Source organism: uncultured Winogradskyella sp., assembly GCF_937958655.1.
Taxonomy (GTDB): domain Bacteria; phylum Bacteroidota; class Bacteroidia; order Flavobacteriales; family Flavobacteriaceae; genus Winogradskyella.
In genome coordinates this window covers 1-57,671 of the sequence record NZ_CALGNH010000014.1, presented here as the reverse complement: position 1 = coordinate 57,671, position 57,671 = coordinate 1, and the positions used below count along the sequence as shown (strand labels likewise).

Annotated in this window: 53 protein-coding genes and 1 tRNA gene (1 of these 54 running past the window's edge); 16 read left to right on the top strand and 38 right to left on the bottom strand. The window is 34.2% G+C overall.

What is annotated here, in order from left to right; genetic code table 11:
- The 9 genes from murG to mraZ form a co-directional block, all read right to left on the bottom strand.
- On the bottom strand, positions 1-485 hold the start of the coding sequence (gene murG / locus Q0800_RS03295) for an undecaprenyldiphospho-muramoylpentapeptide beta-N-acetylglucosaminyltransferase (protein ID WP_299127584.1). 610 nt of this gene lie to the left of the window's left edge; 485 of the gene's 1,095 nt are visible here — the first part of the coding sequence; it begins with the start codon at positions 483-485; its stop codon lies beyond the left edge, outside the window.
- A complete protein-coding gene (locus tag Q0800_RS03290; RefSeq protein WP_299127583.1) occupies positions 485-1,684 on the bottom strand; it encodes an FtsW/RodA/SpoVE family cell cycle protein in 1,200 nt (399 codons plus the stop codon). Before Q0800_RS03290 ends, murG begins: the two co-directional genes overlap by 1 nt.
- 117 nt (positions 1,685-1,801) lie before the next feature.
- Positions 1,802-3,196, bottom strand: coding sequence for a UDP-N-acetylmuramoyl-L-alanine--D-glutamate ligase (gene murD, locus Q0800_RS03285; protein WP_299127582.1), 1,395 nt, complete (start codon positions 3,194-3,196; stop codon positions 1,802-1,804).
- Positions 3,197-3,282: 86 nt separating this feature from the next.
- Positions 3,283-4,524 (bottom strand): phospho-N-acetylmuramoyl-pentapeptide-transferase, encoded by a 1,242-nt coding sequence (mraY, locus tag Q0800_RS03280; RefSeq protein ID WP_299127581.1) that lies wholly within the window; start codon positions 4,522-4,524, stop codon positions 3,283-3,285.
- A gap of 167 nt (positions 4,525-4,691) precedes the next feature.
- Positions 4,692-6,155, bottom strand: a complete 1,464-nt coding sequence (locus Q0800_RS03275) for a UDP-N-acetylmuramoyl-L-alanyl-D-glutamate--2,6-diaminopimelate ligase (protein ID WP_299127580.1) — start codon at positions 6,153-6,155, stop codon at positions 4,692-4,694.
- Positions 6,152-8,110, bottom strand: coding sequence for a penicillin-binding protein (locus Q0800_RS03270; RefSeq protein WP_299127646.1), 1,959 nt, complete (start codon positions 8,108-8,110; stop codon positions 6,152-6,154). Before Q0800_RS03270 ends, Q0800_RS03275 begins: the two co-directional genes overlap by 4 nt.
- Positions 8,111-8,167: 57 nt before the next feature.
- Positions 8,168-8,491 carry an FtsL-like putative cell division protein gene (locus Q0800_RS03265; RefSeq protein WP_299127579.1) on the bottom strand — a complete coding sequence of 108 codons (324 nt, stop codon included), beginning with the start codon at positions 8,489-8,491 and terminating at the stop codon, positions 8,168-8,170.
- A 94-nt stretch (positions 8,492-8,585) separates the two neighbouring features.
- Entirely contained in the window at positions 8,586-9,482 is an 897-nt protein-coding gene (gene rsmH / locus Q0800_RS03260) for a 16S rRNA (cytosine(1402)-N(4))-methyltransferase RsmH (RefSeq protein ID WP_299127577.1), read from the bottom strand.
- Positions 9,469-9,936, bottom strand: a complete 468-nt coding sequence (mraZ, locus tag Q0800_RS03255) for a division/cell wall cluster transcriptional repressor MraZ (protein ID WP_299127575.1) — start codon at positions 9,934-9,936, stop codon at positions 9,469-9,471. Before mraZ ends, rsmH begins: the two co-directional genes overlap by 14 nt.
- 412 nt (positions 9,937-10,348) lie before the next feature.
- Here mraZ and Q0800_RS03250 point away from each other — a divergent pair, with 412 nt between their 5' ends.
- Both Q0800_RS03250 and yihA read left to right on the top strand, forming a co-directional pair.
- The gene (locus Q0800_RS03250; RefSeq protein WP_299127573.1) at positions 10,349-11,113 is read left to right on the top strand and encodes an alpha/beta hydrolase; all 765 of its coding nucleotides are present in this window, start codon (positions 10,349-10,351) and stop codon (positions 11,111-11,113) included.
- A gap of 89 nt (positions 11,114-11,202) precedes the next feature.
- Positions 11,203-11,817: a ribosome biogenesis GTP-binding protein YihA/YsxC gene (yihA, locus tag Q0800_RS03245; RefSeq protein ID WP_299127571.1), complete on the top strand. Its 615-nt coding sequence runs from the start codon at positions 11,203-11,205 to the stop codon at positions 11,815-11,817.
- A gap of 482 nt (positions 11,818-12,299) precedes the next feature.
- On the opposite strand, the gene Q0800_RS03240 is transcribed toward yihA, so the two are convergent.
- The 6 genes from Q0800_RS03240 to Q0800_RS03215 form a co-directional block, all read right to left on the bottom strand.
- Positions 12,300-12,695, bottom strand: coding sequence for a hypothetical protein (locus Q0800_RS03240; protein ID WP_299127569.1), 396 nt, complete (start codon positions 12,693-12,695; stop codon positions 12,300-12,302).
- A 12-nt stretch (positions 12,696-12,707) separates the two neighbouring features.
- A complete protein-coding gene (locus Q0800_RS03235; protein WP_299127567.1) occupies positions 12,708-12,854 on the bottom strand; it encodes a hypothetical protein in 147 nt (48 codons plus the stop codon).
- On the bottom strand, positions 12,833-13,867 hold the full coding sequence (locus Q0800_RS03230) for a hypothetical protein (RefSeq protein WP_299127566.1): 1,035 nt from the start codon (positions 13,865-13,867) through the stop codon (positions 12,833-12,835). The genes Q0800_RS03235 and Q0800_RS03230 overlap by 22 nt, the downstream gene beginning before the upstream one ends.
- Positions 13,868-13,891: 24 nt before the next feature.
- Complete coding sequence (locus Q0800_RS03225) at positions 13,892-14,323, bottom strand: hypothetical protein (RefSeq protein ID WP_299127565.1); 432 nt, start codon at positions 14,321-14,323, stop codon at positions 13,892-13,894.
- Between the two features lie 46 nt (positions 14,324-14,369).
- Positions 14,370-14,540: a hypothetical protein gene (locus Q0800_RS03220; RefSeq protein ID WP_299127564.1), complete on the bottom strand. Its 171-nt coding sequence runs from the start codon at positions 14,538-14,540 to the stop codon at positions 14,370-14,372.
- Between the two features lie 360 nt (positions 14,541-14,900).
- Complete coding sequence (locus tag Q0800_RS03215; protein WP_299127563.1) at positions 14,901-15,641, bottom strand: hypothetical protein; 741 nt, start codon at positions 15,639-15,641, stop codon at positions 14,901-14,903.
- A 662-nt stretch (positions 15,642-16,303) separates the two neighbouring features.
- On the opposite strand from Q0800_RS03215, the gene Q0800_RS03210 reads away from it, so the two are divergent.
- Positions 16,304-16,717 (top strand): helix-turn-helix transcriptional regulator, encoded by a 414-nt coding sequence (locus Q0800_RS03210; RefSeq protein WP_299127562.1) that lies wholly within the window; start codon positions 16,304-16,306, stop codon positions 16,715-16,717.
- A 6-nt stretch (positions 16,718-16,723) separates the two neighbouring features.
- Here the strand turns inward: Q0800_RS03210 and Q0800_RS03205 are convergent, their stop codons facing one another.
- Complete coding sequence (locus tag Q0800_RS03205) at positions 16,724-17,815, bottom strand: ABC transporter permease (RefSeq protein ID WP_299127561.1); 1,092 nt, start codon at positions 17,813-17,815, stop codon at positions 16,724-16,726.
- A gap of 148 nt (positions 17,816-17,963) precedes the next feature.
- Positions 17,964-20,138 (bottom strand): carboxy terminal-processing peptidase, encoded by a 2,175-nt coding sequence (locus Q0800_RS03200; protein ID WP_299127558.1) that lies wholly within the window; start codon positions 20,136-20,138, stop codon positions 17,964-17,966.
- 164 nt (positions 20,139-20,302) lie between these two features.
- Between Q0800_RS03200 and surE the strand changes: the two genes are divergently transcribed.
- From surE to Q0800_RS03180, 4 genes are all read left to right on the top strand, one after another.
- The gene (gene surE, locus Q0800_RS03195) at positions 20,303-21,073 is read left to right on the top strand and encodes a 5'/3'-nucleotidase SurE (RefSeq protein ID WP_299127555.1); all 771 of its coding nucleotides are present in this window, start codon (positions 20,303-20,305) and stop codon (positions 21,071-21,073) included.
- A 45-nt stretch (positions 21,074-21,118) separates the two neighbouring features.
- Complete coding sequence (locus Q0800_RS03190; protein ID WP_299127553.1) at positions 21,119-21,403, top strand: hypothetical protein; 285 nt, start codon at positions 21,119-21,121, stop codon at positions 21,401-21,403.
- A gap of 7 nt (positions 21,404-21,410) precedes the next feature.
- Positions 21,411-22,544 carry a lipid-A-disaccharide synthase gene (gene lpxB / locus Q0800_RS03185; protein ID WP_299127551.1) on the top strand — a complete coding sequence of 378 codons (1,134 nt, stop codon included), beginning with the start codon at positions 21,411-21,413 and terminating at the stop codon, positions 22,542-22,544.
- Positions 22,545-22,653: 109 nt separating this feature from the next.
- Positions 22,654-23,166 carry a C40 family peptidase gene (locus Q0800_RS03180; protein ID WP_299127550.1) on the top strand — a complete coding sequence of 171 codons (513 nt, stop codon included), beginning with the start codon at positions 22,654-22,656 and terminating at the stop codon, positions 23,164-23,166.
- Between the two features lie 87 nt (positions 23,167-23,253).
- Here the strand turns inward: Q0800_RS03180 and Q0800_RS03175 are convergent, their stop codons facing one another.
- Positions 23,254-23,922 (bottom strand): hypothetical protein, encoded by a 669-nt coding sequence (locus Q0800_RS03175; RefSeq protein WP_299127549.1) that lies wholly within the window; start codon positions 23,920-23,922, stop codon positions 23,254-23,256.
- A gap of 11 nt (positions 23,923-23,933) precedes the next feature.
- Positions 23,934-24,209 carry a hypothetical protein gene (locus Q0800_RS03170; RefSeq protein WP_299127548.1) on the bottom strand — a complete coding sequence of 92 codons (276 nt, stop codon included), beginning with the start codon at positions 24,207-24,209 and terminating at the stop codon, positions 23,934-23,936.
- Between the two features lie 145 nt (positions 24,210-24,354).
- Here Q0800_RS03170 and Q0800_RS03165 point away from each other — a divergent pair, with 145 nt between their 5' ends.
- Positions 24,355-24,534 carry a helix-turn-helix transcriptional regulator gene (locus Q0800_RS03165; protein ID WP_299127546.1) on the top strand — a complete coding sequence of 60 codons (180 nt, stop codon included), beginning with the start codon at positions 24,355-24,357 and terminating at the stop codon, positions 24,532-24,534.
- Between the two features lie 18 nt (positions 24,535-24,552).
- Positions 24,553-26,583, top strand: coding sequence for a ComEC/Rec2 family competence protein (locus Q0800_RS03160; protein ID WP_299127544.1), 2,031 nt, complete (start codon positions 24,553-24,555; stop codon positions 26,581-26,583).
- Positions 26,584-26,642: 59 nt separating this feature from the next.
- Here Q0800_RS03160 and Q0800_RS03155 read toward each other — a convergent pair whose 3' ends face one another.
- The 4 genes from Q0800_RS03155 to Q0800_RS03140 form a co-directional block, all read right to left on the bottom strand.
- Complete coding sequence (locus Q0800_RS03155; protein ID WP_299127543.1) at positions 26,643-27,206, bottom strand: thioredoxin fold domain-containing protein; 564 nt, start codon at positions 27,204-27,206, stop codon at positions 26,643-26,645.
- 103 nt (positions 27,207-27,309) lie between these two features.
- On the bottom strand, positions 27,310-29,085 hold the full coding sequence (locus Q0800_RS03150; RefSeq protein WP_299127541.1) for a peptide MFS transporter: 1,776 nt from the start codon (positions 29,083-29,085) through the stop codon (positions 27,310-27,312).
- 70 nt (positions 29,086-29,155) lie between these two features.
- The gene (locus tag Q0800_RS03145) at positions 29,156-30,592 is read right to left on the bottom strand and encodes a peptide MFS transporter (protein WP_299127539.1); all 1,437 of its coding nucleotides are present in this window, start codon (positions 30,590-30,592) and stop codon (positions 29,156-29,158) included.
- 19 nt (positions 30,593-30,611) lie between these two features.
- Entirely contained in the window at positions 30,612-32,843 is a 2,232-nt protein-coding gene (locus tag Q0800_RS03140) for a S9 family peptidase (protein WP_299127538.1), read from the bottom strand.
- Positions 32,844-32,992: 149 nt separating this feature from the next.
- On the opposite strand from Q0800_RS03140, the gene Q0800_RS03135 reads away from it, so the two are divergent.
- Positions 32,993-34,294: a hydroxymethylglutaryl-CoA reductase, degradative gene (locus tag Q0800_RS03135; RefSeq protein WP_299127536.1), complete on the top strand. Its 1,302-nt coding sequence runs from the start codon at positions 32,993-32,995 to the stop codon at positions 34,292-34,294.
- Positions 34,295-35,221, top strand: a complete 927-nt coding sequence (locus tag Q0800_RS03130; protein WP_299127534.1) for a GYDIA family GHMP kinase — start codon at positions 34,295-34,297, stop codon at positions 35,219-35,221.
- 56 nt (positions 35,222-35,277) lie between these two features.
- On the opposite strand, the gene Q0800_RS03125 is transcribed toward Q0800_RS03130, so the two are convergent.
- The 7 genes from Q0800_RS03125 to Q0800_RS03095 form a co-directional block, all read right to left on the bottom strand.
- Positions 35,278-37,422 carry a peptidylprolyl isomerase gene (locus Q0800_RS03125; protein WP_299127533.1) on the bottom strand — a complete coding sequence of 715 codons (2,145 nt, stop codon included), beginning with the start codon at positions 37,420-37,422 and terminating at the stop codon, positions 35,278-35,280.
- Between the two features lie 94 nt (positions 37,423-37,516).
- Positions 37,517-38,806: a hemolysin family protein gene (locus tag Q0800_RS03120; protein WP_299127531.1), complete on the bottom strand. Its 1,290-nt coding sequence runs from the start codon at positions 38,804-38,806 to the stop codon at positions 37,517-37,519.
- A 3-nt stretch (positions 38,807-38,809) separates the two neighbouring features.
- The gene (locus Q0800_RS03115) at positions 38,810-39,001 is read right to left on the bottom strand and encodes a hypothetical protein (RefSeq protein WP_299127529.1); all 192 of its coding nucleotides are present in this window, start codon (positions 38,999-39,001) and stop codon (positions 38,810-38,812) included.
- A gap of 26 nt (positions 39,002-39,027) precedes the next feature.
- Positions 39,028-39,612, bottom strand: coding sequence for an LPS export ABC transporter periplasmic protein LptC (gene lptC / locus Q0800_RS03110; protein ID WP_299127527.1), 585 nt, complete (start codon positions 39,610-39,612; stop codon positions 39,028-39,030).
- Positions 39,612-40,979, bottom strand: coding sequence for a tetratricopeptide repeat protein (locus Q0800_RS03105; protein ID WP_299127525.1), 1,368 nt, complete (start codon positions 40,977-40,979; stop codon positions 39,612-39,614). Before Q0800_RS03105 ends, lptC begins: the two co-directional genes overlap by 1 nt.
- Positions 40,980-40,993: 14 nt before the next feature.
- A complete protein-coding gene (locus Q0800_RS03100) occupies positions 40,994-42,301 on the bottom strand; it encodes a hypothetical protein (protein ID WP_299127522.1) in 1,308 nt (435 codons plus the stop codon).
- Entirely contained in the window at positions 42,301-43,029 is a 729-nt protein-coding gene (locus tag Q0800_RS03095; RefSeq protein ID WP_299127520.1) for a type III pantothenate kinase, read from the bottom strand. The genes Q0800_RS03100 and Q0800_RS03095 overlap by 1 nt, the downstream gene beginning before the upstream one ends.
- Before the next feature lie 101 nt (positions 43,030-43,130).
- Between Q0800_RS03095 and Q0800_RS03090 the strand changes: the two genes are divergently transcribed.
- Positions 43,131-43,206, top strand: a tRNA-Phe gene (locus Q0800_RS03090).
- Between the two features lie 137 nt (positions 43,207-43,343).
- On the opposite strand, the gene gtfA is transcribed toward Q0800_RS03090, so the two are convergent.
- Positions 43,344-44,918: a sucrose phosphorylase gene (gtfA, locus tag Q0800_RS03085; protein ID WP_299127517.1), complete on the bottom strand. Its 1,575-nt coding sequence runs from the start codon at positions 44,916-44,918 to the stop codon at positions 43,344-43,346.
- Between the two features lie 186 nt (positions 44,919-45,104).
- On the opposite strand from gtfA, the gene Q0800_RS03080 reads away from it, so the two are divergent.
- Both Q0800_RS03080 and Q0800_RS03075 read left to right on the top strand, forming a co-directional pair.
- Positions 45,105-46,760, top strand: coding sequence for a solute:sodium symporter family transporter (locus tag Q0800_RS03080; RefSeq protein ID WP_299127515.1), 1,656 nt, complete (start codon positions 45,105-45,107; stop codon positions 46,758-46,760).
- Between the two features lie 21 nt (positions 46,761-46,781).
- Positions 46,782-48,443, top strand: coding sequence for an alpha-glucosidase (locus Q0800_RS03075; RefSeq protein ID WP_299127514.1), 1,662 nt, complete (start codon positions 46,782-46,784; stop codon positions 48,441-48,443).
- A 41-nt stretch (positions 48,444-48,484) separates the two neighbouring features.
- Here the strand turns inward: Q0800_RS03075 and Q0800_RS03070 are convergent, their stop codons facing one another.
- The 7 genes from Q0800_RS03070 to Q0800_RS03045 all read right to left on the bottom strand — a co-directional run bounded on the left by Q0800_RS03070 (position 48,485) and on the right by Q0800_RS03045 (position 55,382).
- Positions 48,485-49,234, bottom strand: a complete 750-nt coding sequence (locus Q0800_RS03070) for a DUF1080 domain-containing protein (RefSeq protein WP_299127512.1) — start codon at positions 49,232-49,234, stop codon at positions 48,485-48,487.
- Between the two features lie 62 nt (positions 49,235-49,296).
- Entirely contained in the window at positions 49,297-50,349 is a 1,053-nt protein-coding gene (locus Q0800_RS03065; protein ID WP_299127511.1) for a sugar phosphate isomerase/epimerase, read from the bottom strand.
- Positions 50,350-50,421: 72 nt separating this feature from the next.
- Positions 50,422-50,673 carry a four helix bundle protein gene (locus Q0800_RS14150; RefSeq protein WP_366518827.1) on the bottom strand — a complete coding sequence of 84 codons (252 nt, stop codon included), beginning with the start codon at positions 50,671-50,673 and terminating at the stop codon, positions 50,422-50,424.
- Positions 50,674-50,897: 224 nt separating this feature from the next.
- Complete coding sequence (locus Q0800_RS03060) at positions 50,898-52,040, bottom strand: Gfo/Idh/MocA family oxidoreductase (protein WP_299127509.1); 1,143 nt, start codon at positions 52,038-52,040, stop codon at positions 50,898-50,900.
- An 8-nt stretch (positions 52,041-52,048) separates the two neighbouring features.
- Positions 52,049-53,278: a nucleoside permease gene (locus Q0800_RS03055; protein ID WP_299127506.1), complete on the bottom strand. Its 1,230-nt coding sequence runs from the start codon at positions 53,276-53,278 to the stop codon at positions 52,049-52,051.
- Positions 53,279-53,284: 6 nt separating this feature from the next.
- Positions 53,285-54,247, bottom strand: a complete 963-nt coding sequence (locus Q0800_RS03050) for a sugar phosphate isomerase/epimerase family protein (protein ID WP_299127505.1) — start codon at positions 54,245-54,247, stop codon at positions 53,285-53,287.
- 91 nt (positions 54,248-54,338) lie between these two features.
- A complete protein-coding gene (locus Q0800_RS03045; protein ID WP_299127504.1) occupies positions 54,339-55,382 on the bottom strand; it encodes an AraC family transcriptional regulator in 1,044 nt (347 codons plus the stop codon).
- A gap of 140 nt (positions 55,383-55,522) precedes the next feature.
- Here Q0800_RS03045 and Q0800_RS03040 point away from each other — a divergent pair, with 140 nt between their 5' ends.
- Both Q0800_RS03040 and Q0800_RS03035 read left to right on the top strand, forming a co-directional pair.
- Positions 55,523-57,238: a GMC family oxidoreductase gene (locus tag Q0800_RS03040; RefSeq protein WP_299127503.1), complete on the top strand. Its 1,716-nt coding sequence runs from the start codon at positions 55,523-55,525 to the stop codon at positions 57,236-57,238.
- Between the two features lie 11 nt (positions 57,239-57,249).
- Positions 57,250-57,671, top strand: a 422-nt coding sequence (locus Q0800_RS03035) for a gluconate 2-dehydrogenase subunit 3 family protein (RefSeq protein WP_299127502.1), incomplete at its 3' end; no start/stop codon positions are given.

The window sequence follows — 57,671 nt, the reverse complement described above, 5'->3', positions numbered from 1 at the left end:
AGTTTTAATTTATGCTTTGGAAAAAACTTTTCTAAACCTTCGTAAGCCACACAAATTGTATTCACTTTTTTAGCCAATAATTTATTAGTAATTCCTGGATATGAATTTTGTTCTTGTATTAAACTAGGAATCTTTTTTGATGTTGCTACTTGCAATAACGGGCCACTAGCAAAACCTCCTGTACCAACTACAGCATCTGGCTTAAAATCTTTTATAATTTTTCGCGACCGCAATAAACTCGTCATTAATTTAAATGGAAACATTAAATTTTTTAGCGTTAGTTTTCTCTGTATTCCAGAAATCCATAAGCCTTCAATTTTATAACCTGCTTGCGGTACTTTATCCATTTCCATGCGGTCCGAAGCACCAACAAATAAAAACTCTGCATTAGGATAGCGCGTCTTTAATTCGTCTGCAATGGCAATGGCAGGATAAATATGACCTCCTGTACCTCCACCTGATAATATGAATTTATAGTTACTCATTAAATCGTTTCGCTTAATATGTCTAAAGGATTATCACCTTCAAAAATTTCATTTTCCTTAATTTCTTGACGCTTTGCACTTACGCTCAAAATAATACCAATCGCTAAGCAGGTCATCCAAATAGAAGTCCCTCCACTGCTAATTAAGGGAAGCGTTTGACCTGTAACAGGAAACAATTCTACAGCAACAGCCATATTTATTAATGCTTGAAACACGATGGGCAAACCAACACCTAAGACTAAAAGTTTTCCGAAAATTGTATCTGACTTTTGAGAAACTATGACTATTCTAAACAACAACCATGAGTATAACACCAATAAAAATAGGCCACCAACTAATCCATATTCTTCAATAATAATAGCAAAAATAAAATCTGATGACGACTGTGGTAATAAATATTTTGTTGGACTTTTACCTGGTCCTAAACCAAAAATTCCACCCGAAGCAATTGCAGTTTTAGACCGCTGTATTTGGTAATCTTCTTCAGTATCTGCTTTATCCGAAAAATTTTCTACTCTACTCATCCATGTATCTACACGGTTTGGCATAGCCTCAGGAAACGCTTTTGCTACCAAAACAAAAAGCACCAACGAGAGGACTCCTGTGCCTATAATTACCAATAAATATTTTATTGGATAACCACCAATAAAGGTCAACATCATCACCATTGTAAATAGAATTGCTGTTGTAGAAAAATTGGCTGGCAGTATTAAAACAAGCACAAAAAATACGGGTAACCACAATGGTAAAATTGTGTCTTTAAACGCCATTGTTTTTTCTCTTATCTTAGATAAATAACGCGCCACATACACCATTAAAACTACAGCAGCCAAGGTAGATGTTTGAAAAGACATATTTACCACAGGAATATTTATCCAACGGCTAGTATTAGTACCTGCTGAATTTGTTGAGCCTTGTAAAATGGTGATTAACAACAACACTAAAACCACCGGAATAAGTATCATAGAAAGTCCCTTAAAATATTTATAAGGAATCTTGTGTACCGCAAACATTATGGCAAATCCTAAAGATAAATGCATAAAATGTTTTACAAAAAAGGAAAAGGTATTACCACCGTCTCCATAATTGGCTAGATTACTAGCTGCACTATATACAGGTAAAAACGAGAAAATAGCCAATAGCGTTACTATTGCCCAAATGGCTCTATCTCCTTTTATTTGTGAAAATATGTTATTCATAACAGACCCCTTTGCCTTTCAGGCATTTCCCTAGAGGGAAAAATTTGTTGAGTATTAATTAATTTTTTGTTTTGCCACAACCGTTTCTTCCCTTTGGGAAGATTAAGATGGGCTTTTTTATAAATTACGTATTGCATTTTTAAACTGACGTCCTCTATCTTCATAATTTTCAAACAAATCGAAACTTGCACATGCTGGTGATAGCAGTACATTATCTCCTGCATTAGCCACTTTATAAGCAATCTTTACAGCTTCGCTCATGTACTGTGTTTCTATAATAACATCAACCATATTACCAAAGGCATTAAATAACTTTTCATTGTCTACACCTAAGCAGATAATCGCCTTAACTTTTTCGTTTACAAACGGAAATAATTCTTTATAATCATTACCTTTATCTACACCACCAACAATCCAAACCGTTGGCGCATCCATACTCTCTAAAGCAAAATATGTTGCATTAACATTGGTAGCCTTAGAGTCATTGATATACTGTACTTTATTAATCTTTAACACATGCTCCAAACGATGCTCAACCCCTTGAAAGTTTTCCAAACTCTCTCGTATGGTCTGCTTTCTTATTTTGAGTAAATGCGACACAGTAGAGGCTGCCATTGCATTTTTAATGTTATGTTTACCTTCTAATGTTATGTTTTCTGTTGGCATAATGATTTGATTATTATCAATTGTTATTATTATCTTATTGTCTTTATAGTATGCACCTTGTTCAATAATCTTAGTTAATGAAAAAGGCAGTTTTTTAGATTGAACTTTATTATTCTGAATCCACTCTGCAATCACCTCATCATCGGCATCATAGATAAAATAATCTGCCTTTGTTTGGTTCTCTACAATTCTAAATTTTGAAGCGATATAGTTCTCAAACTTGTAATCATACCTATCTAAATGATCTGGTGTGATATTAGTTAAAACAGCAACTTTTGGTTTAAAATCATGAATGTCATCCAATTGAAAACTACTTACTTCGAGAACATAGTTTTTATGATTTTTTTCAAGAATTTGCTTTGCAAAACTGTCACCAATATTTCCTGCTAATCCAACATTTAATTGTTGCTTAAGCAAATGATGTGTTAAAGTTGCTGTAGTTGTTTTACCGTTACTCCCTGTAATTGCAACCAAATTTGCCTCTGTGTAGTTTGACGCAAATTCAATCTCCGAAACTACTTTTATACCAGCATCACGAATTTGTTTTACCAAAGCGACTTTATCTGGAATTCCAGGACTTTTCATGACAATGTCTGCATTTAGAATTTGTGATTCTGTATGCTTCTCATCTTCAAATTCAATCTCATTATTTAAAAGAACGTTTCGGTACTTTTCTTTGATTTTTCCTTTATCAGAAACAAAAACGTCGTATCCTTTTGCCTTTGCTAAAAGTGCAGTACCGACTCCACTTTCTCCTCCTCCAAGTATCACTAAAAGCCCCTTCCTAAATCCTTCCCCAAAAGGAAAGAACTTCTTTATTTTTTGCTGACTTTTTTCATTTTTCATCTTGCTTAGTACTTACCTACATTATTGCCTGTCTTTTTTTACACCTCTATTAATTCCTTCCCTCTGGGAAGGCTAGGATGGGCTTTCTATCTTATTTTCAAGGTTACTATCGAAATAATCGCCAATAGAATGCCCACAATCCAAAATCGTGTTACAATTTTACTTTCGTGATATCCTGATTTTTGATAGTGATGATGCAGGGGCGACATTTTAAAAATTCGACGGCCCTCACCATATTTTTTTCGGGTGTACTTGAAATAACTCACCTGAAGCATTACCGAAAGATTTTCTGCTAAAAAGATGCCGCACAGCAATGGTATTAACCACTCTTTTCTAACTGCAATGGCAATTACCGCTATAATTCCACCAATAGTTAAACTCCCTGTATCACCCATAAATACTTGTGCTGGGTAAGCGTTATACCATAAGAAACCGACTAATGCACCCACAAATGCAGCAATATATATGGTAATTTCCTCAACCATTGGGATATACATAATGTTGAGATATTCTGAAAAAATAATATTACCAGAAACCCACGCAAAAATTCCTAAAGTCAGTACCACTATGGCAGACGTACCTGCTGCCAAACCGTCTATACCATCTGTAAGATTGGCTCCGTTAGAAACTGCTGTAACTATAATTATGGTAACTAAAATGAAAATAATCCAAGCATATTTCTCAAATTTTGGATTTATCCATGTTATTAAACTCGAATAATCAAACTCATTTCCTTTTACAAACGGAATTGTAGTTTTGGTTGATTTTTCTTCTGGCTCAAATAATTTAGCTGCTGGTATATCTGGGTTTTCTGCCAGCAATACTTTTTGCTGCGCTATAGGCAACTTCTCTTTTATGGTAACATCATCATGAAAATAAAGCGTTGCACCAACGATAATACCCAAACCTACCTGGCCAAGTACTTTAAACTTGCCTTTTAAGCCCTCTTTGTCATTTTTAAACTTCTTAATGTAATCATCTAAAAACCCAATACCACCCATCCATAAGGTTGTTACTATAAGTAGAATGATGTAAATATTTTCGAGTTTTGCAAGTAGTAATACCGGAATAAGTGTAGCCAATATGATAATAATACCTCCCATAGTTGGCGTACCTGCTTTTTCAACTTGCCCTTCTAACCCTAAATCTCTTATCGTTTCACCTACTTGTTTTTTCTGTAAAAAACGGATGATACGTTTACCATAAATCGTAGAAATTAACAAGGATAAAATTATAGCCACAGCAGCTCTAAAGGTTAAAAACCCAAAGAGTGAAGCTCCAGGAATCTGAAACTGTTGTTCTAAATATTCAAAAAGATAGTATAACATTAATTTGATTTACAATTGTTGATTTACGATTTACGATTTTTGGCTTTCATTGTTTTTATTTTTTTCTCTTAACATATCAAAACACCCCTAAAGTCCCCTCAAGGGGACAATCACAATGATTAAAATTCTTCAGAAATGATACTTCGCACTTCAAACTTATTTTCGCTTTATTTTTGTAATTGTTTTAAAAAATCTTGTACAATTCTATAATCATCAAAATCGAAACGTTCTCCTTTTATTTCCTGATAGGTTTCGTGTCCTTTACCAGCAATAAGAATAATATCTTTTGCTTCTGCCATCTGACATGCCGTTTTAATAGCTTGACGTCTGTTGGTTATGGATAAGGTCTTTTTAAAATTTTGAGGCTCCACACCTTTCTCCATGTCCTCAATTATGGTTTCGGGATTTTCACTCCGTGGGTTATCGCTTGTAAAAATGACCTTATTGCTTAATGCAGAAGCTATGTGCGCCATTTTGGGACGTTTGGTTTTATCTCTATCGCCACCGCAACCAACCACTGTAATCAGCTCCTCATTTTTAGTGCGAATGCTATTTATGGTCTCCAATACATTCTTAAGCGCATCTGGCGTGTGCGCATAATCAACTATAGTTGTAATCTTTTCTTCTGAAATGAAATATTGAAAGCGTCCTGATACGTTTTCGAGCTCACTAATCAACCTTAATATTTCATCTTTTTCTAAACCTAAAAGTTCTGCTGCTCCGTATATTGCCAATACATTGTAGGCGTTAAAGCTTCCAATTAAGCGTGTCCACAATTCACTTTCATTCAACTTTAACAGTAATCCGCTAAATTCATTTTCTAATATTTGAGCTCTGAAGTCTGCGTAGTTTTTTAAGGCATAGGTGTATTTTTTAGCAAGGGTATTTTGCAACATCACTAAGCCGTTTTTATCGTCCATATTAGAAAAAGCGAACGCATCTTTTGGCAAGCCGTCAAAAAAGGATTTCTTCACATCTCTATATTCCGCAAATGTTTCGTGATAATCTAAATGGTCGTGCGATAGATTCGTAAAAATGCCTCCTGTAAATTTTAAACCCTCTGTTCTGCTTTGATGTATACCATGCGAACTTGCTTCCATAAAACAAAACTCCACACCCTCATCATTCATTAACTCTAGATATTTATTAATAGTTAAGGAATCTGGCGTTGTATGCGTTGCTTTATAAGTGGTATTATCTACCATTATTTTTACAGTAGACAACAAGCCGACTTTGTAACCAGCTTTTTTAAAGAGCTGATATAAAAGGCTGGTTACGGTTGTTTTTCCATTAGTACCTGTAACACCAACAAGTTTTAAATTCTCTGAAGGATGCTCATAAAAATTAGCAGCCATGTAGGCCAATGCTTGGTTAGAATTTTCAACTTCAATATAAGTTACACCATCAATTAGCTTCTCTGGAAGTGTTTCACAAACCACCGTATTAGCGCCATCTTTAATCGCTTTTTCAATAAATTTATGACCGTCTGTTAACGTACCTGAAATGGCCACAAAAACGTCATTGATTTCAATTTTTCTTGAATCGAATTCAATTTTATTCACCGAAATACCTGTACTCCCAACAACAGCATTTATAGTAACCTTATACAATATGTCTTTTAGGATCCTCATGATGCGTCTAAGATTATTGTTTGGTTAGGCTTTAATTTTTGATGTTTTATTATGGATTGGGTTTTAATAATTCCACTACCATTTAACTTTACTTTTACTTTAACCTGAAGATTCTCTAGCAACGCAATAGCATCCATCGCAGGCATACCAACCACACTTGGCATCAACGCTTTATAATTATTAGCATTAGTGAAATAGTTTTCAAAATCTTGCTCCACGAGAATATTATCAAAGTCTAATTTGTTAACCTCATCTATAAGCGGTGTGTCTGTGTAGATTTTTTGAGCAATACGCTTAAAGACAGGGCCTGAAACGTCCGCACCATAATATCCAACCTGAGTACTTGGCTTATGAATAACCACAATACACGAATATTTTGGATTGTCCGCTGGAAAATATCCTGCAAAAGACGAGATGTACTTTTTATCCTTTTTCCATTCTTCATAATTGGCATAATCTGTGCGTGCAGTACCTGTTTTACCTGCCATGGAAAAGGTCTCAGAATACATACGACTTCCTGTACCACGAATTACAATATTTTTAAGTATATCCTTTATTTCATTTAAGGTCTTGTCTGAGCATAATTTATCCACTAAAACCTCTTTTTTAAAGGTTTCAATATTTTTATCAAACGATTTTACAGCCCTTATAAAACGTGGTTTAATCAACTCACCATCATTTGCAATAGCATTATAAAATGCTAATGTTTGTAGTGGTGTCATTGTTAAATTATAGCCATAGGCCATGGACGGCAAAGCATTTCTACTCCAGTTTTCGGCACCTGGTCTTGGGATATCTGGCTGGCCTTCTCCTATAATGGAAACACCTAGTGGTTGGTCTAATTTCCATTTGCTCAATCGGTCTAAAAACTTTTCTGGTTTCTTAGAGTAATGGTCATTTACAATAGTAGCTAACCCAATGTTTGAAGACACTTCCAAGGCTTTGGCGGCAGATATTTTGCCATGCCCTTTACCAGAATCGTTAATTGGTCTACCATAAAACATTTTCCTTCCGTTTTTGGTATCAATCACCGTAGAGGTGTCAATCACCTTATCCTCTAGAGCAGCCATCATGGCAATGGTTTTAAAGGTTGAACCAGGCTCATGACTTTCACCAACAGCATAATTCAACTTTTCGTAATAGGTACCTTTAGAGGTTTTTGCCAAATTTGAAATTGCCCTTATCTCACCAGTTTTTACATCCATAACCACTACACAACCATGCTCGGCTTCGTACTTTTCTAACTGCCCTAAAAGTGAATGATGTGCAATATCCTGAACATTGACATCTATAGTCGTATAGACATCATAGCCATCTTTAGGCTCAACTTGGTCAAAATCTGCTATGGGTTTCCATTGCCCATTTCCTATTTTTTGTTTCAGGCGCTTCCCTTTTTTACCTTGAAGGTACTTTTCACCAAAGGCACCATCTATGCCTACACGAGTTGCATAATTATTTTCATCGATACGCTCGTAACCTATTGACCGTGCTGCAATTTCTCCCATTGGATGCTCTCGCCTGGTTGTTTGTTCTACAATTAAGCCTCCACCAATAGCACCTTTATTTAAGAGCGGAAAATTGCGCATTCTTAAATACTCTGAATAGCTAATATTCCTAGCCAAAAGAAAATATCGATTCTTCTTAGCGCGTGCTTTTCTAAGTATATCTTTATAATAAGACGCTGATTTACCTTTATAGGCCGAAAGTGAATCTGCTAAAGCCGGCAAATAGTCATCAAAAACAGTTTGCTTGGCTTGGATGGCATCTATTCTAATATCGTACTTAGGAATAGACGTTGCTAGCAAACTCCCATCTACAGAGTAAACATTACCACGATTTGGCTCAATATCAAAATGTTTTACGGTACGTTTTTCTGCAAGTTCTCTATAGAGATCACCTTCTATAAATTGTATGCTACATAACTTAAAAACTACAGCAAGCGCAAACACAAACATGCAGCCTGCTACAAAGTACAATCTGTTTAATATGTTGGTTTCTGTTATTGCCACAGTTTAATCTTCTTTGGATGATTTAACTCTAATTTTTGTTGGTGGATTTAATGAAATGCTGATGTTTTTTTCTTTCATTACCACTTCCATATAGGATTCTTTTTTGAGCTGCATTAATTTTGAACGCCCATCTACAAATGCCGAACGCAACTCTTTTACCTCATTGGTTAATTTTGCAATCTGATGCACTTTCTTATCCGCACTATGCGAACTCGCTATCATTACTATTGCCAGAAATGAAATAAAAATGATGATGCGCCAGTTTTTAAACGAATCATCACTGATTAGGAACTTTCCACGTAATATGCTGTAGATGTTTTTTTTCATGCTACTTCCTGCGTAGGCAGGAATCTCATTTAATTTATTTTACTTAATTCTAAAAACTTAGATGCTTCGACTGCGCTCAGCATGACAGTACCGTTTATATCTTCTCAGCAATACGAAGCTTTGCACTCCGTGCTCTATTATTCAATTTTATCTCTTCTTTGGATGGCACTACAAGACCACCTACTTTCTTTAACGGTACTTCAAAATTTCCAAAGACGTCGCGCTCTGGCTCACCCTCAAACAAACCATTTCTAATAAAACGTTTTACCAACCTATCTTCTAAAGAGTGGTAGGATATAAAACTTAACCTTCCTTTTGGTTTTAGTATTTCGGGCATTTGCAACAGTAATTCTTTTAGCACTTCAATCTCTTGGTTTACCTCTATCCTTATAGCTTGATAAATTTGCGCCAATACCTTGTTTTCTTTTCTATGATTTAGAAATTTATTAAGTACAATCTTTAACTGTTCGCTGGTTTCAATTGGTGCAATTTTACGTTCAGAAACAATAACTCTTGCCATAGCCGGTGCTTGCCTTAACTCACCATATTGCAATAAAACTGTCCGCAGTTGCTCCTCCTCATAATCATTAATAACCTCGTAAGCCGACAACTTGTTGTCTTGATTCATCCGCATATCTAATCGTGCCTCAAACCGTGTAGAAAACCCGCGCTCAGCAACATCAAATTGGTGAGAAGACACTCCAAAATCTGCCAACACACCATCAACCGCTTTTACTCCATAAAATCTTAAGAACCTTTTTATATACCTAAAATTCTCATTAATGAGAACAAACCTATCGTCTTCAATTGTGTTTGCTAATGCATCTTTATCTTGGTCAAAAGCAAATAATTTTCCGTCCGCACCAAGTTTAGATAGAATGGCCTTACTGTGACCCCCTCCACCAAAAGTGACATCCACATACACACCATCTGGTTTTATATTTAAACCTTCTACCGTTTCTTTAAGTAAAACTGCATTATGATAGTCCATCGTCATCATCTTGTCCCATTACCTCTTCCGCTAAGTCTGCAAAATCAGAAGCGGCATCATCTATGGCTTGCTCATACTTAGCCTTATCCCAAATTTCAATAATAGTAACCGCAGACGCTAAGACCACTTCCTTTACAATGCCTGAAAACCCAATTAAATCCTTTGGAATTAATAAGCGACCTGCACTATCAACCTCTACAACTTTAACACCTGCTGTGAATCGTCTTATAAAATCATTGTTCTTTTTCTTAAAGCGATTGAGTTTATTAACCTTAGCCATAAGTGTATTCCATTCTGCCATAGGATAGAGTTCTAAACACGGCTGAAACACTGCACGCTTTAGCACAAAGCCATCTTGCAAAGCTGCGGAGAGTTGCTTCTTTAAAGCAGCCGGAATCATTAATCTTCCTTTAGCATCTGCTCTACACTCGTATGTTCCTATAAATGAATTCAACCTTTTAACTAACGATTTAAACGATTTAGATTCAAATATATTGAAAAAAATACCACATATTACCACTTACTCCCACTTTTGTTGATAAGTTTTAAATAGTTTAGTTTTTCTCACCTAAAAAACCTCACAAAGAGGCTTATTAAAGCCATATGAGTGGCGTGGTAGATATTAACAGCAGCGTACTAAAAAGAAATCTTAAAAAAAAATTGAAAACTGAGTGATTTATTTATATTCTAAAGGATTTAACTATATGTCTTCCATAACAAATAAATTTTGCTATAAAGTCTACAAAATTTAATTTTACCTCAGTAACCACTAGGCTAGTTCATGTTTTTATTTCATTTATTTTAAAAAATTATAAATGAAAAAAATCATGTACTTTTGTTTTTAACACAAACCACTAACGTTATAGATGGCACACCTTTTAAAAAAAGAAAAGGATTATAGGTATATTGAAGTAGGTGAAGGTACACCAATAATTGTGCTTCATGGTTTAATGGGTGGATTAAGTAATTTTGAAGCAGTAACCGATTTTTTCGGTTCTAACGGCTATAAAGTTGTGATTCCTGAATTACCTATTTATTCCATGTCACTTTTAAAAACCAATGTTAAAAATTTTGCGAATTATCTTCGAGATTTTATAGACTATAAAGGTTTTAACGAGGTTATACTTTTAGGTAATTCTCTAGGAGGCCATATCGGTTTATACCACACAAAACTCTACCCAGAAAAAGTAAAAGGATTAGTTATTACCGGAAGCTCTGGCCTCTACGAAAGCGCTATGGGTGGTGGCTACACTAAACGTAGTGATTATGAGGTGATAAAGAAAAAAGCACAAGACGTGTTTTATGACCCAGCTGTAGCAACCAAAGCCATTGTTGACGAGGTATACGAAACTGTAAACGACAGAAACAAACTTATTAAAACACTAGCCATTGCTAAAAGTGCCATACGACATAACATGTCCAAGGACTTACCCAAAATGCAAACACCAACATGCATTATTTGGGGAAAAAATGATACTGTAACACCACCTGAGGTTGCAGACGAATTTAATAAATTGCTACCTGATTCTGATTTGTTTTGGATAGACAAATGTGGCCATGCTGCTATGATGGAACATCCTGAAGAATTTAATAAGATTTTGAATGGCTGGCTTGAAAAAAGAGGGTTTTAGAATATAAAAGTCTCGCAAAGGCGCTAAGACGCAAAGCATAACACTTAAGTTTAATTAAAATGAGATTCCCTTTTTCACGGGAACTGAAGATGAAAATAAAGTCTGCTGAATTTGTAATGAGTAATTCTGAAGTGGCAAAATGCCCTAAGAATACCATACCAGAATATGCTTTTATTGGGAGAAGTAATGTTGGCAAGTCTTCACTTATCAATATGCTTACCGATCGTAAAAGTCTTGCTAAAACCTCTGGAAGACCTGGTAAAACGCAGTTGATTAATCATTTTATAATCAATGACAATTGGTTTTTGGTAGATTTACCTGGCTATGGGTATGCTCGCGTTTCAAAAACCTCTAAAAAGAAATTTCAAAAGTTTATTACCAACTATTTTGAACAGCGTCAACAATTAGTTTCAGCATTTGTTTTGGTAGACATAAGACACAAACCTCAACCTATTGACTTAGAATTTATGAAGTATTTAGGTGAAAGTGGCATTCCGTTTGGCATCATATTTACTAAAGCTGACAAGTTAAAGTCAAACGCTACAGATAAGCATGTAAATGACTATTGCAAGGTATTATTAGAAACATGGGAAGAGTTACCACCTTATTTTATCACCTCTTCTAGCAAGAAGATTGGTCAAGATGATGTATTAGATTTCATTGAAGCTACTAATGAAGAAATTGAACAGTTAAGGAAGCAGTAGTTTCTAATTTCCATTGTCTCAAATTTTCAGTCAATATAATTTATTGAATACAATAACTCCCAACCGCAATTATAATAAAGAGCAGCAGTAATCCAATTCTATTTTTATCTATTCTTTGATTTTTCATCTTCTGCCAAAACATATAGGACGACACTAAAATTATTGCAGCTAGAACAACCATTTTGACTAAAAATGACAAACCTTCGTTTTCTCGAACAAATAGATAGAATAATGCTATTAAAATAAACGGGATTAAATTTAAAGATTTTTTCATTTTTATATTTTTCAATTATGCTTACACTCTTAAGCTTGATGCTTGCTCTTGTTTCGCTGCAAAAAACCGATTATTAAAACTGCTATAATAGCACCAAGGATTGTAAACACTACATCTTTGATTGTGATTTCTGAAATATGAAATCCGTGCTTTAAAAGTAAAGTGACTATTACAACCACAATCACAAATATTAATCTTCCTTTATTATTCATTTTTTTTCTGATTTCATTTTATACTCACTATAATCCCAATGTCTTAACATATCGCAATTAAGCAAGTAAAATTCTATGTTAACATTATATGCCTTGGCATCTTCTATTAATCGTGCCAACTTAAAAGCAAAGGCATCATCTTCATTCAACATTGCTTCTTGGTTTAGCGCTAACTCATTGCCGTATTCATCAAAAAAATATGCATTGGGTAGCGCAATCATCCCATTGTTATAAGATTCTATATAACTTTTTATATCCTTAAAAAAAAGTAAGCGATTAAAATCTAAACCATACTTAATCAAAAACAAATTAAGTGCCACTGTACCTTCTAATTTTGGTACAGTGACATTTAAAGTTTTTAAATCAGGTGATATAAGGGTGTTTAAATTCAACTTCTCTTCCTTTTAATTGTACTCGTTAATTCCGTAAAGGATCTCCTTCATTTTACTACCATTAATCTCTACAGGTTTATAAGCTGTATTAAACTTTTCAATAGCGATATTGACACTTTCCTTTAGTTTACCATACTCTAAAGGTATTTTGTGGCACATTGTTTTTCATTTTCGTAACTGCTTAACATAATACCGAACTTCTCGTAAAATTTGGATCCTTGGTCTTTAAAGGTGTTGTATTGTGTAATAAATTGCAACAATCGGTCTATGGGAAACTCTAAATTGATACGCATTTTATGCGCTTTGTAGCGCATATCATCATCTCTTGAGGCTTTATCCATTTGGTCTAAATAACCATTAAGGTTTTCCCTAACCCTATCCCAATCATCAGTATTACGACAGTCGCTTAAAGCCGTGTTGTACTTTATGGGCTTTGTAAAATCCACGAACAATTGTTGCAACTCTGCCATGATATTATCATTGCTTTTTTGTAAAAAAGCGGTCTCAAAATAAATCGTATTAAGGTCGTTATGCATACGCAAGGTAAAGTCTAAAATACACTCTACATCTTCCAGGTTCTCCTCTTTTTCTTTCTTGGACTTATCCTCATTATTAAACAAGGACACAAAAGAGTGTACCACTGAGGTATAGATGTTATCACCCAATATGGAAGACAAACTAAACCCTGTTTTCTTGTTACCAGAAGCACTTAAATTTTCCTTTAGCTTGATGAACTCTGGATATTGATTAGGGTTACTTAAGTTGTTAATCTCATTAAAGGTGGCCACAGAGGCAAAATGGTGATCCAAAGACAAGGTCTTTTCATATAAAATTTTAATAATCTGTAAGCCTTTTAAATATCGGATTTTACTAATCTCAGCCGCTTCATCCATTTTTACCAGCTCCAATTCCGCCTCTAATTGGTGTTTGGACACCAACAGGTCTAACTTATCCTTATCTGAAACTGCTTTGCTTATAGCATGGCTAGTAGCGTTGAGTTCTGCATAGAGGCCGTAATACAGCTTATCGTATTCTATCTTTGCCAACTTGATTTCGCTTATGAGTTCCTCTATGATGCGTTCTATTGGTTTTTCTTCTTTTGTAGACGAAAAACCAAAATTACACATGGCAATAGCGACTATTACAATGGTATATTTTATTATAGTTTTCATCTTTGCTTTTTTAATTTTTAAAATTTAGTCTACACTAAAAAGCACCGTTGCGATATTATCTTTTCTGTTGACAGGATAATTTCCTGCCTTGATAGTTATTCTTTTTTTAGGTACTTTAAGTGTTTTTAATAGATTTTGGTCTAGCTCAAAATCCCCCTCTACGATTAACTGTAGTTCCTCGTTATTGTTCTTTCTATTTACAACCTTTCCGAATGCTTTGGACAGTTCTTCATCGGTGAGATTGTCCATTTTAATAGTTAACAAAAGGCCTTTTTTGGCATCATAGACCAATGTGGAATTAACATTGTTTTTAGCCATATCTCCAGAGCCTATGGTACAGAGACCATTTGTACCTCGGCAATGATGCCCATTAAAGTTGACTTCTGTCTGTATTTCGTTTTGGCCAATGATTAGCATTGGCAAACAGAGTGTTATTATGTATATTAGATTTTTCATTTGATAATTATTTTTAAAAAGATTTGTTCAAATTTTTAGTTTTGACTTATTTTTTCTTTGAAAACAGATAGTATATAATTAGTCCCAAAAAGAATATGAGTGCTATACTATTAATTGCAACACTAACTTTGTTAGATTCAAAATCTAATGATATGAGTTGGTCAATCGACAAAGCAATTAACGCTAGTGCCAGTATTATTCCGGATAACTTTTTCATTTTTTGTTTTTTAATTTAATTAAGCCACAATAGTTAAGTTTAGTATGGTCTATTATTTTAAAAAAACAGTGTACTTGTTAAGGAAAAGTCATATACTTTTCATTCTAAAAAAAGAACAGACACTTAGAACAAGCGCCTGCTCTCCTTTAAAAATTAACTTTTAATTTTTCGAAAAACCATGACCAAAAAAACTATTGAGATAACCAATCCTAGTAATGACGCATAAAACTGCCATGAGGTATAACCACTTTTAATTCCTTTTGAAATAAAGATGTACAAAGTGAATAAAATCCACAAAACTAAAATTAAAACTATTGGTAATTTATTTTTTTCCATAATTTTTATTTTTCAAAAGTTATCTTAACAAGAAGCAGCAGCTCCCGTTAGCGCACCACCAATACCGCCAGCAATTGTACCTACAGCCCCTAATGCAACAGTACCAACAACAGGAACAGTTACTGTACCCACAGCAGCACCAGCAATACCTAGAGTCGCGGCACCTGTAACTGCACCTCCTATTGTTCCTGCAACACATTGCCCCCAACAGCTCCACCATCCACTGCATTTAACTTGAGAAGAACTTCTGTATGTTGAATTATGCTGCTCTAGAATATCCATAATATTTACCATTATGTATACCAATTGCTTATCTCTACCCTTTAAATCCCTTTTAGATAAATCAGAGAGTTTATTGTTAAAATCCTCAGCCGAGGTACTGTTATTAATAATTAAATTTAACTCAGATGCAAAAGCATCTTTTTTATTATTTCTCACATATTCATCTAGATTCGAATACTCCAACTTAGATTTACCTAAAGAATGAACCTCAAGCGCTTTTCTCTTATCCTTAGCATTGTGAACAGCAGTTAAAGAATTTTTAAAATTTGTAATAAATAAATCTGCAGCTTCCTTGCCTTCAAACGAGTCATTACTTCTATTTTGAAACTCTATAGCACCTGGAAAAGTCGGCGAGCCTTCTTTTATTAATCTTATAATATCATCTAAACTTGTTGATGTATTTTTTTGTGCATCTACATTTAAAGATAGCATTAACATAAGACTCATTACCAAAGTTGAAATTATATTTTTTAAATTTTTCATTTAATTTGTTTTATAAGATTTTGCCCATTTTCTTCGCTATTGAGCATTAGCGGCTTATTAAGGTGCTTAAGCTCTGCACCTGTAAATAAAACCTACTTCTTATATCACAAAATTTTTATATACTTGCATTATAAATAAGCGCAAGTTTATCTACTTAACGAAAAACTGTGAGAGCTTCTACCTAGTAGAGGCTTTCTCTTTTTATGGTAATTGAACTATGTCATTGGCAACATGAGTTTGGTTAGTGTTATTTTTTGTTTGAGGCTAAATTATATAGCATTTGTAAATTGACCTAGTAAAGATTTACTAAGTGATACCATTTTTACTAAGGTCTAAGTAAACTCGTTCTATGCTACTGTAAATTTTTACTAGGGCACTTAATTTTTAGGTGGTTTGGGTAGGTATACATCATTAAAATTTTACTAAAAACAAAAAAATGCTGTTTTTTTAGTGATTTTTTTAGCCCCAGAACCCTTACCATACTTACAGATTACGGTTTTTCCGTAAAGGTGTTACGGAAAAACCGTAATTGAGAAACAAATTTTTGTAGTAAATTGCTTATTAAAAGCTATTAACTATACTGATTTTGCGTTAGTTACCAAATCAATCATTTAAAGCACACTGATATCTAATGACAGATCACTCAAACGACTTAACTACCTATGATTGCCGCTCAACACATTAAAATACTTCGGCTAGACAAAAATTACACCCAAAGTTTTATCGCCCACGAGCTTAACATTTCACAAAAGACTTACTCTAATTTAGAGTGTGGTAAAGCTAAAATAACTTTAGAGCATCTTTACAAGCTAGCCACTATCTATAATATTGAGGTGACTGATTTTATGCAACGCATCAACAAAACAGACACAAAGACCGTAAAAGATATTACGACGGCTTATCCAAAAATAAGTAATGACGAATTATATAATGGTATTAACACTAATTTACCCTATGAGCTAATAGACCAACTAAAGGCAAGAATTAAGGATCTTAATGCGCTTGTAAACTCTAAAGATATTAGGATTGAAATGCTAATGCGAAAAGTCAATGCTTTAGAAAATGGGACGGCATAAAACATACTAGGTTTTAACGTCCAAAGCATCCCTAAGCGCATTCCCAACCAACATAAAAGCCATTACCAATAGCATAATACATATTCCTGGTATTAATGCCAAATAAGGTTTCCCAAGAATGATGTAATTGTAATGGTCTTTTATCATTGCACCCCAACTTGCCATTGGTGGTTGCGCCCCAATACCCAAAAAGCTTAAACCGCTTTCTATTAAAATTGCAGCAGCAAAATTTGCTGCAGAAATTACAATTAAAGGCCCAAAAATGTTTGGTAAAATATGTTTCGTGATTATTCGATAATCCCGATATCCTAAAGCTCTAGCAGCCGTGACATATTGCATTTCCCTAGCACTGATAATTTGCCCTCTCACAACCCTCGCTACCTCAACCCACATGGTTAAACCGACTGCAATAAACACTTGCCAAAACCCTTTACCTAAGGCTAAAGTTATGGCGATAACTAATAATAAGGTAGGAATGGACCACGTTACATTTATAATCCACATAATCACAGCATCGACCTTTCCCCCATAATAACCAGCTAAACTTCCCATTAAAAGCCCAACTATGAGCGAAATAAATACAGCAACAAAGCCAATAAAAAATGAGATTCGAGATCCGATTAAAATACGGCTAAGATAATCGCGTCCATATTTATCTGTACCAAATATAAAGCTTCGATTATTAATAAAAAATTTATAATCTGAATTTGGAAATTGACTTAAATTAACTTGTTTTTCTAACCCTTGCAAACCATCTGATGCATATTCTACATAGTGCAGCTTATCTCCAATAACCTTATAAGACTGAATAGGAATCTCCGTATCCGTATTTATCTTACCAAAAAACAACCGAGATAAAAGGTTTTGATTAGACTCTATACTCGAAGGCATAGTTAGCATTTGCACTTCAAACCTAGGTGGTTTAGAATGAATAGACAAATGCATTTGATTGGCATTCTTAGAGGCATCTGGCGCTAAAACGTAAGCGAAAACTGAAATTAACCCAATACAAGCGGTAAGACTTAAACTAAAAACGCCCCAAAAGTTTGTTTTAAACTTTTGAAGCGCTAAACCTGTAAGTGATTTGTGATTATTCATTATGCGGACACACATCTAATTAGCTACGCTAGGTATCTTCAATTAAAATATATTATCATTTCAATAATCCTAGAGAATACAATTCATTGTTTACCTTTATTCGATAACCAAGATTTTAACTCCACAGAATATCATTTTTGGCTAAAAATTAGTTTTTTACTTCCGCTACTTTGTTTTTAATAGCATAAGTCGTTTTTAAGTCGTTTAATACATTTAAAGCTTCTTCAATGTAAACATCCTTAGACAAACTCTTATGCCAACGTGTGCGCTTTTCTTTTAAAACCGAGTCTTCATCCATCAACTTCATTTCGTAAGGTAAAGAACTAAAGGTTAAATCGGTTTTGTATTCTGAGAGCTTTTCAAATCGTTTTGCTTCCTCCTCATTAAGCTCCATCACTTTTTTGTAGTCTTCGTATTTTAAAGAATATACTTCTCTATCTCTTATCTTTTTAACCCATTGAGCATTAGCATCTATTAATTTTAACTGCTGGTTAGAAGCCATACGTGCCTTACTTTTTTCAATAGTGGCATCATAATCAAAATAATTGCCCCAAAATTCGTAATCTACAGCATCTATTTTATCCCAAGGCAGTGGGTTTTCTTGGTCTTTTTCTCCAATATCTATGTAGCTATAACGATCTGGCACTACAACATCACTCTTTACCCCTTCTAATTGTGTAGAACCACCATTGATTCTATAAAACTTTTGGGTTGTAAACTTTAAAGCTCCCATATCTCCATTAGAGTTATTACGCACCATACGGTTAAGATCAAACACGTTTTGAACTGTGCCTTTACCATAGGTTTGTTTGCTTCCTATAATAATAGCGCGTTTATAATCTTGCATGGCTGCCGCTAAAATTTCAGATGCCGAAGCGGATAATTCATTCACCATTACTACTAACGGACCATCCCAATATATCGTACTGTCTTGATCCCTCAATACTTCTTTTGGTTCTCCAGTAGTTTTTACCTGTACCACAGGACCTTGTTCAATAAATAGCCCTACAATATCCACAACGGTTTGCAAGGAACCACCTCCATTATTTCTTAAATCTAAGACAAGGCCTTCCATGCCTTGTTCTTTAAGACGAATAATTTCTTGTTTAATATCTGAAGCCGCATTTCTATTATCGTAACTCTGAAAGTCTACGTAAAATTTAGGTAAATTTATTATACCATAGGTTTTACCGTCTTTATTCACTGTAGAAGACTTTGCATAAGTTTCCTCTAATTCTACAATATCTCTTGTAATAAAAATATCCTCTATTGTCCCATCTACTTTTTTTAGTGTTAAAACAACGGTGGTACCCTTGGTTCCTTTAATTAATTTAATAGCCTCATCTAAAGGCATACCTACAATATTAACCGCCTCAACTTCCTCTTCTTGTCTTACCTTTAGGATTTGATCACCAACTTCTAATTCATTAGCTCTCCAAGCAGGGCCACCGCTAATTATTTCATTCACCAAAATTGCATCCATTCGTTTTTGAAGTCTTGCTCCAATACCTTCAAACTTACCCGACATGGCCACATCAAAGCGGTCTTTGTCTTCTGGTGCAAAATAGAAGGTATGCGGATCAAATTCTTCTACAATAGCGTTTATATATACCGCAAACCAATCTTTACGCTGTCTATCATCTATAAAATCGTACAATTCATCAAGTGATCTCTTTGTTACTTCTCGCGCTTCTTTTTCAAGCTCTTTTAACGATTTCTTCTTTATGGACTTTGGTTTATCATTTTGTGAAGAAAACGCACCTTCTGGTAAATTATTAGTTTCTAAATTAGAATTACGCTGAGAAATAGCATCATCATAATTTGCGATTGTAGAAAATTTAAGCTGTTGTCTCCAACGCTCTTTCATTTCACGCTTACTATCTACATAATCTAAGGTTTCATAATCCGCAGAATACGTTTCATTTTGATTGAAATCGAATGGCTTATCTAAAATTTTAGCATACAGTTTTTTAGATTCCTCAATACGCATTAATAATCTATTATGCGTTAAATCGAAAAAGGTGACGTCATAAGCTTTAATCTGATCGTCTATTTGATTCTTATAAGCTTCAAATTCTTTGATATCCGATTGATAAAAATAGCGCTTAAACGGGTCTAGCTGATTTAAGTAATCATCAAACACATTGGCTGAAAAATCATCATTAATATCTTGCGGATTAAAATGCCCTTGGTTGAGAACATAGGTGATTAACTGTATTAACAATTTATCTTTGTCAGGATTTTCAAACGTTTTGTTGGTAAAGCTGCATGATGCAAATGCTATTAATAATGCTAATAACAAAAACTTATAATTCCCTCGCATAGTTTATTTTTTAAAATGATTAGTGGCATTTCTACAGATTACTAAAATAGAAGAAAAAACCATGCCAAGAAAAAAGGAGGCACTAATTTTTTGTTAAAGCTACAATTACTGGTCATTCTTGAGCTTTTTAGTATTTTTACAGTATCTAAACTAAACTTATAAACATGTCTAAACGTCCTTTGATTTTAGTGACCAATGATGATGGAATTACAGCACCAGGAATTAGAATGCTAATTTCTATAATGCGACAAATTGGAGACGTCATTGTGGTGGCACCAGACAGCCCTCAAAGCGGCATGGGACATGCTATTACAGTAAACGCTACGCTACATTTAGAAAACGTAAATATTGATGGTAAACAGCCTGAATATAGCTGCTCTGGTACTCCGGCAGATTGTGTAAAACTAGCTGTAAGGGAGATTTTAGATCGTAAACCAGATATTTGTGTTTCTGGGATTAACCATGGCTCAAATTCATCTATCAATGTTATTTATTCTGGTACAATGAGCGCTGCTATAGAGGCTGGTATAGAAGGCATACCTGCGGTTGGGTTTTCGTTATTAGATTACAACTGGAGTGCTAATTTTAAACATTGTAGATCCTTTGTAGAAACCATAACACGTCAGGTTTTAGAGAACGGACTTTCAGACGGTGTGGTATTAAACGTTAATTTACCAAATATTAAAGAAAAAGAAATAAAAGGTATTAAAGTATGTCGCCAAGCACGTGCTAATTGGGAAGAGGAATTTGATAAACGCACTAACCCAATGGGACGCGACTATTATTGGTTAGCAGGAACATTTGTAAATATGGACAATGGCGAGGATACAGACGAATGGGCACTAGCCAATGGCTACGTCTCTGTAGTACCTGTACAGTTTGATTTAACTGCTTATCGCGAAATACAGAAGCTGAATACTTGGAAGTTGAATTAGTTATTGACACTTTTAAAAGATTACCGCTTTAAGCGGCAAATTAATATGAAAAAAGAAATTTTAATAGGATTCGGTGTTGGCTTAATTGCTGCAGTTTTTGGACTGGTCTTTGCCATTCAAATATTTGGAAAATCAGATGATTGGTCTAATGTTGTTGCCTCAGCCATTGCAAACGGCACCTTAACTAAACTTATGAGTATTGGAGCACTTTTAAATCTAGGTGCATTCTTTTTATTTCTAAAGAAAAACAGAGACAACAGAGCCAAAGGTGTACTAATTGCAACAATTTTGGTCTTTGTAATTACCATGATTATTAAATTCATGAATTAACAAACACATGAAATATTACATCATTGTTGGCGAAGCTTCGGGCGATTTACACGGTTCTAACCTCATGAAGGCTCTATTTAAGGAAGATAACAAAGCAACCATAAGATTTTGGGGAGGAGATTTAATGAAAGCCGTTGGCGGTGAATTGGTAATGCATTACAAAGAGCGTCAATTTATGGGCTTTGCCGAGGTCATCTTAAACCTTAAGAAAATCTCTAGTCATCTCAAATTTTGTAAACAAGATATTGAAGCCTTTATACCCGATGTTATCATTTTTATTGACAACTCGGGCTTTAATCTTAGAATTGCCAAATGGGCAAAAGGGAAAAATTTTATAACCCATTATTATATTTCCCCACAGGTTTGGGCCTCTAGAGCTGGACGTGTTGAAAAAATTAAACGCGACGTAGATGCCATGTATTGTATTCTACCTTTTGAAAAGGACTTCTACAAAAAATATAATTACAACGTCCACTTTGTGGGCCATCCCCTGATTGATGCAATTGCGAATAGACCTCAGATTAATGAAATTGAATTTAGAAACACCTATAAATTAAGCACCAAACCTATTATTGCTTTATTACCTGGCAGCCGTAAGCAAGAAATCACCAAAATGCTCGGAGTTATGTTGAGCTTAGTTAACGATTTTGAAGATTATCAGTTCGTTATTGCTGGAGCACCTAGCCAAGATTATGATTTTTATAAGCCTTTTATAAAACAAGATAATGTGAGTTTTATTTCTAACAAAACCTACGATTTATTAAGTATTGCTTATGCTGCCTTAGTTACTTCTGGCACTGCAACATTGGAAACGGCATTATTTAAAGTACCGCAAGTCGTATGCTATAAAGCGAATTGGCTTTCTTACCAGATTGCTAAACGTATAATAACGCTTAAATTTATTTCGTTAGTTAATTTGATTATGGATCGTGAAGTAGTTACCGAACTCATACAAGGTGATTTAAATAAAAAGCGCCTTAATAAAGAATTGACTACGATCTTAAATTCGGAAAAACGAGAACAACTTTTCTTAGATTATTACGATTTAGAAAAAAAGCTTGGCGGCAAAGGAGCCAGCGCCACTGCTGCACGATTGATTTATGAAAAGATTAGAGATGAGAGATTAGAAATTAGAAATTAGAGATTAGAGATTAGAGATTAGAGATTAGAGATTAGAGATTAGAGATTAGAGATTAGAGATTAGAGATTAGAGATTAGAGATTAGAGATTAGAGATTAGAGATTAGAGAAATGAAACAAATTTTACCCATTCTACTGATAATTTTATTGTGCTGCAGTTGTAAATCCAAAAAAACCTATTCTAGTAAAAAACGACAAACGCATACCGTAAAAGTTAACACCAACACTAAAGCCTCTGCAAAAGCCGAGAGCATTGCTAAATACGCTAAGAAATTTAATGGTACCCGTTACAAATACGGTGGTACTAGCAAACGTGGGATGGATTGTTCTGGTTTGGTTTACACGTCTTTTAAAGACCATAATGTATCTGTACCAAGAACAACGGCCAACCTTAAATCCTATGGAGATTGGATAGATGTTAAGGACGTTAATGTTGGTGATTTGGTCTTTTTTGCTACCAAAAAAAACAGCCGAAAAGTCAACCATGTTGGCATCGTCACTAATATACGCCCTGGTAATGTTGAGTTTATACATGCCTCAAGCAGCAGAGGTGTTATGATATCGTCCTTAGCGGAAAAGTATTGGTATTTTGCCTATGTGCAGGCGAGGAGAGTATTGAATTAGATTTGATCAGAAGCCCTTTTTTATGCATAAAAAATTGAGCAATCATAATTTGATTGCTCAATATATAAGTAGTTTTAAATAAAGATATCACTTCACAACAATATCATTAATCCTATTTAAAAATTCATAATTAGACTTAATTTTTTTCGAGTAATGCGATAAATTACTTCCCTCTACGTCAGAATTAATAAAATCTTTATGAAAAGTATCATTTACAGAATAGATACTTATATTATCCTTAAAGCTTTGAATATAATCAGAGTAATCCTCATTTGATTGATTTAAACTAATTAAACTATTATACAATACATTATATCCAATATATTCTGAATTGACTAAAACTCCTGTATACTTTAATACTAAAGCAGACTTTCTTTTATTTGGGTTAGCAATAAAATCGCCAATTAAATCTTTCTTCGCAAGGATTATGTAAGATATAAATTGTTTTTCAGAAACATTAAAATCTTCATTATAAAGCTTGTTGAAATACTCCCATGAATAATTATCAGAATTTATAATGTCTTTTAATTTTAATTCTAAAGAAAGTTTTGATATATCATAATCTCCATTGACATATGGCAATTGATCCTTATAAGAATTATCATTAAAATTTATAAATGATTTATGTGACCCGGTTAAATTATCCACTTTCTTATTTAACATACTGGTATTAACATTTTCATTATTTTGGTCGCTACAACTAAAAACCAATAATATTAATAAAAATGTAAATAATTGTGTTTTGAAATTTCTCATAATTTTAAAATTTAGCATGCCGTAGCACCATTATACGAATCGTAAACTCCTTGGTCTACTACAATATTTTGATTAGAATTGTTACTACCTATAACAACGGCAAAATACACATCACCACCTGAAGGAGGTCGAGAACCACATTTTTCATTTTCACCAATTTCCCAAGAATAGCCATAACCAACTATAACATCAGAAAATATTTGAGCGCAACCATAAGTGCAAATTTGAGTATTAGCTATTGAAATAAACCCTAATAGCATAACGAAAGATAAATAAATTTTTTTCATATTTTAAGATTATTTGACATTACATGCAATTTAATAAAAAAATAATTAAATAACGCATATATGCGTTTATAAAAATAGTTTTGAGTTGCAATATTGTGACGTGAGTCGACGTCATCATCAATATCTATGTGGATTTGGTAAAAACTTGAGGAAACTTAGAAAAGAAAGGAACTTATCTCAAGAAAATCTTGCTAATGATGCGGATATTCCTATAAGCCAAGTTGGCCGCATTGAACGTGGTGAGATAAACACAACAATAACTACTCTTCTTAGCATTTCAAAGGCCTTAAATATTTCAATTGGTGATTTATTCGATTTTAACTAACGATTGTATTTATTTTGAATGAAGTTACTCAATTTCACCATCATAAAATTAACCGCTTGCCTAATCATTGGTATAGCGTTCGCACATTATTTTCATCTTGATTTTGAGGTTATACTTTTCGTTACCGTTACATTGATTACTTTCTTGGGTATGTATTGGTTTCTCCTCAATGGAAAAATTGACCGTCAACCTTATTTTACATTACTAGCTTATTTATGTATGATAAGTATTGGTATTAATGCCGTTAACATACAGAATGAAACCTTAAGACCTTATCACTACACTAGTTTAGCGACCAATGAGAATTTTAAGACTGTAATTGTTAAAATAGAAGAACGCCTCAAACCAGATGCTTATAATACTAAATATATAGCATCTGTATTAGCACTAAATGATAAGACTGCTCATGGAAAATTATTAATAAACATAAATCACGACTCTATAAATTCAATTTTACCAGTAGATGCCGTTTTCTATGCTTCTACAGAACTTAAAAAGATTCAAAAACCATTAAATCCTCACCAATTTGATTATAGTAAGTATTTAGAACTTAAACAGGTCTATAATCAACTCTATCTCAAACATAGTGAACTACTATTACTTTCAGATTCTAAAACTTCCATCTATGGTTTTGCAGACAAGTTACGAACAACCATAAACGAAAAGCTTGTTACTGCCGGTTTTAAGGATGAGACTCTAAGTATCATCAATGCACTACTGCTTGGGCAACGTCAAACGATAGACAAAACAATTTATAACAACTATGTTAATTCTGGCACCATACATATTTTGGCAGTTTCTGGGCTTCATGTTGGGATTTTATTGTTGATTCTTAATTTTCTTTTTAAACCACTACTCTACTTAAAGCATGGACGTGTCTTGAGACCTTTAATCATGGTCGTTCTATTATGGTGTTTTGCTATTATTGCTGGCCTCTCTCCTTCGGTAACAAGAGCTGTTGCTATGTTTAGCATTATCAGTATTGCAATGCACTTAAAACGACCAGCTAATATTTATAATACGTTAGCCATTTCGGCATTTTTTATATTGCTTTTTAAGCCAACTTTTTTATTTGAAGTAGGGTTTCAGATGAGCTACTTAGCCGTTTTGGGTATTGTGAGTATTCAACCCATCTTATACAAACTGTGGCAACCCAAATACTGGATTTTAGATAAACCATGGCAAATCTTTACCGTTACACTTGCTGCTCAGTTTGGTGTTGTGCCTATCAGTTTGTTTTATTTTCATCAGTTTCCGGGTTTGTTTTTTATTTCAAATTTGGTGGTCATTCCATTTTTAGGTTTGATTTTAGGCTTTGGACTGTTGGTCATTGTACTATCATTATTAAACTTACTCACAGATACAATTGTTACAACTTATAGCTATTTTATTGAAAGCCTAAATGGCTTTATTGCATGGGTGGCACAATTTGAGGATTTTCTATTAAGAGATATTCCGTTTACTTTATTACAAGTGGTATTGAGCTACTTTATTATTGCGGCTTTGGTACAGTTCTACAAATTCAAAAACTTTAAATGGTTGGCGTTGTGTTTGATTGGTGTTATTGGGTTTCAGTCCCTATTATTTTATAACAAATTTAAAAGTCAGGATACTGCTATTATAGTATTTAATAAAAGTCGTTTTACCATAATAGGTCAAAAAGCAAATGAGCAATTAACAGTTCATCATAATTTGGATTCCTTAAAACAGAAAACCGACAATGCCATTAAAAATTACAAGGTTGGGGAATTATTAGATGAAGTCACTATGGGTCGTCTAGAGTCCTTTTACAAATTTAAAGACCAAACTATTCTAGTTATTGATAGCATTGGCGTTTATGAAGGATTATCATTTAAACCTAATTTAATATTGCTCAGAAACTCTCCTAAGATTAACCTTAATCGTGTTATCGACAGTCTCAACCCAAGACTCATCATTGCTGACGCAAGCAATTACAAAACTTATGTAAAACGCTGGAAGGTAACTTGCAAAGAAAAAAAGCACCCTTTTCATTATACGAATGAAAAGGGTGCTTTTATACTTAAATAAAAAGAAAAATTAGGTTTTAACTGGGCTTAACCAGATTTTTTTCCAATTGCTTATTTTTTTTATAACTCTTTAAAAGAAGGCTTAAAAGATTTGTAGTATTCGTTGAATTTTTCTTGTGTATCCATTTCCTTGTGTTTATCGCTTTTAAACATTTTTAGGTACAATTCTAAATTTTGCGGTTTAAGATATCCTGAAATTGGGGCTATAAACTTTGCTTCTTCATCAAAGAAGACCATAGTAGGATATGCTCTTACCTTTAGATATCTTGCAAATTCATGCTGACTATTTCGTCTATTGGCTTTTGCAGGATCGTAATCTGGGTTTTTGAATGTTTTATCCATAAACCTGACCTCGTCATTACCTTCTGCATTAAACTTTACGGCGTAGTAATGTTTATTTATATAATCTGCAACATCAGCATTACCAAATGTATTTTTATCTAACATTTTACATGGCCCACACCATTTGGTGTAAACATCCATAATAATCTTTTTAGGCTCTTTTTTTTGAAGCTCTAATGCTTCTTCTATTGTTACCCAATTAATTTTATTTTCTGCGGCTTCTGTGGTTGGCTTAAATGCTGTTAAAACCACAACAAGAAGTACTAATCCTATTTGTTTCATTTTATCCTCACTTTATTTGGTAACCTAATGGTTGCAAATCTCGTACCGAACTTACAAAAAATGCTCCTTTTAAGGTGAATTTTCATTTTATTTAACGCTATAATTAACGTACTCCGTGCATTAGTTTTTTTAATAAAGGATGTAAGGCCAAAGAAACTAAACCAAGTCCTATTGGTACAATAGTAAATATTAAGAAGAAATAAGACAATCCATCTTCTTTAGTAATTTTCTCGATATCTCCTCCTACATAATGTGCCATTTTATTTCCTATTGCAATTGCTAAATAATAAACACCAAACATAAAGGCAACCATACGAGCTGGCACCAACTTACTTAAATATGACAAGCCCATTGGAGATAAACACAATTCACCTAAAGTATGAAACAAATAAGCTAAAACTAACCAAATCATACTCAACTTAGCTGTTTCAGCACCTAAAGGCACATTACGAGTAGCAAATGCCAATAGCCCAAAACCAATAGCCATTACAATGAGACCTAAAGCATACTTAACAGAGGCTGGCGGATTGTATTTACTATCCCACCATTTGGTAAACAATGGTGCAAAAATAATAATGAACAAAGAATTTAAAATAGCAAACCAAGTAATTTCTACCTCTTTAGCTTCTACACTAAAGTTAACATATAATTTATATATTACTAAAGCCCAAATAATGACAAAACTAATGGCAAGTACTATATTAGATAAACTAATTCTATCGAACGTTTGTTTAAATAGCCTAATTAAAACGTAAGTGATAATTCCTATAGGCACTATAGTAACTATTAAATCGATGATTTTAAAAATAGACGCTGCATTACCTTCTAAAACTCTATCTGTAAAATCTCTAGTATAAATTGGTAAGGATCCGGCGGCCTGCTCAAAAGCTGCCCAAAAGAAAATAGTAAATATACAGAAGATAGTAAATGCAACCATGCGATCGCGAACTATGCGCTCATATCTTGGGATTCTAACTATTAAAATAATGACAAAAACTATGGCTGCTAATAAAGCAAAAAATAATGAATCGGTCATTCCAGCAACCGTAAAATTTAAAGCATTAATATTTCCAATTTTACTAAGTGGATCATTTACAATAAATATTAATGCCGAAATAATAAATATGGTAATTAAGATATAATCTACTGTTAGAAATTTATTAAGTTTTACGGATATCTTCTGCGATGTATCATCAAGGTTATTAGTAAGTGTATCTATAATACCTTTGTCTTCATCTTTTGGTTTAGCACCAACATCACCAAATAATGGTTGTGCATAGTAAAACTGAACCATACCTAAGAACATGAAAATTCCTGCAAGCCCAAAACCATAACTCCAACCAACATTTTCACCGAGCCAACCGCATAACATAATACCCAAGAAAGCTCCGGCATTTACACCCATATAGAAGATATTATATGCACCATCCTTCTTTTCATCATGACCTTCATACATTTTAGAAATTATTGATGTCATATTTGGCTTAAAAAATCCATTACCAAGAATCAAAAATGTGATACCGATATATAAAAACAGTGGAGTTTCAATGGCCATAGAAGCATGTCCCAATGTCATTAGTAAAGCACCTATGACAACAGCCATACGATAGCCAATTTTGTTATCTGCTAACCAACCGCCAACTATTGGGGTTAGGTAAACAAACATGGCGTAAGTACCCAATAAGGATAATGCTGCTGGTTTATCCCAACCCCACCCAGGATTATCACCAGTAACAACACCTGTTAAGAAGATTACTAAAATAGCACGCATGCCATAGTAGGAAAAACGCTCCCACATTTCTGTAAAAAAAAGAACAAACAGACCTGCAGGGTGTCCCATAACCTTTGTTGCAAAAAAGTTTTCTTTAGAAGAATTCATATATTGATTGTTTAGTTAGTAAAATGCAAAAGCCCTAGCACTATGTCAATGCTTGGGCTTTTTATGCTTTTTAATTGTTGATATCTGGGTCTGCCAATTCGTATTTTTCTGCTTCTAACATAACACGTTCATTATCCTCTGCGCCATGCGTAAGACGTTTAAGTGGTTTAAGAATTGCTATAATTAGAAGCCCAAATAATGTGCAAAAAATCGCAATTCCTGTGAATACTTGAAATTCTCCTGCTCCTTCAGAGAGTCCACCAACTAGTCCGGCCAATTTATTACCTAAACCTGTTGCTGCAAAGTAAGCACCCATCATAAAAGATGCATATTTTAATGGTGCTAATTTAGTGATAAAAGATAACGCTACTGGCGACGCACACAATTCTCCTAACGTATGAAAAAGATATGCCAATACTAACCAAATCATGGCCGATTTTTCAACAACTTGGTCACCATCCATCACAACTTCTGTAGATGCCTTCGTCATAAAGAAAAATCCAAAGCCCATAATTATAACACCTATTGCCATTTTAAATAATGACGATGATTCTTTCCCTTTTTTACCCCATTTATACCAAAATGTACCAACGAGTGTCCCAAGAGTAATTATAAAAAATGCATTAATTGATTGAAATACAGCCGCAGGAACCTCATTATCTATAAATGGTAATGAAAACGACAACATTCTATCGGTTTTTTGCTCGGTATAAATACTCATTAAACCACCAGCTTGCTCAAAAGCTCCCCAAAACACTATAATTATTAAAAACGATAGAAACATTACTAACATTCTATCTTTTTCAATTTTAGTTAATGGTCTTTTTCTTGCTTCCTGCTCCTCAACTGATGCTTTAGAACCACCCGAAAATTCACCAACTCCTATTAAAAATTTCTGGCCATATAAATAAACTATTTGACCTAATGCCATACCAATACCTGCTAGACCGAAACCATAATGCCAGCCATATTTTGCAGCCACAGCACCAACTAATAATGCTCCAAGAAAAGCACCAAGATTAATACCTATATAGAAGATATAAAAACCTCTATCCCTTCTATCATCGCCCTTTTTGTATAGACCTCCAACCATAGAAGATATGTTTGGCTTTAAAAAGCCTACTCCAATAACAATTAAAATCAATCCAGTAAAAAATGCCCATTGAGCGTCAATGGCTAAAATACCATGACCTAAACATAAAAGCAAACCACCTAGCATAACAGCCTTTTTTTGACCTAAGAATTGGTCAGCGATCCAACCTCCTGGAATCGAGGTTAAATAAACAAACATTGTATAAGTCCCATAGAATGATATGGTTTCGGCATTAGACCAACCATAACCAGATTGTGGGTCTCCTGTAATTATTGGTGCCACTAAAAATAATGTAAGTAATGCTCTCATTCCATAATAAGAGAAACGCTCCCACATTTCAACAAAAAACAATACATAAAGTCCTATTGGATGTCCAAAAAGTTCTCTTTGCTTAATTTCAGTTACGCTTGACATATAATTAAATTTAGTTAGTTTATCCTTTAATCTTAGATGCTTCTTGCTCTTCCATTTCTTCTTTATCGAGCTTATCCCCTAAAGTTCTATTAATAAAATTGGTCATTTTTTTATAAAGATGTAATCTTGTATTTCCACCATAGATACCATGGTTTTTATCCGGATATATCATCCATTCAAATTGCTTATCGGCTTGAACTAAAGCCTCTACCATGCGCATTGTATTTTGTAAATGCACGTTATCATCACCAGATCCATGAATTAAAAGAAAATCACCTTCTAATTTATCGACATGATTAATTGGTGAGTTCTCATCATAACCACTCGGATTTTCTTGTGGAGTTGTCATGTAACGTTCGGTATAAATGGTATCGTAAAACCTCCAACTTGTTACTGGTGCTACTGCTATGGCCATCTTAAAGACATCGCTACCTTTAAACAAAGCATTACTACTCATAAAACCCCCATAACTCCAGCCCCAGATTCCTATACGAGATGCGTCAATATATGGCAATTCACCTAATTTTTTAGCCGCTGCAATTTGGTCTTCAACTTCGTATTTACCTAATTCATTCTGTGTTACTTTTTTAAATTCTGCTCCCTTAAACCCTGTTCCTCTGCCATCAATACAAACTACAATATAGCCTTGTTGGGCTAACATTTGGTACCAGTAGTCGTTAGCTCCATTCCAACGATTGGCTACTTGCTGTGAGCCAGGACCTGAATATTGATACATAAACAATGGATACTCCTTACGTTCATCAAAATCAGCAGGTTTAATCATCCACATATTTAAATCATTACCATTGATAGTTATAGTGCTGAATTCTTTTTTAGAAGTTTTATAATCACCTACTTTTTGTGCTAAACGATCATTATCCTTTATTCTTTTAACCAAATTGCCAGACTTAGAATTATGTAAGGTATATTCTGGTGGTGTTGCAGCGCTGCTGTGTGTGTTGATGAAGTATGTAAAGTCAGCACTAAAGGATGCGCTATTTGTACCATCGGTTTTAGTCAATCGCTTTTTGTTTTTTCCATTAAGTTTAATAGCATAAACATCTCTGTTTATAGATCCATTTTCAACGGACTGATAATAGATTGTATTTTCCTTTTCGTTAAAGCCATAATAATTAGTAACTTCCCAATCTCCATCCGTAACCTGATTGATTAAGTCACCATCTTTTGAATAGTGATAAATATGATTATAACCGTCCTTTTCACTCGTCCAGATAAAACTATTGTCTTTTAGGAAGGTTAGGTTAAAAGTAACATCAATGTACGCCTTATCCGTTTCCGCTAAAACCAAATCAGTTGTCATGGACTTGGTATTAATCATCCATAGATCTAATTCATTTTGATGTCTATTCATATACTGCGCACTTAAAACGTCAGTATCTTTTGTCCACTTAATTCTTGGAATGTAAACGTCCGAATACGCTTTATCAACCTTTACATCAGATAAAACATCTGTGTTTAAATCGTATACATGTAGTGAAACCTTTGAGTTTACTTCCCCTGCTTTAGGGTACTTAAAAACTTGCTGTGTTTGGTATAACCCAGAGCCAAAGACATCCATTGAAAATTGAGGCACCTCAGTTTCATTAAATCTTATAAAGGCAATTTTGTCGCTGCCTACACTCCAGTCAAAAGCTCTAACAAAACCAAACTCCTCTTCGTAAACCCAGTCGGTTATTCCATTAATTATTTTGTTTTTAATACAGTCTGTCGTAATCTGTTTTTCAACACCAGAGGTTAAATCTTTTACATACAGATTATTCTCAAAACCATAGGCGATTTTAGTAGCATCTGGAGACAAGGTTGGTTCTTGTATTAAATTTTCAGAAACTTTAGTTACAGCTTTAGTAGCAATATCGTACACATAATAGGTACCCAATCTAGAACGTCTAAAAACAGGAACCTCATTAGTCGTTAGAATAAGCTTAGATTCATCAGCACTGAAAGTGTAATCAAAAAAACCTTGAATTTCTGCTATATCCGCAGAAGACACCAAGGTTTTTACTTTTTCTAAGGTTTTATAATCATAAATATCAATAGAAGATGTTCCGTTTTGCCTATTGTAATTTAAAACAGAGTACTGCTGTCCGTTTTTCATAGAATGTAAGGCTTGCATACCTTCTGTTCTAAAGGCACCACTCCAAATTTCTTGAAGTGTAATTTGCTTATTTTGACAATATATTAGGGAGGTGGTCAAAAAACCAATAACGGCAATAAAGTGTCTCAATGTCATGTAATTCTTTTTTCAATAACGCAAAGCCAAGTTTACTAAAAATTATGCAAAAAACAGATATTATTAACAGTAAATCGGTAATATTAAAAGATTAGGCACACATTTTATACCAATCCTAAGTATCTTTGTGAGCAAAACATAATTCATCTATGCCAAACGCTATTTCTGGCTTTTCTAAGCTCTCTAAATCCGAAAAAATTGAGTGGCTCTTAGGCGCTTATTTTAAGGATAAAGACTCCGCAAGAACACTTATAAAGCAATACTGGAATTCCGACGAAAAACTTCAAAAGTTACATGACGAGTTTATAGAAAACACCATTAGTAATTATTATCTTCCTCTTGGCGTGGCTCCTAATTTTTTAATCAATAAAACACTATATAGCATACCAATGGCTATTGAGGAAAGCTCTGTGGTTGCCGCTGCCAGTAAAGCCGCTAAGTTTTGGTTAGATAGAGGTGGGTTTAAGGCAGAAGTATTTTCTACCGAAAAAATTGGCCAGGTTCATTTTACCTATCATGGGAAATTAAAGGATTTACAAGTATTTTTTGAAGCTGTAAAACCTTTATTATTTAAAGAAAGTTCTAGCATCACTAAAAATATGGAAAAGCGTGGTGGTGGCATTTTAGATATTGAATTAAAAGATAAAACCAATTCCCTCGAAAATTACTACCAATTGCACGCAACTTTTGAGACCTTGGATGCAATGGGCGCTAATTTTATTAATTCGTGTTTAGAGCAATTTGCAAACACCTTTAAACGTGAAGCAGAACAGCATTTAGATAAGAAACTCGATATCGTTATGAGCATCTTATCTAATTATGTACCGCAATGCCTTGTGCGTGCAGAAGTGGCTTGCCCAATTACAGAACTTACTAGTAAGGATATTAAAAACCCTCAGCTATTTGCAGAGAAGTTTAAACAAGCGGTGAACATTGCCGAAGTTGAACCTCATAGAGCAGTTACACATAATAAAGGTATAATGAACGGCATTGATGCTGTTGTGCTAGCCACAGGAAATGACTTTAGGGCTATTGAAGCAGGAGTGCATGCCTATGCCGCAAGAAATGGTCAATATGCTAGCCTAACGCACTGCTCGATTGAAAATGACACTTTTAAATTTTGGATTGAAATACCTTTAGCCTTAGGCACTGTTGGCGGTCTAACTAGTTTACATCCACTGGTTAAATTTGCACTAGAATTACTGGGAAAACCTTCTGCAAAAGAGCTCATGCAAATTGTTGCCGTTGCTGGACTTGCTCAAAATTTTGCAGCTGTAAAGTCCTTAACAACCACAGGCATTCAAGAAGGACACATGAAAATGCATTTAATGAATATCTTAAATCAGTTTGAGGCAACTCACCAAGAAAAAGAACAACTCATTAAACATTTTAAAACCAATGTTGTTACACATAGCGCTGTACTAGATGCTATTGAAAATCTAAGGAGCTAAATGAAAACGCTTAGAAGCAACGGTAAGCTTTTGTTAACAGCCGAGTATGTTGTTTTAGATGGTGCTACTGCTTTAGCGGTACCGACTACATATGGACAGAACCTAACTATTGAAGCGAATAATACACGAGGTATACAATGGAAAAGCTATAATGAAAAGGGGTTGCTTTGGTTTGAGGATGAATTTACAGTGAACGGAAATGAGATTCTGAAACAATCCCAAAAGTTTTCGGGACAGGATGACAACCCAATAACCTCTCGGTTATTAGAAATTCTTAACGCAACAAAACAATTAAATCCTAAATTTTTAAATTCTAACACGGGCTATACCATTTCTACCCATTTAGATTTTAATAGACATTGGGGTTTGGGCACATCCTCTACACTAATAAATAACATAGCTAATTGGGCAAAGATTGACCCATACCTGCTATTGAAAAAAACATTTGGTGGTAGCGGTTACGATATTGCTTGCGCTCAGCATACTACGCCCATTTTGTATCGAATAAAAGATGCACAACCTGTTGTTAATACCGCAGTTTTTAACCCAATTTTTAAAGACCATTTGTATTTTGTTTATCTCAACAAAAAACAAAACAGTAGAGACGGTATTAAGGCTTATAAAACATTAGGTAAAATTAAAAGCACCACACTTACAACTATAAATGCCATTACACAATCTTTAGTTGATTGTACTTCGCTCACTGATTTTGAAAGCCTAATCGTAAAGCATGAAACTATTATAGCCCATCTCATACAACAACAACCCATAAAGCAGCGATTGTTTAGCGATTTTAATGGCGAAATTAAAAGTCTTGGTGCTTGGGGCGGAGACTTTATATTGGTTAGTTCAACTAGCAATCCAAAAGATTACTTCTACAAAAAAGGATTTAAAACTATTATTCCGTATACTAATATGGTAAAATAAAAGAGGCCTCACATAATGCAAGACCTCTTTTAAATTTTGATTATTATATATATATCTTAGTATACTGTCGTAGCTCTATTATCTTCTATATCAGCTGCTTTTTCTAATGCTTGATATACTTTTCCTTGTACTGTATTTTTTCTAGCAGCACTCAACCTGTTCATTATAGACGTATAATTATCTAATTCGTTAGCTTCAGTAATTTTAGTAACTTCTATAACATATACACCGCGTTCGCCATCAATTAGTTTTGATGTCTCACCTTGCTTTAAACCAAAGGCAGCACCAATAACTTTAGGCTCAACACCTGCACCTGCAAGCGTTGTATTCTTCATAGTTACAGCGGCTGCGGTTCTAATGCTTTGACCTTGATTTTTTGAAATATCTGCTAATGTAGAAGCTGTTACTTTATTTCTAATCATTTCTGCCTTCTTCGCTTTTCTTATTTCAGGTGCAGCGCTAACTGAAGCATCTTCTACACTCATTAGACCTTCCTCATTTTTCTCTACCAATTTAGCAACGATAAATCCAAAACCAGATACTGAAAATCTCTTAAACTCTCCAACATCAGTACCTTCTTCAAAAGCCCAACGCACTACCTGTCTTTGACTACCAAGTCCAGGAATATTTTCGTCTAGTGCTTTAAAAGTTACTGGCTTAACGGTTAGCTCTCTTTCTTCAGCTAATGCATTAAAATCTCCATCTTTAGCTGCTATTTCAAACTTAGACACTTTGTTAAAAACGTCTTGTAATGTCTTGTCAGAAGGTTCAATTTTATGCGCTACTGTTGCCAGTTTTATAGCTTTATTAAAACTTTTTTGCTCTAAAATTTCAATAACATGATAACCAAATGATGTTTGCACAACATCAATATCTCCTTTTTTGTTTTCAAATGAAAACGCTTTAAATTCTGGTGCCATCCCAGCATTATAAGCAAACTCTATTTCACCGTCTTTTTCATTACTCACTTGATCAGAAGACAACTCTAATAAATCCATAAACTTGGCACCTCTTTTTATAGCGGTTAAGATACTATCTGCTGTTTTCTTAGCCTCCTCTGGTGTTTTTGTAACGGATACATCCGCACGTTGCCCACCAACAAAAGGAATTAATATGTGTCTTACTTTAACAGAATCTGGTAGTCTTTTACTATCTATGACTTTAGAAAGTTTAAAGTATTGACCGTCTTTATAAGGCCCATAATATTGATCTACTCCGAGTTGCATTAAAGTATCTTTGGCAACGGCTGGTAACTGAGCAGCTCTTAGATAAGAGTCATTATATTTAATATCTGAATTAGAGTTTACAAATTCTGCAACATCAGTAACGGTATCAAAACCAGGAATGGTATCTGTATTTTTACTGCTTTCATTATATTCTGCTTTATCCGCTTTTAAACCTAAAAGACCTGCTTTAATGATTTCTTCATCTTCTTTTGAAGCCTCTTCTTTAAACTCAACATAAACAACTTCTCGGTTGGCATCTACCTTAAACTGCTCTTTGTTTTTATCTATATAGGCTTTTACATCCGAAGTTTTTACTTCTACTAAACTATCTGCTATACTTGTATAAGGAAGTTGTATAAATCTAATATCTACTGTTTTTGCATCTGCTATGTATTCGTCTTTAGCTTCTTCTATTGTAGCACCTACACCAGCCTTAATCATACTGTAATACGATTGTTGCATTGCATTAGCAGCAATAGTTTGCTCATTATTAGACCAACTCTCATAATTTACCATAAAATTACCTAAAGGCGCAGCTTCTCCTTTAAGATCTTTTAGGTTAGAAATAAAAGCATTTAAGCGGTTAACATCAAATATCCCATTTTCATCCTGAAACTCTGGGTAAGACTGAAAGCTGTTTTTTAACAAATCTCTCATCTCGTCTTTTTCTACAGACAATCCTAGGGCTTCGTATTCATCTTTCATTATAATGGTTCTAAGCTCTTGGTTGTATATGGTATTCATAGCTTGGGTTGCCGTAACTCTGCCACCTACTCTATCTTGATAGTTTTTAACTTTTTGCTGAAAATCCATTCTATCAATATCAGTTCCGTTTACTGAGGCGATAACACCCTGTGTATTTGAAAATGCATTTGGATTATCAATGACTCCTTGTATAACAAATGCAAATAGCGCTAATGCTATTACTAGTATAAGGATTAATGAGCGTTGTCTAATTTTATTTAAAATTGCCATAGTCTAAATTTTTCATACAAATAAGTCTGCGAAAATAGTATTTTCTCTTAAATAATAAAAGGAGAAGCTTAGAATTTATGGGCGAGTTAAGCGATTAGTCTTCATTAAGAATTTTAAGAATAACAACATCAATTTTAGTAGAAGATACTTCTTCTATAATAAACTTAAAATTATCTATAACAACAGCCTCCTTTTTTTCTGGGATTTGCTCAGTTGCATTAACAATTAAACCACCAATAGTCTCATAAGCTTCTTCTTCTGGCAAATTAAGTTTGTAAACTTCGTTAATATAGTCTACATCTAATCTTGCTGAAAATCTAAAGGTAAAGGCATCAATTTGCTCTTCTATTAATGCTACAGTATCATGCTCGTCTTCAATTTCACCAAATAGTTCTTCTATAATGTCTTCTACGGTCATAATACCAGATGTACCTCCATACTCATCAATAACCACAGCAATACTTCTGCGCTTTTTGGTAAGGATATTTAGCACATCCTTTATAAGAATTGTCTCAGGCACAAAACCTATTGGTATTAAAATAGACTTTATGTTTTTTGGCTTTTTAAAAAGTTCAAAAGCATGAACATATCCTAATATATCATCGATATTATTCTTATACACCAAAATTTTGGTTCTCCCTGTTTCTATAAATAATTGCCTTAAATTATCAATAGAATCCGAGAGTTCTACAGCGGTAATCTCTGTTCTTGGTATCATTACCTCTCTTGCTTTAACGTCTGAAAACTCTAAAGCATTCTGAAAAATTTGAATCTCACTATCTACAGCTGTATCATCGTCAACAGATTGCATCTGCTCACTGATAAAATTACCCAACTCAACTTTTGTCATTGCCAACACCACATCTTCACCTTTGGCTTTAAACACATATTTTAAAACCATATCAGAAATCCAAAGCACAAAATCTGAAACCCAACTAAATAGCACATAGAAAATATAGGTTGGGAGCGCTAGTACTTTTAGAAGCGTATTGGCATAAATCTGAAAAAAAACTTTAGGCAAAAACTCTGCTGTGACGAGGATTATTAGTGTAGATATTACCGTTTGGATTAGCAATTGTAAATCTACCAAAACGTAACTTAGAGCAGTGCTCTCGATCGGTAAAAGGGACTGAAACCATGTGACCAAAACATCACCCATTTTAAGCCCATAGATAACTAATGCTATATTGTTACCAATAAGCATTGTAGCAATATACTTTGAAGGTTTTGCTGTAAGTTTTGTTAAAATTTTACCTAGGAAATCGTCTTGTTTTTTCTCTAGCTCAATATGTATTTTATTGGAAGACACATAAGCAATCTCCATACCCGAAAAAAAAGCAGATAATAAAAGTGTTGTTACAATAATGACTATATCCACAGTCATATATTACGCTTTGTCTCTATCCTTAAATTTCTTTGCGAATCGCTTTCTAAAGAAAAACATAAATACAGCAAGGGCTACAAAAAATAAAGACATGTAAGATCTATTTCTATCCATAGACCAGTTTTTTATGGCATCCCATAAAAAGAGTGCTGCAAATGCAATATAGGCATACTGAAATAATCGAAGTATTTTCATAAAACGTATTGTCTTTTAAGTAAGTTTTAAAAAGGTACATTATTATCTAAAGGGACACTGCCTCCCATTTCTAAAACCTGATATTTCTTAAGGCTCTTATCTGCGTCAAAACCATTACCGTGGAGCGGCCCTGTGGTTCGCTTAAAGTCAAAGTATTCGTTGGTAAACACCCACTCTAGTTTTTCGTTGTAATACAGTTGCTCTGTAAAGAGTGAATCTTTTTCGTGGGTTGCAATGATTACGTTTCCTCTTAAGTCAATAATATCTGTATCGTTATAGACTATTGCATAATCTGATGTTATGGTGGTTAGATTGCCATTTTCATCGTAAACCTTAAGCTCTATACCCTCTGGAAATTCAGAAAATGAAAATGCTCTATTAGAATAGTCTAACATTTTAGGACTCTTAAGGTTTGCCAATAAATGAACGGTAGTATCTTCCTCTTTTAGTTCTGTGTACTTAAGATCTATTTGCTCTGCTTCGCCAATGGGTTGGTTTTGTAAAACTCCCACTTTCTGAACCTCACTAAAGTTATTTTTACAACCAAAAAACATAGTCACAACAAATGCTGTGACTATGCTTTTAAATATATATATGTTTGTGCTTTGCATTAGATACTTGGCACGCTTACTGAACGTCCGATCCAACACCCAATCTTAATACTTTGCCCTGAGTTACCTGCAGAAAAAATATCTGATTTTGACGGTGCACTTCCTCTATAACTTGCTGCTGTTTTTGCTGATACAGATTTTAAACGACCATCTACTCTACCTGCTTTTTCAGCAGTACTCGCAGCTAACCAAAACACTGCTCTTTTATTAAAGTTACTATCGCCACAGTTATTTGCACTCTTTGCATACATCGCTGCAATAGCTAAGTACGGAGAACCATCTGACGGATTCAAGCGCAATGCTTCATTATAGTATTGTCTCGCTTTACTGTAACTACCTTTAGCTTTAAGTTCTTGAGCTAACTTTTTGTATAGCCTTGCTTTCTTTAAAGGATCCGTTTCTAATTCTACCGTTTGGTCAAAATATTTTTGCTCACCAGTTAATAAGTAAAGGTAAAACGCTGTATCTGCACTTGGCTCTATGCTATTTTTTTGCTGTACCAACTTTAAAAATAACGGATCTTCTTTACAGCCTTTAGCGAACATACGGTTCATTGCTCTTTGTAACCAAACTCCATTAGATCTATTTTGCTCAAAGTCTTTTTGGTACAATGGTACTAGCACTTCGCAAGTTGCTCTATCTCCAAGCTTCTTATCCATACTAGGTATCACTTGCTCTTCAAATGCTTTTATACTAGACTCGTAATATTTTTTTAGTTTACCTTCTTTTTTTGTTAAAGTCTCATCCGCATTTTCTTTTTCTATAATTTTATTAAGACCTGTGGTATTTTTACTGATAATATTCTCTATTATTTCAATAATATCATCATATTTATTAAACATATCTTGGGCAGGCATTTTACCAGAATCAAATAAATCTACTGCTAATGAAAAATAAGTATATAATCCTTTTGCATTAGTAAAATGCTCTTTATCCTGAGTAAAGGCTTCATCGAAAAGTTTATAATCATCTTCTAAGGACATGCCTAATTCCTCACGATACTTATAAGCTAAATTGCCTTTATCTACTAACACATCTGCCAAATCATATTTAGAAGCAAAGTGCTCTCTACTTTGGTCATGCAATAACATAAGGTCTTTAATAAAAGCTACTTGCTCCGCACCAGTAGCGTTTTCTATTTTGTGTGTAAGGATTTTTTCTCCATGTACGTAGATAGCTCTATTGAATTTTGGACACTTTTCGCGCACTAATTTCCATGGCTCATACGCATCATCATATTTTTTACTTTTCACATAACTATCAAAAATAGATAGGTTGTTCATACACTCTTCATCTTGTTGAGCAAAACCTAAGTTAAAGCTCATAAAAAGTGACAATACCATTATTAATGTAATTCTCGTCTTCATCTTAATTTAAATTGTTAGTTGTACTTTCTTTGTCTAAACCATCTAGAGTTTAAGGATAAACTTAAATTTAAGTTTATAAAATTCTCTTGAATAAGGTTTTGGTTAGTTGTGCCTCGTTGTCCATATTCAAAGCCAATATTAGCATTAGAAAATAAACTTCGGTTACCAACTGGTAATCCTAAACCAAAAGATATGCCAAACTCATTTATTGACTCATCTTTTATGACTAAACCTGTATTGGCAAAGTTAAATCCGGCTCTATATACGACCCTATTAAAATACCCAGAAAACGCATCGTACTTAGGTATATAGAAACCTCCAACGGCAATTTGAGACGCATTCTCAAACGTAGAAATATCGTTATCTAAAACTGGGTTAGAAAAACTACTGGTGTTCTGAAATGTGTACTCAGCTCCCACAAACCATGATTTAGGCTTACCCAAACCTGCACCAAAGGATAAACGTGAAGGAAGGTTGATGTCTGACTTTTCTTCAATACCAGCTTCTATGGTATTTATTTCGGTCTCAACATCGTTCTGTACATTTATTAAAATAGTAGAGAATGAACGCTGGTTTTGAGAGGTTAATGTACTCTCTGGCGCATACGTTGCTGTTGCAGACAACTCTAAATTTTTAGTCACCATTTTTTTATAGGCCAATCCAAAGTTAAAATTTAATCCACTTAGATCTGATCTATTATTTTCTCTGGTTTGGTATTGTACGAGGTCTCCTTCTGGTGTATAGGCAAAGGCTATTGCCGTATTTTGAATGTTACCAAAGTTGTAATTAACATCTACACCTGCGCTTAAGGTATTGCTTATTTGATAGCCAAAACCAACAAAAGCTTTATTAACACCACCTTCACCCGAAAATCTATTAACCAAATCATCATTATCATTAATATCATCGAGCCTATAGCCCACAGAACTAAACGGAAGTAAACCAAAACCAAAACCAAATTTACCAACAGGAATAGATAATGCTAAATAGTCAAAAGTTGAAGTATTAACTTGAGCATCTGCCGATGTTCCTTTTAAATTTACGTTTGATGTGGTGCCTGCTAATGTAAATTTAACAGGTCTACTTTCTCCCTCAAAAGCAATACCTTTTAAGCTTTCCCCTGCATAAGATGCTGGATTTCTTAAATTAACGTGTATACTATCTAAGTAGGTACTAATGCCGCCCATGCTTCGGTTTTCTACTGTACCTTTAAATTTTAAACTTCCTATGCCATAAAATGAATATGGTGAGGAGGTGCCTTGCTGAGCAAAAGTCATGAAACTAGCAAATAAAAGGTAAACTACAATGAGTCTTTTAATCATTATTTTGAATTGAAATCTAAAATAAAATTCAAACCTTCTAAAAGAAAATTTGAATTGACAAATATGCTATTTTTTAATTGGTTTGACAAAAATTTGGCATCACCACCTGTTAAAATAACTGTTAAATCTTGGTGTTTTTGCTTGTAATCTTCAATTATGCCATCTATTTCTTTGAGTATTCCTACAATTACCCCAGAATGAATTGAAGATTCTGTAGTATTACCAATAATTGTTTTGGGCTGGTCTTTTTCCAATAACGGCAAATTAGCCGTTAAATTATGTAGTGCCTCATAACGCAATCTAATACCAGGTGAAATAGCTCCACCTAAGTATTCATTTTTATCCGTAACAAAATCGTAAGTTATGCAGGTACCAGCATCTATTATAAGTGCATTATTATTTGGAAACTGATCTACAGCGGCACTAGCTAATGCTATACGATCTACACCAAGAGTCTTTGGTGTTTGGTATGAGTTTTTGAAGGGCATTTTTGTCTTATGGCTTAACTCTAGCACTTTTAAATCCTCTTTTACATCGTCTATTTGTTGATCTTTTAAACGCCCAACTGAAGAAACAATGCAGTTATGGATATCTGGAAATACGTTTTGTAGTGCTTTGTATTTTATCTTAAAATCAGCCAACTCAAAGCTAATTTTATGCATTAATACATGGTTTTCAAAAACCGCAAACTTTACAAAGGTATTCCCAACATCAATAATAAGATTCATACACAAAAACTATTTCACAAATTTATAAAATCAAATTTTACGATTTCTTTTTGGTAATACTAAAAATGAATTTATATTTGCACTCGCTTAATTAAGCAATTGGTGCCTTAGCTCAGTTGGTAGAGCAAAGGACTGAAAATCCTTGTGTCCCTGGTTCGATTCCTGGAGGCACCACCATCAAAAACCCGATTCTTTTGAATTGGGTTTTTTGGTTCTATAATTAGCCTTAACAACTCTGCTTTTTAGTATAACGCACGTAAATAGGATATACCAATCCCTTTTAACCATATTATTTTTAAGATACAATCTTAAAATTACAATGTTATTTCGGATGATTTAGACGAATATTTAACCGTATATTCTAAAGACTCTAAGTTTACGAATAGCTTAGCGTAATGGCTGTTATTTGTCCAAGTGATATCAATTACTGATGGTACGTGATCCTTTATTTTAATTTGTCCATTAAAAGCTACGTGCGTATTTCGCAATCTAATTAAATTGAGTTGCGCTGCAACAGCATCGTTTTTTAATTTAGCTCTAATATCATCTAATGTTATTGTACTTCTATTAATCTCTTTATGCCCTCCTTCTCCTGCCGCTTCAACCGCTTTATAGTCATTTTTACCTTCAAAAATATCTAAATACCAAATCTGTGGAATCCCTGGCATAAATAATTGAATTACTCTTGCCACTACCATTTTTTTTGAGTCTTCACCAAGCGCGCTAAAAAATGTAGCATTGACCTGGTAATAAGATATTTTTTTACCATCTGAACCATAGAGATTCTTCACTTTACCTCCACGGTCTAACACAACATTCATTATAGCTTCAATCTGATCATCTGTTAGTAGCCCTTTGTTGTAAATACCATTAACTTCTTTTCCTTTAAGATCTAATACTGGGATGCCATCATGGCAACCCAACATATTTACAACCTTATAACCTTTGTCTACTATTTCTTTTGCCCATTTTAAAAGTGCTAAACTCGATTTACTTTCTAGGGTATGAATAACCAATCCTGGAAGAAAAAAATCATAAATCTTAAAGCCATTCTTCGCCACCTTGTGGTGCAAATTGGCTCCGTACTCGGCATGAATTTCTGGTAATAATTCTAAACCGTTTTTATCTGCAATGCGTTTAATTCTGTTTAGATAGTCCCAAGTCCCTGGTTCATTAAAAAAATTAGATTGCCCTACTGCTTTGTGCAAATAAGCAAAAGCATCTAACCGTAAAATTTTACATCCGTAGTCGCTTAACTTTTTTAAAGTGTCTTCATAGAACTCCCATACCAAATCTGACTTGGCATTAACATCCATTTGACCTAAATAGGTTCCTTTTTCAGTATCTACTTTTTGATAGAAGGTATTCCAATAGGGTTGTTCTGTACCATCAGGAAATTTTACTTTTAGTATTGGAAGTCCAGATTTTCGCATAAACAATTTCTTTAAAAAATCTTCATGCGGTATAATTACGCCATCTTCATTTTTGTTCCCATTGCCTTCCCAAAAAGAATTCCAGTTAATAAAAAAATCTTTGTATTTAGAATTTTTGCCATGTTTTAAAAGATCTTTAAATTGTGGAGATCCTACTGATAAATGGTTTAAAACAATGTCGAATTTTAATTGAATATTAAGTTCTTCTAAGGCATTTAAATCTTTCTCTGAGACCAAATCTTTATTTATATTGTAGTCTATTATTGAAAAACCGCGATCTAGATCACTATTAAAAAAAGTTGGTAATACATAAAATAGTGAAAATACATCTTTAAACTCTGGCAATTGCAACATGGTTATGGTATCGCTCAAATTACAACCTATACTATCTGGGTAAGCATTAAGCATAACACCATTAGCATTTTTATTATTACTAGTTTGTTCATTTTCTTTCATACACAATAGCTTTGCAGTGCTAAATTAAGGAAGCAATTAAAGGATATATTCAATTTTTTTAAAAAAACCATTTATTTAAACAACGAAAAGGTTTTCGTTTAATTTAAATATGCCCAGGTATAGGTTTGTAAATATATCCCAATTGTATTTTATATATTGAAAGTTCTAAAAACTAACTCAACTTTTATGTTATCAATTGTAACTTTTATTGGCTTTACGGCTATAGTAGCTATTGTAGCTTGGTATTCTACCAGAAACACGGATGAAACCTCAGCAGATGGATTTTACTTGGGAGGGAGAAGTTTAGGTGCCTTAACCATTGCAGGGTCGCTACTACTTACCAATCTGTCCGCAGAACAAATCGTTGGTCTTAACGGACAAGCATTTACAGAAGGTATTTTAGTAATGGCCTGGGAAACACTAGCAGCAATTGCCATGGTTGCTACAGCTATTTTTTTATTGCCAAAATACATGCGTTCGGGTATTACCACAATCCCGGAATTTATAGAAGGACGTTTTGATCAGCAAACGAGGGCTATTATGGCTGTTTTGTTTTTAATTGCATTTGGAATTGTATTATTACCAACAATATTATACTCAGGATCATTAGCATTTAGCACCATGTTTGATCTACCTGAGTTATTAGGCATGTCGCAATCCGCTGTTATTTGGCTATGCGTATGGAGTATCGGTATCATAGGTATTATTTATGCGATTTTTGGTGGCTTAAAAGCAGTTGCGGTTTCCGATTTAATAAATGCTATTGGCTTAATGGTTGGCGGACTTCTTATTCCCATTTTTGGATTAAGTGTCATTGGTGACGGAAATGTGATGGATGGTCTAGATACGTTATGGAACAGTAATCCTGAAAAGTTTAATGCAGCAGGGGATGTGACTTCATCCATTCCATTTGGAACAATTTTTACGGGTATGATGATTGCACAAATTTATTATTGGGGCACTAACCAATCTATCTTACAACGTGTGTTTGGTGCTAAGAATCTAGCAGAAGGACAAAAGGGAGTGATAGCTGCTGCCTTTGTGAAATTTTTAATCCCTGTAATTGTTGTATTACCAGGAATTATTGCATGGCATGTTTTTGAAGGAAATCTAGAAAATGCAGATCAAGCCTATCCTGCGCTAGTTAAAAAAGTTTTACCAACTGCATTTATTGGGTTCTTTGCTGCTGTATTGTTTGGCGCAGTGTTGAGTTCATTTAACAGTTTACTAAATAGTAGCGCAACACTATTTGGCTCTGATTTATACAAGCAAAATTTTAATAAAAATGCAACAGAAAAACAATCTGTAAAAGCTGGGAAAATCGCTGGTCTCATATTGGCATTAATTAGCATGAGCATTGCTCCTTTTATTGCTAATGCACCAGATGGCTTGTTTAGTTATATACAACAAGCTTTAGGAAGCTTAAGTGTCCCTATTTTGGCTGTAGTGTTAACCGGGATTATATCTAAAAGAGTTCCTGCCGTTGGAGCAAAAACAGTTTTAATTGTTGGTGTTTTAATGTACCTATTTAGTTTACTTTACTTAGGCCCTAACACTATTGATGCAGCACTTGCACAAGCCACTACCAATGGTGTTACAGATGCAAATGAATTAGCCATTATAAAAGCAAAAGCTTACCCACATTTCCTACATATTATGGGTATATTATTTGTTATCAACATGTTTATAATGTTAATTTTTAGATATGTAAAACCTAAACAGGATGAGGACATTTATATTCCTGAAGTAACAGAAATCATTGATACTACACCTTGGAAATATACAATTCCTATAGGTTTGTTTATTACTATATTGGTTTTGTCCACATACTTCATATTCTAAGTCTCTTTTTTTATTTAATCTATGAATAAAACATGGTGGAAAGAAGGTATAGTATATCAAATATACCCACGGTCTTATAAGGATACTACAGGTAACGGTGTTGGCGATATTTACGGTATCATAGAAAAACTGGATTATTTAAAATCACTTGGTGTGGATATCATTTGGCTTTGCCCAGTTTACCAATCACCGAATGACGATAATGGTTATGACATTTCAGATTACAGAGCAATTTCTGAAGATTTTGGAGGGTCGGATGCTTTTGATAAGTTGCTAAAAGGTATGCATAAAAGAGGGCTTAAATTGGTTATGGATCTAGTCCTTAACCATAGCTCAGATGAACATGAGTGGTTTAAAGCATCTAGATTATCTAAAGACAATCCATATCGCGACTACTACTTCTGGAAACCTTCAAAAGATGAAAATCCACCTAATAATTGGCTATCCTTTTTTTCTGGTTCAGCATGGAAAAAGGATGAATTAACCGACGAATATTTCTTACATCTATTCACCAAAAAGCAACCCGATCTTAACTGGGAAAACCCAAAAGTAAGACAAGAAATCCATGACATCGTAGAATTTTGGTGCAAGAAAGGAGTTGATGGTTTTAGAATGGACGTTATTTCTTTAATTTCTAAACAATTGGATTTCCCTGACAGTCCCTGCCCTAAAGATTATGGTAACACCATTAAAAACTACTACGCCAATGGCCCTCGCATTCATGAATATCTCAATGAGCTAAATAAAAAAGTACTCTCAAAGTACGATATTATGACTGTTGGTGAAGGGCCTGGTATTGACCTTAATAATGGCTTAGATTACGTTGACGAGCGCAGAAATGAACTCAACATGATTTTTCATTTTGATCATATGTTTATAGACAACGGTCCTGGCGGAAAGTATGATCCTATTGACGTAGCATTGCCAAAGTTTAAAAAGGTTTTTACAGATTGGGATGAAAAATTAAAAGGGAAAGGCTGGGGAAGTATCTTCTTAGGTAATCATGATTTTTCTCGTATGGTTTCTAGATTTGGAAATGACAAAGACTATCATCTAGAATCTGCAAAACTGCTTGCCATGCTATTGTTAACTATGCGTGGCACGAGCTATATTTATCAAGGAGATGAAATAGGAATGACGAATGTTGCATACCCTTCAATTGAAGATTATAACGATGTTGAAACCCTTGGCAGTTGGAATGACGCCAAAGCTAGAGGCGAAAATATGGATGCCTTTTTAAAATTAGTGCATAGACAGAGTAGGGATAATGCCAGAACTCCTATGCAATGGAATTCCTCCAAAAACGCAGGATTTTCAGAAGGAAATCCATGGCTTAAAGTAAATCCTAACTACAACTCAATTAATGTAGAAGCTCAAATCAATAATCCCAACTCTATTCTTAATTTTTACAAAACCATGATACGCTTTAGAAAAGAAAATTCTGTAATGGTTTATGGAGATTATAAATGCCTTTATCCAGAAGACAACAATCTGTTTATTTACAAACGTTGGGATGAGAAAAGTAGTTACATCATTCTATTAAACTTCAGTAACAAACCGCAAGCCTTAAAAACAAATCCTCTAAACTTAAATCAAAGTGAATTATTGATTTCAAATTTAGAGGAGGGTAAATTTAAATCCACTTTATTGCCGTGGGAGGCACAATTACGGAAATTAATATAGACCCACAAGATCTAATAAATATCTTGCAGGACTATTCGCTATCAATCAAGTTCCATAACTTTAATATTTCTGTACCAAACCTTGTCACCATGATCCTGCAGTGCTATATGACCTGTTTTGTACTTTCCAAAACCTTCCCAAGCTGTAAATTTTGAATTGGCTATCATTTCATCCCATTTTTCACCATGTAAAGGGAACGTCATTACTTGCGTACCATTCATAGATACTTTGGCCTCATTAGCCTCTTGATTAATTTCTATAACACAGAGATTCCATTCTCCCGCAGGATTAATGTGTTCATCAGAACAGGCAATCATATCATATAAAGATCCTGCTTTATGCGTCCCTTCTGCAACTTTAGCATCAGGATGTCTTTCATTGTCAAGAACTTGTATTTCTGGCCCTGTCATATAGGCTTCAGGGTATTTTTCATCTTCATGCACTCCCCAAAAAATGCCGCTATTTCCTCCCTCAGACACCTTCCATTCTAGCGATAAAATAAAATTGGTGAATTTTTCTTTAGAGATAATATCTTTATTGCCTTCACCGCCAGGTGTAAACGCTAAACTTCCGTCTTCAATAGTCCATTGCGGATAAATACTATCCTTTTTGTAGCCTCTAAAGGCATCCGTCGTGGTACCATCAAAAAGTACTTTCCACTCTGCTTCACTTTCATTTGAAATTTCTTGCTCTGAATTATTGGCTACCTTTATTTCAGATTCTTTTTCGCTTTTGCAATTAAAAACTGTAACCATTAACAATAGAATAAGTATTATATGTTTTGTATGCATTGTTTTGTTTTTTAAGGAATTAATACTTTACAATCTTGAGCTTTTCAGACTGCGTTATTACGTTAATTTAATCCTAATATTTTTCTTAAATGCGCATCGTCTGCTTCTGATCCCGCAAAATCATCAAAACGTTTTTCCGTCGCTTCTATGATATGATCTGTTATAAATTTCACTCCTTCTCTAGCACCTTGTTCTGGACTCTTAATGCAACATTCCCATTCCATAACAGCCCAAACGTCGCAGCCATATTTGGTTAACTTTGTAAAAATGGTTTTAAAGTCAACTTGCCCATCACCTAAAGATCTATATCTCCCTGCACGATCTCTCCAATCTCCATAACCACCAAAAGCTCCTTTTTTACCTGTTGGATTAAACTCAGAATCCTTTACATGAAAAGCTTTAATAAACTCATGGTAATGATCTATATATTCAATATAATCTAATTGTTGTAGAACAAAATGGGATGGATCGTAGAGTATATTAACACGCTTATGATTATTAGTGGCTTCTAAAAAACGTTCAAAGGTTACACCATCATGTATATCTTCACCAGGATGTACCTCATAACAGACATCAACCCCTTGTTCATCAAAATGATTAAGAATTGGTATCCATCGTTTTGCAAGTTCTTCAAATCCCATTTCTACTAATCCATCTGGACGCTGCGGCCAAGGATGCATCGTATGCCAAAGTAATGACCCAGAGAACGTACCATGCGCTTTTAACCCTAATCTACGACTTGCTGTTGCTGCATCTTTTACCTGTTGAATAGCCCACTCGGTTCTTGCCTTAGGTTTTCCTTTGCAATGCTCTGGCGCAAAATTATCGAACATAGCATCGTAAGCAGGATGTACAGCTACTAACTGCCCTTGTAGATGGGTCGATAATTCGGTTATTTCTAATCCATAGGAATTAATCTTTCCTTTAAATTCATCACAGTAAGTCTGGCTCTCAGCCGCCTTTGCTAAATCTATTAGACTTAAGTCTGTTGGTATTTGTATGCCTTTATAGCCTAAAGCACTTGCCCATTGACAAAGTCCATCTAATGAATTAAATGGTGCTTTATCATCCATAAATTGTGCTAAAAATACAGCAGGTCCTTTTATTGTTTTCATTGTTTTAGTTAATTGGTAAATTGGTAAATTGGTAGAATTGTAATCCAATTAAAAAGTGTCTTATTCATTTTACTACTTTTTACTTTTTTGTGTTTGAAGATACTTAATGTAACCGTTTAGTTTTTTAACTACATTTTCGATATTCTTAATTTTAAGGTTATAAGCATCTAAGTTCATATAATTTTCTTCAAGTGCTACACCTAAGTGATCTTTTAATTCAAATAACGAACCCCTTGCCATGCGACAATATTGTATCTGCTCTTGAAAATGATAGCGACCATAACCTTCTGCAATATTTGCAGTAACTGATCGCGAAGCTCTTATTATTTAATCTTTTAGTTTATACTTTTCTTCATCTGGCAAAGACTTCGTAAACTGAGAAAAATCTCTTCTAATTTCAACTGACAATTTATAAACCTCTAAATCTTCTAAATAATACACAAATTAACCAATTTACCATTTTACAAATTCACCATCCCACTACTTCACCAATCCACCAATCCACCAATCCACCAATTCACCAATTCACCAAACACTATTATACAAGCTTACAAATCATCAATCTCAACCCAAACATTTCCTTTTTTATGAGACTCAACTGCTTTCTCTATAAAATTCATACCACGAACACCATCTATAATAGTCGGAAATTCACCATGGTCATATTTTTCGTTTCTAATGGCTTTAGCAACACCTTTATAGATATTTCCCATAGAATCAAATATACCTTCTGGATGTCCTGGAGGTAATTTGGTGCCGTCTAAGGATAGGTCACTATTATAATCGTTTCCTGGTTTTAACACTCTCAATGGATGACCATCTTCTAATAAATAAAGGTAATTAGGGTTTTCTTGTTCCCACTTTAATCCAGCCTTATCACCATAAATTTGTACTGTAAAATTATTTTCTTCACCCGTTGCTATTTGACTGGCTCTAATAACACCTTTAACATCATTATCACAATCAATTAGAACTGTACCATCAATATCCATTTGATTATCTTCATAGAGGTAATTTAAATCGGCTAAAATTGAATTAACCCTAAGACCAGACATATACTCAACCATATCAAAAGCATGGGTACCAATATCGCCAATGCAGCAGCTGATACCTGATTTTTCAGGATCCAGTCTCCATGTGTTTTTACGCTTATCTTTATCATGGATAATTGGATTTATCCACCCTTGATAATATTGTGCATCGATCTTCTGCACTTTACCAATATCTCCATTAGCAATCATGTGGCGCATTTGCCTTACCATAGGGTAACCCGTATACGTATAAGTCACCGCAAATACAGTATTTGATTTTTTAAGGATTTCATGAAGAATTTTTGCCTCCTCATAAGTTGTTGTCATTGGCTTTTCGCAAATAACATTAAATCCATTTTCTAACAGCTTTTTGGCCATTGGAAAATGCAAAAAATTTGGTGTTAAAATAGACACCACTTCCATACGTTTATCTGCGGGAAGTGCTAGTTCTTTTTCAATTAATGTATCTAAATCTTTATAAACTTGCTTTGTGGGAATACCTATCTGATTGGCAAACTTAATACTCTCATCTAGCGATGGGTTAAAAGAACCTCCAACGAGTTGATATCTATCGAACATTGAAGATGCAACTCTGTGCAATACTCCTATAAGCGAATCTCCTCCTCCACCTAAAATGCCAAGTCGTATTTTATTACTCATGTTATTTATTAATCTTTATATTCTATTTTTTCATTTTTAAATAAGAAAGCGAACAGAAGCATAACAGCACCTGCAAAGATTGCTGGGAATACCCATATATCTTTCCAACTATGTAGGCCTTCACTTATTAAATTTTTATCTACAATTTGTCCGGCTACCCAAAACCCAACTAACATGCCTACACCATATGTTGCCAAAGTTATAAGACCTTGAGCAGCACTTTTTACTTTCTCACCAGCTTTAGAGTCTGTGTAGATTTGTCCAGACACAAAGAAGAAGTCATAACAAATGCCATGCAAAGCAATCCCTAATACAATCATAAAGAATAACTCACCAGCATTTCCATAAGCAAACAATAAGTATCTAATTCCCCAAGCTAACATTCCGAATAGAATTGTTTTCTTAAAACCGTATTTTTTAAAGAAAAAAGGTAATAATAACATAAATAACACTTCAGACATTTGACCTAAAGAAGCCCATGCTGTTGAATTCTCAACTTTAAATTCTGTTAAAAACGGACTTATATTCTGATAATAAAAGGCTAAAGGAATACATATTAAAACTGAAGACATAAAGAAAACTAAGAAGTTAGTATCCTTTAATAATTTTAGAGCATCTAACCCTAATATATCTGAAAGACCTACCTTATCATCTTTAGAAATACTTGGCGGTGTTTTTGGTAGCGTAAAACTAAAAACACCTAAAACAGCCGAAGCAATAGCCACCATTAAAAATGTATTAGATAACATACCATTGGCAATATTCTCAATAGAATCCCACTTGAACACAAAACTTATAACCAAGCCTGCTAAAATCCATCCTATTGTTCCCCAAACTCTTACATGAGGAAATTGTTTCGCAGGATCGTTCATTTGGTTAAATGCAACCGAATTTACTAGTGCAAGTGTTGGCATATATGCAATCATGTAACCTAAGACATATGGATAAAAGACACTAAAATCAGTAGTTTGAGACATTAAATACATTAAGATAGCACCAGCTATATGAAGTATACCTAATATTTTTTCGGCATTAAAAAAACGGTCGGCTATTAACCCAATGATGAAAGGGGCAATGATTGCTCCCCAAGATTGTGTAGAATATGCCATCGCAGTTTCAGCTCCAGACGCACTTAAGTTGTTTCCCAGAAAAGAACCCATTGTCACAAACCAGCCTCCCCAAATAAAGAATTCGAGGAACATCATTATAGATAATTTTGTAGATGTTATTGATTTCATATTAAATTATTTTAAATGCCTTAATAATAATTTTTTAGTAGCCAAAATACCTTCTCTTTCATTTAACGATTCGTGCTCATATTCAACGCTTATAGGGCCATCATAACCAGAGTCCTTAATGATTTTAACAAATCTTTCAAAATCAAGTGTTGTTTCATTTCCATTTTCATCAAATTCGTATGCTTTGGCACTGACCGCATGGGCTCTAGTCATTAACTTTTCAAATCCTTCATATTTATCAGGATACTCCTCTGCACATTCGCCCCATTTTTCTTCTTTAGTCCTTTTAATACACCAGTTACCAAAATCTGCTAGTGTACCACAATTGTCCATATTTATTTTTTCAATTACTGGCATTAACACTCTGGGATCAGAAGAATACCAACCGTGATTTTCAGGAAGAACATTAATGTTTTTTGTTGCTGCATACTCTGATAGTTTTTTGAGGCCATCGTAAGTAGCCGCCACCCATTCATTTGCATCAAATGTTCCAAAAGTATTTACTCTTATGGCATGGCACCCTAAATAAGCTGCTGCATCAACGTATTTTTTATGCTTTTCTATAGCCTCATTGCGTTCTTTTTCATCTGAAGACGATAAATTACCCGCACGATCTACCATAATCAGTACGTTTTCAACATCATACGTTTCGCTTTCTGTTTTCCATCGCTCTATTACAGCGTCAAAACCTAGACTATCAATTTCTTTTTGGTATAATTGATCTACCCATTCAACGGCATTAAAACCAAGTTCTTTGGCTGCTTTCGGAAAATCAAACGGATCTAATTTACCTGTTTCAATTTCTCTATGTAAAGACCATTGTGCTAAGGAAATAGTGTGTATTTTATCTTTACTTATAACAGATTCAGTTCCTTCTTTTATTTTCCCTTGTTCTTCTTTTGTAGCGTTTTGGCAACCCTGAGCTAGAAATAACAACGTAATAATTGGAATACTTAATAATCGTCTCATGAAATTTAATAGATTTTTTTAGTTTGACGTAATTTATATAATAAAACTACTACTGTTGTTTACTTTTATTCAGTGAAAGAATTTAAACAATTTAAATTTCAGGATATGCAGTTAAAGAGGTGTTATACTTATGAAGTTTTCTATAGGCGTTAGGCGAACATTTTTCGTGCTTTTTAAAAACGGTTGAAAAATATTGACTCGTGGTAAAACCACAAGAATATGCAACATCACCTACAGTTAATTTTTCATTCTCTAATAGTATTTTTTTAGACATTTCTAAACGACGCATTGTAAGATAACGCATTGGTGTTAAATTTGTTAACTGCTTACAGTGATGCGTAAAACGAGTTAGACCTACACCTGCGCTTTTAGACATACGCTCTATCGTCCAATCCTCAGATAATTTCTTATCTAATTCTTTTAAAAAATACTGCACACTTCGAGAACTATCAATTAAGGATTCGTTAAGCTCTATATTTTGTGTTTTAAGAAGATCTAAAATTAATATTAGCACATAGTTAACTAACAGTCTAATTTTAGATGCATTGCTCCCATTTTCGTCTGAGTTTACGGCTAAATTAATACGCTTAAAACAGTCGCGCATACGCTGATCCGTCTTTAAAATTGATTGCCCATTTTGTCTTAGAAAGGTAGTTAATTGACCCAAATCGGATTCTGTAAGTGTAATCCAATCTGGCCATACCCAATCTTGATGCGGACGTCTTACTCCTAAATCTAATATTACCCAGTAAAATTTCCCCATACCTATATTAGGGTTACCCACTTTATGCGCCTCCCAAGGCCTAGTTATGGTCAAATGATTTGGAGTTAAAACTACTTCTTTATTTTCTTGTGAATAAGGCATTGTACCAGACTCTAAGAAATGAAATTCTATACCTTCATTTCTATGCCAATCTAAACCCCAATCTTGCGGCTCATTAGCATCCCAATACCCTATACTATTTAAACCCAATGTATTGTCATCTAACCGATCGCCTGGATAGGTATGTCTTGCTAAGGCTTTAAATTTAATTTTCCTCCTATTATAAGCATCAATTAATGGCAAACACGTATCTGCATGATACATTACTCCATCTGCCTCATAAGGTTCTATTTCTTGTATATTTACTTTCACTGAAAAAATTTAAACAAATATGAGTAGCAAAATAGCTAATTTTCTTTTTTCTAAGAATTTATTTGTTAATTAATAAACTTTTCTCAAATTAATACGGAAAACATTATCAATTTCACCATAATATTGTTTAAATTAAAAATATGGATACAAAAGTAGAAACAGCACAATTTGATGCCATAGTCGTAGGTACCGGAATTTCAGGTGGATGGGCTGCTAAAGAGCTTTGCGAAAAAGGCCTTAAAACCTTAGTTCTTGAACGTGGTAGAATGGTAAAGCATAGAGAGGACTACCCAACGGCAAATCTGGATCCTTGGGATTTACCAAATGGTGGCAAGCCAACTGCTGAAACAATTCGCAGAAAATTTAAACAAAATCGAACAGGTTACACAACCAATGAAGCCCACCAACACTTCTTTGTAGATGATATAAAACACCCTTACAATGAAGATCGACGTTTCGATTGGATGCGTGGCTACCATGTTGGAGGTCGCTCTATAATGTGGGGAAGACAAAGCTACAGGTTAAGCGATATGGATTTTGAGGCTAATAAAAAAGAAGGCATCGCTGTTGATTGGCCAGTACGCTATAAAGATATAGAACCTTGGTACGACTATGTTGAAGATTATATAGGTGTAAGTGGAGAGAATTTAGGTTTAAAACATTTCCCTGATCAAAATCTTTTAAAACCAATGAATCTTAACTGTGTTGAGGAACATTTAAAAGAAAATATTGCCGAGCAGTACAACGACGGCCGAGTTTTAACCATTGGTCGTACAGCACATATCACCGAGGGCACAAAACCAGGTAACGGTCGTAGTACTTGCCAGTACAGAAATAGATGTATGCGTGGCTGCCCTTTCGGAGCTTATTTTAGCAGTAATTCTTCTACCTTACCAGCTGCTGAAGCCACAGGTAACATGACCTTAAGACCAAATTCTATAGCTTATGAAGTTATCTATGATGACAATACAAAACAAGCGACTGGTGTGAGAATTATTGACGCTGAGACCAAAGAAAAAATTGAATTTAAGGCCAAAATTATCTTTTTGTGCGCTTCTTCAATTGCTTCTGCGTCTATACTTTTACAATCTAAATCAGAACGTTTTCCAAATGGTTTAGGAAATGACAGTGGCGAATTAGGGCACAATATAATGGATCATCATTTTCAAGTTGGTGCTAAGGGTGATGCTGTAGGTTTTGACGACAAATACACTAAAGGACGTAGAGCAAACGGTATTTACATTCCGAGATTTAGAAATATTGGCGGCAAAACAAACACTAATAAATTCTTAAGAGGCTATGGCTACCAAGGCGGTGCAAGTCGTGGTGATGTTTCGGAAATGGTTGCGGAATTAAAATACGGTAGAGATTTAAAAGAAGAAGTTTTAAAACCTGGAAAATGGCAAATGAATCTTCTCGCCTTTGGTGAAGCTTTACCAGACCACAATAACAGAATGTACCTCGATTACAACAAACTAGATGAATGGGGACTACCAACAGTCACGTTTGATGCTGCTTTTGGAGAGAATGAAATTGCAATGCGCGAGGATATGAAAAACCAAGCCATAGAAATGTTAGAGAAGGCTGGCTTTAAAAATGTGAAGGGTTATGATAAACGAGAAAAGTTTGCCATAGGCTTAGGCATACACGAAATGGGTACTGCACGCATGGGCCATGACCCAAAAACTTCGGTATTAAACAAATGGAATCAAGTACATGCTTGCACTAACGTATATGTTACAGACGGCTCTTTTATGACCTCATCTGCATGCCATAATCCATCATTAGGCTATATGGCATTTACGGCAAGAGCGGTTGATTATGCTGTAAAGGAATTTAAAAAAAATAACGCATAACCTTATTGATAATGAATAGAAGAGAAGCACTTAAAAATTTAGGTTTAGCAACAGGTTTTGTAGTTGTAACACCATCGCTAATTAGTTTATTACAGAGTTGTAGCTCTACTCCAGAAGGGTGGAAACCTACGTTCTTAAATACAGATGAAGCAACTTTTGTTAAAAATATAGTTGATATTATAATTCCTAAAACAGAAGATTTACCGTCTGCATCAGAGGTTAATGCAGTAGAGTTTATTGATAAATATCTCGCCGAAGTCCTAGATGAACAAGAACAAAAAAATATGCGTTCGACATTTACGGAAATTCTTAACTTATTAAAAGGTGATGCTAAAAACCTAAGTGCAAAAACATCCGAAGATTATAAAGCAATTTTGGATAAGTATATGTTGGTTAAAGGCGAAATAGACGAAGAAAGAGTAGCTAACCCACC

What these genes read in the sequence shown, in the direction of transcription:
- Q0800_RS03290 (WP_299127583.1), bottom strand. Translation starts at nt 1,684, where the DNA reads ATGAATAACATATTTTCACAAATAAAAGGAGATAGAGCCATTTGGGCA.
- murD (WP_299127582.1), bottom strand. Translation starts at nt 3,196, where the DNA reads ATGAAAAATGAAAAAAGTCAGCAAAAAATAAAGAAGTTCTTTCCTTTT.
- mraY (WP_299127581.1), bottom strand. Translation starts at nt 4,524, where the DNA reads ATGTTATACTATCTTTTTGAATATTTAGAACAACAGTTTCAGATTCCT.
- Q0800_RS03275 (WP_299127580.1), bottom strand. Translation starts at nt 6,155, where the DNA reads ATGAGGATCCTAAAAGACATATTGTATAAGGTTACTATAAATGCTGTT.
- Q0800_RS03270 (WP_299127646.1), bottom strand. Translation starts at nt 8,110, where the DNA reads ATGTTTGTGTTTGCGCTTGCTGTAGTTTTTAAGTTATGTAGCATACAA.
- Q0800_RS03265 (WP_299127579.1), bottom strand. Translation starts at nt 8,491, where the DNA reads ATGAAAAAAAACATCTACAGCATATTACGTGGAAAGTTCCTAATCAGT.
- rsmH (WP_299127577.1), bottom strand. Translation starts at nt 9,482, where the DNA reads ATGGACTATCATAATGCAGTTTTACTTAAAGAAACGGTAGAAGGTTTA.
- Q0800_RS03250 (WP_299127573.1), top strand. Translation starts at nt 10,349, where the DNA reads ATGGCACACCTTTTAAAAAAAGAAAAGGATTATAGGTATATTGAAGTA.
- yihA (WP_299127571.1), top strand. Translation starts at nt 11,203, where the DNA reads ATGAAAATAAAGTCTGCTGAATTTGTAATGAGTAATTCTGAAGTGGCA.
- Q0800_RS03235 (WP_299127567.1), bottom strand. Translation starts at nt 12,854, where the DNA reads ATGTGCCACAAAATACCTTTAGAGTATGGTAAACTAAAGGAAAGTGTC.
- Q0800_RS03230 (WP_299127566.1), bottom strand. Translation starts at nt 13,867, where the DNA reads ATGAAAACTATAATAAAATATACCATTGTAATAGTCGCTATTGCCATG.
- Q0800_RS03225 (WP_299127565.1), bottom strand. Translation starts at nt 14,323, where the DNA reads ATGAAAAATCTAATATACATAATAACACTCTGTTTGCCAATGCTAATC.
- Q0800_RS03220 (WP_299127564.1), bottom strand. Translation starts at nt 14,540, where the DNA reads ATGAAAAAGTTATCCGGAATAATACTGGCACTAGCGTTAATTGCTTTG.
- Q0800_RS03215 (WP_299127563.1), bottom strand. Translation starts at nt 15,641, where the DNA reads ATGAAAAATTTAAAAAATATAATTTCAACTTTGGTAATGAGTCTTATG.
- Q0800_RS03210 (WP_299127562.1), top strand. Translation starts at nt 16,304, where the DNA reads ATGATTGCCGCTCAACACATTAAAATACTTCGGCTAGACAAAAATTAC.
- Q0800_RS03205 (WP_299127561.1), bottom strand. Translation starts at nt 17,815, where the DNA reads ATGAATAATCACAAATCACTTACAGGTTTAGCGCTTCAAAAGTTTAAA.
- Q0800_RS03200 (WP_299127558.1), bottom strand. Translation starts at nt 20,138, where the DNA reads ATGCGAGGGAATTATAAGTTTTTGTTATTAGCATTATTAATAGCATTT.
- surE (WP_299127555.1), top strand. Translation starts at nt 20,303, where the DNA reads ATGTCTAAACGTCCTTTGATTTTAGTGACCAATGATGATGGAATTACA.
- Q0800_RS03190 (WP_299127553.1), top strand. Translation starts at nt 21,119, where the DNA reads ATGAAAAAAGAAATTTTAATAGGATTCGGTGTTGGCTTAATTGCTGCA.
- lpxB (WP_299127551.1), top strand. Translation starts at nt 21,411, where the DNA reads ATGAAATATTACATCATTGTTGGCGAAGCTTCGGGCGATTTACACGGT.
- Q0800_RS03180 (WP_299127550.1), top strand. Translation starts at nt 22,654, where the DNA reads ATGAAACAAATTTTACCCATTCTACTGATAATTTTATTGTGCTGCAGT.
- Q0800_RS03175 (WP_299127549.1), bottom strand. Translation starts at nt 23,922, where the DNA reads ATGAGAAATTTCAAAACACAATTATTTACATTTTTATTAATATTATTG.
- Q0800_RS03170 (WP_299127548.1), bottom strand. Translation starts at nt 24,209, where the DNA reads ATGAAAAAAATTTATTTATCTTTCGTTATGCTATTAGGGTTTATTTCA.
- Q0800_RS03160 (WP_299127544.1), top strand. Translation starts at nt 24,553, where the DNA reads ATGAAGTTACTCAATTTCACCATCATAAAATTAACCGCTTGCCTAATC.
- Q0800_RS03155 (WP_299127543.1), bottom strand. Translation starts at nt 27,206, where the DNA reads ATGAAACAAATAGGATTAGTACTTCTTGTTGTGGTTTTAACAGCATTT.
- Q0800_RS03150 (WP_299127541.1), bottom strand. Translation starts at nt 29,085, where the DNA reads ATGAATTCTTCTAAAGAAAACTTTTTTGCAACAAAGGTTATGGGACAC.
- Q0800_RS03145 (WP_299127539.1), bottom strand. Translation starts at nt 30,592, where the DNA reads ATGTCAAGCGTAACTGAAATTAAGCAAAGAGAACTTTTTGGACATCCA.
- Q0800_RS03140 (WP_299127538.1), bottom strand. Translation starts at nt 32,843, where the DNA reads ATGACATTGAGACACTTTATTGCCGTTATTGGTTTTTTGACCACCTCC.
- Q0800_RS03135 (WP_299127536.1), top strand. Translation starts at nt 32,993, where the DNA reads ATGCCAAACGCTATTTCTGGCTTTTCTAAGCTCTCTAAATCCGAAAAA.
- Q0800_RS03130 (WP_299127534.1), top strand. Translation starts at nt 34,295, where the DNA reads ATGAAAACGCTTAGAAGCAACGGTAAGCTTTTGTTAACAGCCGAGTAT.
- Q0800_RS03125 (WP_299127533.1), bottom strand. Translation starts at nt 37,422, where the DNA reads ATGGCAATTTTAAATAAAATTAGACAACGCTCATTAATCCTTATACTA.
- Q0800_RS03120 (WP_299127531.1), bottom strand. Translation starts at nt 38,806, where the DNA reads ATGACTGTGGATATAGTCATTATTGTAACAACACTTTTATTATCTGCT.
- Q0800_RS03115 (WP_299127529.1), bottom strand. Translation starts at nt 39,001, where the DNA reads ATGAAAATACTTCGATTATTTCAGTATGCCTATATTGCATTTGCAGCA.
- lptC (WP_299127527.1), bottom strand. Translation starts at nt 39,612, where the DNA reads ATGCAAAGCACAAACATATATATATTTAAAAGCATAGTCACAGCATTT.
- Q0800_RS03105 (WP_299127525.1), bottom strand. Translation starts at nt 40,979, where the DNA reads ATGAAGACGAGAATTACATTAATAATGGTATTGTCACTTTTTATGAGC.
- Q0800_RS03100 (WP_299127522.1), bottom strand. Translation starts at nt 42,301, where the DNA reads ATGATTAAAAGACTCATTGTAGTTTACCTTTTATTTGCTAGTTTCATG.
- Q0800_RS03095 (WP_299127520.1), bottom strand. Translation starts at nt 43,029, where the DNA reads ATGAATCTTATTATTGATGTTGGGAATACCTTTGTAAAGTTTGCGGTT.
- gtfA (WP_299127517.1), bottom strand. Translation starts at nt 44,918, where the DNA reads ATGAAAGAAAATGAACAAACTAGTAATAATAAAAATGCTAATGGTGTT.
- Q0800_RS03080 (WP_299127515.1), top strand. Translation starts at nt 45,105, where the DNA reads ATGTTATCAATTGTAACTTTTATTGGCTTTACGGCTATAGTAGCTATT.
- Q0800_RS03075 (WP_299127514.1), top strand. Translation starts at nt 46,782, where the DNA reads ATGAATAAAACATGGTGGAAAGAAGGTATAGTATATCAAATATACCCA.
- Q0800_RS03070 (WP_299127512.1), bottom strand. Translation starts at nt 49,234, where the DNA reads ATGCATACAAAACATATAATACTTATTCTATTGTTAATGGTTACAGTT.
- Q0800_RS03065 (WP_299127511.1), bottom strand. Translation starts at nt 50,349, where the DNA reads ATGAAAACAATAAAAGGACCTGCTGTATTTTTAGCACAATTTATGGAT.
- Q0800_RS03060 (WP_299127509.1), bottom strand. Translation starts at nt 52,040, where the DNA reads ATGAGTAATAAAATACGACTTGGCATTTTAGGTGGAGGAGGAGATTCG.
- Q0800_RS03055 (WP_299127506.1), bottom strand. Translation starts at nt 53,278, where the DNA reads ATGAAATCAATAACATCTACAAAATTATCTATAATGATGTTCCTCGAA.
- Q0800_RS03050 (WP_299127505.1), bottom strand. Translation starts at nt 54,247, where the DNA reads ATGAGACGATTATTAAGTATTCCAATTATTACGTTGTTATTTCTAGCT.
- Q0800_RS03040 (WP_299127503.1), top strand. Translation starts at nt 55,523, where the DNA reads ATGGATACAAAAGTAGAAACAGCACAATTTGATGCCATAGTCGTAGGT.